Annotated in this window: 40 protein-coding genes and 1 pseudogene (1 of these 41 running past the window's edge); 23 read left to right on the top strand and 18 right to left on the bottom strand. The window is 46.7% G+C overall.

All coding sequences use genetic code 11. The features are described from left to right. Both BLQ88_RS28465 and BLQ88_RS28460 read left to right on the top strand, forming a co-directional pair. Positions 1–2,257 carry the 3' portion of a sensor histidine kinase gene (locus BLQ88_RS28465; RefSeq protein WP_090156416.1) on the top strand. Its footprint begins 698 nt before the window's first position, so the window shows 2,257 of its 2,955 coding nt (coding positions 699–2,955); its start codon lies off the left edge, out of view; the stop codon is at positions 2,255–2,257. Positions 2,258–2,415: 158 nt separating this feature from the next. Continuing rightward, positions 2,416–5,568, top strand: coding sequence for a T9SS type A sorting domain-containing protein (locus BLQ88_RS28460; protein WP_090156415.1), 3,153 nt, complete (start codon positions 2,416–2,418; stop codon positions 5,566–5,568). A gap of 107 nt (positions 5,569–5,675) precedes the next feature. Here the strand turns inward: BLQ88_RS28460 and BLQ88_RS28455 are convergent, their stop codons facing one another. The 7 genes from BLQ88_RS28455 to BLQ88_RS28425 all read right to left on the bottom strand — a co-directional run bounded on the left by BLQ88_RS28455 (position 5,676) and on the right by BLQ88_RS28425 (position 20,751). Beyond that, positions 5,676–7,406 (bottom strand): RagB/SusD family nutrient uptake outer membrane protein, encoded by a 1,731-nt coding sequence (locus BLQ88_RS28455; protein ID WP_090156514.1) that lies wholly within the window; start codon positions 7,404–7,406, stop codon positions 5,676–5,678. Between the two features lie 18 nt (positions 7,407–7,424). Next, positions 7,425–10,856 carry a TonB-dependent receptor gene (locus tag BLQ88_RS28450; RefSeq protein WP_229212907.1) on the bottom strand — a complete coding sequence of 1,144 codons (3,432 nt, stop codon included), beginning with the start codon at positions 10,854–10,856 and terminating at the stop codon, positions 7,425–7,427. 152 nt (positions 10,857–11,008) lie between these two features. Further along, complete coding sequence (locus BLQ88_RS28445) at positions 11,009–12,103, bottom strand: FecR family protein (protein ID WP_090156413.1); 1,095 nt, start codon at positions 12,101–12,103, stop codon at positions 11,009–11,011. 73 nt (positions 12,104–12,176) lie between these two features. Then, on the bottom strand, positions 12,177–12,782 hold the full coding sequence (locus BLQ88_RS28440) for an RNA polymerase sigma factor (protein ID WP_090156412.1): 606 nt from the start codon (positions 12,780–12,782) through the stop codon (positions 12,177–12,179). 64 nt (positions 12,783–12,846) lie between these two features. Next, on the bottom strand, positions 12,847–17,085 hold the full coding sequence (locus BLQ88_RS28435; RefSeq protein WP_090156411.1) for a ubiquitin-like protein: 4,239 nt from the start codon (positions 17,083–17,085) through the stop codon (positions 12,847–12,849). 55 nt (positions 17,086–17,140) lie between these two features. Continuing rightward, on the bottom strand, positions 17,141–17,761 hold the full coding sequence (locus tag BLQ88_RS28430; RefSeq protein WP_090156410.1) for a response regulator transcription factor: 621 nt from the start codon (positions 17,759–17,761) through the stop codon (positions 17,141–17,143). After that, positions 17,761–20,751 (bottom strand): sensor histidine kinase, encoded by a 2,991-nt coding sequence (locus tag BLQ88_RS28425; RefSeq protein ID WP_176885137.1) that lies wholly within the window; start codon positions 20,749–20,751, stop codon positions 17,761–17,763. The genes BLQ88_RS28430 and BLQ88_RS28425 overlap by 1 nt, the downstream gene beginning before the upstream one ends. 562 nt (positions 20,752–21,313) lie before the next feature. Between BLQ88_RS28425 and BLQ88_RS28420 the strand changes: the two genes are divergently transcribed. The 4 genes from BLQ88_RS28420 (at position 21,314) to BLQ88_RS28405 (ending at position 27,459) form a co-directional block, all read left to right on the top strand. Then, positions 21,314–23,053 (top strand): T9SS type A sorting domain-containing protein, encoded by a 1,740-nt coding sequence (locus tag BLQ88_RS28420; protein ID WP_090156408.1) that lies wholly within the window; start codon positions 21,314–21,316, stop codon positions 23,051–23,053. A 948-nt stretch (positions 23,054–24,001) separates the two neighbouring features. After that, positions 24,002–24,580, top strand: coding sequence for a DUF6734 family protein (locus tag BLQ88_RS28415; protein WP_090156407.1), 579 nt, complete (start codon positions 24,002–24,004; stop codon positions 24,578–24,580). Between the two features lie 82 nt (positions 24,581–24,662). Continuing rightward, entirely contained in the window at positions 24,663–25,001 is a 339-nt protein-coding gene (locus BLQ88_RS28410) for an ATP-binding cassette domain-containing protein (protein WP_090156406.1), read from the top strand. After that, a complete protein-coding gene (locus BLQ88_RS28405) occupies positions 24,970–27,459 on the top strand; it encodes a peptidase domain-containing ABC transporter (RefSeq protein ID WP_176885136.1) in 2,490 nt (829 codons plus the stop codon). The genes BLQ88_RS28410 and BLQ88_RS28405 overlap by 32 nt, the downstream gene beginning before the upstream one ends. A gap of 360 nt (positions 27,460–27,819) precedes the next feature. Here the strand turns inward: BLQ88_RS28405 and BLQ88_RS28400 are convergent, their stop codons facing one another. Next, positions 27,820–28,191, bottom strand: a complete 372-nt coding sequence (locus BLQ88_RS28400; protein WP_090156404.1) for a hypothetical protein — start codon at positions 28,189–28,191, stop codon at positions 27,820–27,822. Positions 28,192–28,882: 691 nt separating this feature from the next. On the opposite strand from BLQ88_RS28400, the gene BLQ88_RS28390 reads away from it, so the two are divergent. Together BLQ88_RS28390 and BLQ88_RS28385 are read left to right on the top strand one after the other, a co-directional pair. Beyond that, positions 28,883–29,320 (top strand): MBL fold metallo-hydrolase, encoded by a 438-nt coding sequence (locus BLQ88_RS28390; RefSeq protein WP_143016951.1) that lies wholly within the window; start codon positions 28,883–28,885, stop codon positions 29,318–29,320. Positions 29,321–29,616: 296 nt separating this feature from the next. Next, positions 29,617–31,071, top strand: a complete 1,455-nt coding sequence (locus BLQ88_RS28385) for a serine hydrolase domain-containing protein (protein WP_090156401.1) — start codon at positions 29,617–29,619, stop codon at positions 31,069–31,071. A gap of 210 nt (positions 31,072–31,281) precedes the next feature. Here BLQ88_RS28385 and BLQ88_RS28380 read toward each other — a convergent pair whose 3' ends face one another. The 4 genes from BLQ88_RS28380 to BLQ88_RS28365 all read right to left on the bottom strand — a co-directional run bounded on the left by BLQ88_RS28380 (position 31,282) and on the right by BLQ88_RS28365 (position 32,658). After that, positions 31,282–31,647, bottom strand: coding sequence for a hypothetical protein (locus BLQ88_RS28380; protein ID WP_143016950.1), 366 nt, complete (start codon positions 31,645–31,647; stop codon positions 31,282–31,284). Between the two features lie 120 nt (positions 31,648–31,767). Then, positions 31,768–31,947, bottom strand: a complete 180-nt coding sequence (locus BLQ88_RS37620; protein ID WP_374754781.1) for a DUF2442 domain-containing protein — start codon at positions 31,945–31,947, stop codon at positions 31,768–31,770. Positions 31,948–31,962: 15 nt separating this feature from the next. Further along, a complete protein-coding gene (locus BLQ88_RS28370; protein ID WP_090156398.1) occupies positions 31,963–32,148 on the bottom strand; it encodes a hypothetical protein in 186 nt (61 codons plus the stop codon). A gap of 87 nt (positions 32,149–32,235) precedes the next feature. Next, a complete protein-coding gene (locus BLQ88_RS28365; protein ID WP_090156397.1) occupies positions 32,236–32,658 on the bottom strand; it encodes a hypothetical protein in 423 nt (140 codons plus the stop codon). A 427-nt stretch (positions 32,659–33,085) separates the two neighbouring features. Here BLQ88_RS28365 and BLQ88_RS28360 point away from each other — a divergent pair, with 427 nt between their 5' ends. Next, the gene (locus tag BLQ88_RS28360; RefSeq protein ID WP_090156396.1) at positions 33,086–34,201 is read left to right on the top strand and encodes a hypothetical protein; all 1,116 of its coding nucleotides are present in this window, start codon (positions 33,086–33,088) and stop codon (positions 34,199–34,201) included. Between the two features lie 59 nt (positions 34,202–34,260). Further along, entirely contained in the window at positions 34,261–34,890 is a 630-nt protein-coding gene (locus BLQ88_RS28355) for a hypothetical protein (RefSeq protein ID WP_090156395.1), read from the top strand. 602 nt (positions 34,891–35,492) lie between these two features. Here BLQ88_RS28355 and BLQ88_RS28350 read toward each other — a convergent pair. Further along, a complete protein-coding gene (locus tag BLQ88_RS28350; protein WP_090156394.1) occupies positions 35,493–36,071 on the bottom strand; it encodes a hypothetical protein in 579 nt (192 codons plus the stop codon). A 512-nt stretch (positions 36,072–36,583) separates the two neighbouring features. Beyond that, positions 36,584–37,318, bottom strand: coding sequence for a DUF4262 domain-containing protein (locus BLQ88_RS28345; protein ID WP_090156393.1), 735 nt, complete (start codon positions 37,316–37,318; stop codon positions 36,584–36,586). 991 nt (positions 37,319–38,309) lie between these two features. Between BLQ88_RS28345 and BLQ88_RS28340 the strand changes: the two genes are divergently transcribed. Both BLQ88_RS28340 and BLQ88_RS28335 read left to right on the top strand, forming a co-directional pair. After that, on the top strand, positions 38,310–38,648 hold the full coding sequence (locus tag BLQ88_RS28340; protein ID WP_090156392.1) for a PadR family transcriptional regulator: 339 nt from the start codon (positions 38,310–38,312) through the stop codon (positions 38,646–38,648). Further along, positions 38,645–41,251, top strand: a complete 2,607-nt coding sequence (locus BLQ88_RS28335; protein ID WP_090156391.1) for an ABC transporter permease — start codon at positions 38,645–38,647, stop codon at positions 41,249–41,251. The genes BLQ88_RS28340 and BLQ88_RS28335 overlap by 4 nt, the downstream gene beginning before the upstream one ends. Before the next feature lie 268 nt (positions 41,252–41,519). Here the strand turns inward: BLQ88_RS28335 and BLQ88_RS28330 are convergent, their stop codons facing one another. Beyond that, positions 41,520–42,173, bottom strand: a complete 654-nt coding sequence (locus tag BLQ88_RS28330; RefSeq protein ID WP_143016949.1) for a DUF5683 domain-containing protein — start codon at positions 42,171–42,173, stop codon at positions 41,520–41,522. Positions 42,174–42,956: 783 nt separating this feature from the next. On the opposite strand from BLQ88_RS28330, the pseudogene BLQ88_RS37705 reads away from it, so the two are divergent. Both BLQ88_RS37705 and BLQ88_RS28320 read left to right on the top strand, forming a co-directional pair. Further along, positions 42,957–43,082: pseudogene (locus BLQ88_RS37705) on the top strand (IS256 family transposase); the annotation flags it as partial. 197 nt (positions 43,083–43,279) lie between these two features. Then, complete coding sequence (locus BLQ88_RS28320; RefSeq protein ID WP_090156388.1) at positions 43,280–43,645, top strand: nuclear transport factor 2 family protein; 366 nt, start codon at positions 43,280–43,282, stop codon at positions 43,643–43,645. Between the two features lie 34 nt (positions 43,646–43,679). Here the strand turns inward: BLQ88_RS28320 and BLQ88_RS28315 are convergent, their stop codons facing one another. Beyond that, positions 43,680–44,207, bottom strand: coding sequence for a peptide-methionine (S)-S-oxide reductase (locus tag BLQ88_RS28315; RefSeq protein WP_090156387.1), 528 nt, complete (start codon positions 44,205–44,207; stop codon positions 43,680–43,682). A 675-nt stretch (positions 44,208–44,882) separates the two neighbouring features. Between BLQ88_RS28315 and BLQ88_RS28310 the strand changes: the two genes are divergently transcribed. From BLQ88_RS28310 to BLQ88_RS37720, 9 genes are all read left to right on the top strand, one after another. Beyond that, positions 44,883–45,206: a helix-turn-helix domain-containing protein gene (locus tag BLQ88_RS28310; protein WP_090156386.1), complete on the top strand. Its 324-nt coding sequence runs from the start codon at positions 44,883–44,885 to the stop codon at positions 45,204–45,206. Between the two features lie 225 nt (positions 45,207–45,431). After that, a complete protein-coding gene (locus BLQ88_RS28305; protein WP_143016948.1) occupies positions 45,432–46,793 on the top strand; it encodes a nucleotide disphospho-sugar-binding domain-containing protein in 1,362 nt (453 codons plus the stop codon). Beyond that, positions 46,793–48,418: a vitamin K epoxide reductase family protein gene (locus BLQ88_RS28300; protein WP_090156385.1), complete on the top strand. Its 1,626-nt coding sequence runs from the start codon at positions 46,793–46,795 to the stop codon at positions 48,416–48,418. The genes BLQ88_RS28305 and BLQ88_RS28300 overlap by 1 nt, the downstream gene beginning before the upstream one ends. A 342-nt stretch (positions 48,419–48,760) precedes the next feature. Further along, positions 48,761–50,236, top strand: a complete 1,476-nt coding sequence (locus tag BLQ88_RS28295; RefSeq protein WP_090156384.1) for a TlpA family protein disulfide reductase — start codon at positions 48,761–48,763, stop codon at positions 50,234–50,236. After that, the gene (locus BLQ88_RS28290; protein WP_090156383.1) at positions 50,233–50,463 is read left to right on the top strand and encodes a hypothetical protein; all 231 of its coding nucleotides are present in this window, start codon (positions 50,233–50,235) and stop codon (positions 50,461–50,463) included. The genes BLQ88_RS28295 and BLQ88_RS28290 overlap by 4 nt, the downstream gene beginning before the upstream one ends. Before the next feature lie 12 nt (positions 50,464–50,475). Continuing rightward, on the top strand, positions 50,476–51,297 hold the full coding sequence (locus BLQ88_RS28285) for a glycosyltransferase domain-containing protein (protein ID WP_090156382.1): 822 nt from the start codon (positions 50,476–50,478) through the stop codon (positions 51,295–51,297). Next, positions 51,294–53,735 carry a peptidase domain-containing ABC transporter gene (locus tag BLQ88_RS28280; protein ID WP_090156381.1) on the top strand — a complete coding sequence of 814 codons (2,442 nt, stop codon included), beginning with the start codon at positions 51,294–51,296 and terminating at the stop codon, positions 53,733–53,735. Before BLQ88_RS28285 ends, BLQ88_RS28280 begins: the two co-directional genes overlap by 4 nt. A gap of 23 nt (positions 53,736–53,758) precedes the next feature. Beyond that, positions 53,759–55,078, top strand: a complete 1,320-nt coding sequence (locus BLQ88_RS28275; protein WP_090156380.1) for a beta-barrel domain-containing protein — start codon at positions 53,759–53,761, stop codon at positions 55,076–55,078. A 574-nt stretch (positions 55,079–55,652) separates the two neighbouring features. Further along, on the top strand, positions 55,653–55,718 hold the full coding sequence (locus tag BLQ88_RS37720) for a hypothetical protein (protein ID WP_510185992.1): 66 nt from the start codon (positions 55,653–55,655) through the stop codon (positions 55,716–55,718). Between the two features lie 247 nt (positions 55,719–55,965). On the opposite strand, the gene BLQ88_RS28270 is transcribed toward BLQ88_RS37720, so the two are convergent. Together BLQ88_RS28270 and BLQ88_RS28260 are read right to left on the bottom strand one after the other, a co-directional pair. Beyond that, entirely contained in the window at positions 55,966–56,610 is a 645-nt protein-coding gene (locus tag BLQ88_RS28270; RefSeq protein WP_090156379.1) for a site-specific integrase, read from the bottom strand. Between the two features lie 740 nt (positions 56,611–57,350). Then, positions 57,351–57,671, bottom strand: a 321-nt coding sequence (locus BLQ88_RS28260; RefSeq protein WP_143016947.1) for an integrase core domain-containing protein, incomplete at its 5' end; no start/stop codon positions are given.

Below are 57,671 nucleotides of genomic sequence, written 5' to 3'. Positions count from 1 at the left end.
CAGCAGCTCCCCTATTCAGGCCGACAAATTCCAGCCCCGTCCCGAATCAAACTTTATGGAAATCAGCGCAGTAGCACCGCTGGGCAGCGACAATTACCTTGTCAGTACGAGTAAGGGCTGTTTCCGCTATAACCGAAAATCGGGCTTGTTCCACAAAGCTGTCCTTTACCATTACGGCAGCGAACTGGCCAACAACGAAATCTACACAAGCTATTTCGATCAGGACAAAACCTTGTGGATGCTCGGCCAGCAGGGCATTATCTTCTTCAAGCCATTGCAGCACACCATTAGCTGGCTCAGAAGCTTCAACAGGAAGGGAATGGATTGGAATAACAATATACGCGCACTAACCGGTGATAACCAGGGAAATATTTGGATGGCGACCTCCGCGGGCTTGTCCAGGCTAAGTTTAAAAGACGGTACCGTTAAATCCTTCCATGCCAGTAACTCGCGATCAGCCGCATTCCAGTTCCCGTCCATCCAGGGGATCGTCTATGACGGGAAAAACCTGATTCTGGGACCTGGTGCCGGCGGTGTAGTGCTGTTTGACCCGGGAAGCGAAACGTTCAGGAAACCGGTTTACCCGCCCAGTCAACCGGCGCTCAGCACTAAGGCCAGCCAGGATTATATTTACTCCATTGTGCCGCTTTCAAATGGCAATATGCTCGTTTTGGGGGACTTGTCATGTTATTTGCTGGAACGAAACACCTACAAAATCTCCGAACTTGCATTTACCGGCTCGAATTTTATCCTGCAAACTGCGGCTCAGGACCATGCCGGAAAAATATGGGTGGGCACTTACAAAGGGCTCTTGCTGTTGGATCAAAAGTTCAAAACACTGGCCATGGACACTACCATGACGCCCAGTAAGCTGGTGACATCGCTTCTGGTCAGGAACGATTCCACTGCCTGGGCAGGGAGCGTGGGGCTGTTCGAGGTTACCAGGCGCGGCGACCGGCTCACCAGGCGGGCTATTCTTCCCGAACTTGCCAATCAGCAGATCACAATGCTTTTTCAGGATAAAACCGGTCAAATCTGGATAGGCGCCGACGACGGCTTTTACCGCTACGATGCAGGGAGTAAAAAACTCGAATGGTTTGATATCTGGGACAATGTCCAGAACAAACAATTGAACCCCAACAGTCTGTTTCAGGCGGGCGACGGCAACCTGTACCTGGGAGGCAACAATGGCCTTAACTATTTCCGTCCCGAACTGATCGGCGCACAGCGAAAAGACCTGACGGTACTGGTCACTTCGGTTAAAATCAATCAGAATGATTCGCTTTATCAGGGACGGCCGTTGGAACTGTCGTGGAACCAGAATACCGTGGAAATACAGTTTGTGACGACCTATTTCCAGAATGCCTCCAAAGTAAAATACCGCTACCGGCTTGCGGGACTCGATGATGGCTGGATTTACCACGGCAATAACAACATCGTACGGTTTTCCTCGCTTGCTCCCGGCCACTACCGGTTCGATCTGCAAGCCAGCCTCGACGGGATTTCGTGGCATGCTTCACGGCAGGCGGTGGTATTTTCAATTTTATCGCCAATCTGGAAGCGGCCGTGGTTTTTTCTTCTGGCCGCGGTCATGATCCTGGCGGTCATCAACTTGCTGTTTAAAATTCGCGTCGCGGCAGTACGTAAACAGCAAGCGGCTGTTTTCGCATTGCAAAGCAAGGCCAATGAGCTAGAAAAAGAAAAAGCAATGGCTATGTACGAAAGCCTCAAACAGCAGCTGAATCCCCATTTCCTGTTTAACTCCCTGACATCCCTTGACAGCCTCATCTGGCTGGATGCCGCCAAGGCTAGTACATTCCTGGACGGGTTGAGCCGCATTTACCGTTACATTCTAAAAAACCGGGAAAAAGAGCTCGTTCCGCTTAAAGAAGAAATCAGCTTTGCCCAAAACTACATAGCGCTGCAAAGTACCCGGTTTGGAAGTGGATTGATAGTCGATACGGCTGTGCCCGAAACAATGGGCAATTTCAGGATAGCGCCTGTTACGATACAAAACCTGATTGAAAATGCGATCAAGCATAACATCATCAGCGATGACGCGCCGCTCGTGATACGGATTTATACCGAGGGCCAGCACCTGGTGGTCAGCAACAATGTGCAGAAAAAGAACTTCGTGGAAACCAGTAATAAACAGGGACTTATTCACCTGGTGAATCTGTATAGTTTTCTATCACCGGTGGCGGTGCAAATCATCGAGACGCCAGACGACTTTGTAATTAAACTTCCATTGGTGTAGCCACGCTTGTTGCCCCGCAAAGTTTTTCCGACAACGCTCAAATGTCCGGCAACTTTTGATAAAAAACAGGGAGACTGCCACGGCGGTGTTACAAAGTGGTGTCTGTCAGCATAGTCCAAAAGCTTCGGATCATCCTGAACACATCCCCTGATACTATTATGAATGGTTTAACTTTTACTTCCGACGGAATCAAGTTTTTTCTTATTCTCTTACTTTCCTGCGGATCTGCTTTCAGCCAGGAAAAACCCATTGTTTGCGGGACTAAAAGCAGCGACGCCCCGCCGGCAGCAATACGCCTCATTAACGAGCTTCCGGCGATTATGGCAAAACAAAATGCGCGGACTACCGCCGGAGAAACTACGATCTGCCGTATTTCAGTGGACATTGATTCGGACACTTATGTAAAATACGAACGGGACACGGCGGCGATCATTCATAAAGTGATTGAAAATATTGAAAAAGCCTCGAAATTCTTTGAAAGGGAAGCAAATATCAGGCTAGTGGTCACAGGCATCCGCATATTTAAGGATGGCGGACCTGATCCTTACGCAGGCCATTCTGATATTTCCAATCTTATTAATATTCTGTCAAACCGCAACATATCCGACTTCAATTTCGACAAGCGATTGTACCTCTACACGAAACAGGTAACCGGTGGCTTTTCGGGCCTCGCCTGGATTGGGGGGGCGTATAATGTTTCTCCGCTGGAAAGTGTCGGCACGATCCAGCACGAATTAGCCCACAATTTCGGTTCGCTGCATACCAACAGTTGTGACTGGCCAGGCGGGCCACTCGACTACTGCGGTGGTGTGGAAGGCAACTGTTATGACAAGTCCTCGGAAATTAACACGATGGGGTCGATGATGAGCCAATGCGGCTCGGGTCGGCAACCCCTTCATCCCATGGTGGCGGCGGTCATCAGGCAGCACGCAGAGATTACCTTTGCCAAAATACTATCGACTCCCCAGCCTGTTACGCTTGCGGGGGACATTACGGCCATCAAAGGTGACTTTTACGCCTGGCCTGCTTCCGTGAGCGCCCAGTCTTACGAGTTCAGTTATTCCACCAATGTCAATTTCTCCGGCGAACTGATCCAATCGACCTTAGTTAATGGTGTCTCTTTACTGAAACAAACCCTGGGAACAGATTATTTCGTCAGGGTCAGGGCGGTCAATTCCTTTGGAACTTCCAACTGGTCCAACACGATCAAAATCAAGATCGATCCCGACCAGCCTGACGTGCCGTTGATCCTAAGCCCCGCTACCAATTCATTTTTTCCGTCACAGCAAGCCGTAACATTATCGTTTTCAAGTGTGCCGGGCGCAACTTCATACCGCATTCAGGTAGCCGGCCTGGCGGATTTCGAATTTTCTAATCCGACGGACCAGATTATTTCAGGAAATACGTTCGACTACGCTCCATATCTTGGCGGATACAAATGGCGTGTTAAGGCTATTCAAGGTGGGAAAACGGGCAAATGGTCCGAAACAGGGTATTTTTCGGCTAATCCGCGGCTCAACCTGATAGGCCTGTTCTTACCGATCCCAAACAACCTCACCAATGCCCCGAGAACGCTTCCCGTGGCGTATTCTCCGTCTGTCTATAATTCCAACACGACCATCACGATCGCTGACAATCCGGGGTTTACCAATCCGCTCTTTCAGCGGAATTACAGGCCATTTTCAGAGATCGCCGATGTTTTTAAAACCTTGCCGGCTAATAAACTTTTATTCCTCCGCGTACAAGAACGCAGTACCGATCTGATCAACTATCCCGATCGCGATCTGGTTGATTTTGTCGTTCAATTTACAACAGGTAATGGTGTTGTACCGGCTGGGCTTACATTCCTGAGTGAAAAAAACCAGCAGGTATTCGGCCGGTCCAATCCGAAAATTGCTGTGTCCAAAGATCACATCTGGCTTGGTGTGATAGATGCCGGATTTATCAAGCTTGACCAAAAAACGCTGACCTATCAGGCATTCAACCGCGTAAACACCGACGGGCTTTTGGGTGTAGGCCTGGAAAATGCTGTTCATACCGACGACGACCTGAATATTCACGTGCTCAATGCCGGCAATCAAGGCGTATACCGTAAAGTCAAGCTGGCGAATGAAATGCCATCATCGGGCGCATCGGTGACACAGATTTCCTTCTGGAGTTATATTCAGGGTTATAACCCTCAAAATAATGTCTTTTGGACAAACCAGGTGATATTTAAAGAAACGCCAACCGGCTGGACCGCACTTCGTCAGGTTGCCGATAACCAGTATATTAAAGACATCCGATTTTACAACAACAAAGCCTGGATAATTGTGGTCAATACCAGCCCGGTTTACAACAGTGAAATATTGGTCATGGACCTCAACGACCATAACCAGATTTACACGATCAACCCCTCAACCAGTCCGGCTATCGCAAATTTTATCGAGCAGATCGAAATCCAGAGCGATGGGAAAATGTGGCTCAGACAGACGGACATTAACTCCAATCAGAACTCCATTGCTCATTTCAACGGTTCCACCTGGTCTGTTTTCAATAATGGTAATGCTCCTTTTGGCAGCCGGATCAGCGGCCTCAGCCTGTCACAGGTGGGTACGCCTTACATTCTGGCCTCGGGGAGTGAGACACAGGTTTATAAGTTTAATAATATAACCTGGATAAAAGTCGGGAATGCGCTGCCTTATCAAAATTTTGGCGGCGATCTCTGGACTGATAAAAATGAAAGCTTCTGGATATCAAATCAATTTGGGCTATCCCGGCTCGCCTCCGAAGCAGCGCTTCCCGTCACGCTGGTGAATTTCAGGGCCGCTCCCGAAGGTAATGCTGTCGCACTGCATTGGGAAGTAACCGACCAGGTCGATATGTCAAAATACGTGATAGAGCATAGTACAGACGCCAAAAGGTACCAAGCCATCGGCGAAACGCCTGCACTTGATACCGCTTTTTACAGTCTTACCCATTACAACCCAGCTCCCGGAATCAACTATTACAGGTTAAAATCCATCGAAACAGATGCTGATTTCGCTTACAGCAAAGCAATTGCGGTGAACTTATCCAATGTGGAAGACATGGTCTTTTATCCCAATCCTGTATCCAACCAATTGCAAGTCAAAGTAAGGCCCGATCTGATCGGCCAGCCAGGCAGGATTGAAGTCTTTGCTGCGGATGGAAAGAGGATTTATGGAAAGGAAATCGGCAAATTTCAAGATCAGGAGCATATAGATGTTTCTAATCTGGCCGCAGGAAGTTATTTGATCCGCATTGAAAATAAGACGGAGGCCAGCGGCAGTGTGGTTCAGGTGGTGCGGTAACTGTTTATTCTCATCTTTTTTGAAAACCTTGCACCGCGGATGCTGCTTGCGCATGTGAGGTAAGTTTGCAGCCCTGGCTTATGCAAGGGCTGCAAGTAACCATGTATTCAATATCCCGGATTTTGCCGCATATTGACATTCGAAGTCATTTCGCTTACCGGGATTGGTTGCGCGTAGTCGGTCGCATTCCATTGAATTGGGCCGCCGCGGATTTTCTCGTAATAGGCCGCCTCCTTGTCCCCAATTTTCCACCGGCATACGTCGAACCACCAGTTGAACTCCCCGAAAAACTCGGCCCAACGTTCGTATTTCAGCGGGTCGTTTTTCAGTACATCGTCGGATGCCATGGTGGCGGCCGTCAGGGTTTTGTAATCCACGGCCGAAGGTTTATCGACCGGTAGGCTGTACGCGCGTCGTTTCACCTTGTTGATGTATTCCAATGCACCGGCATTGTCGCCCGTTCGGGCCAGTGTTTCGGCATAGAGCAGATAAATATCGGCCAGCCTTAGCCAGAGGATGTTGCTGCCATTCGCCCGGTTGATTTCCAGTTCCGTACCATTCAGATTAATGTATTTACGAAAACTCCACGCCTCCATATCGAGCTCATTGACATCGAGAAAATGTGAAATTGGCCGCTTTGTACCCGCCACGACCATCGAATCTACGTAGGGTTGCAGGCAAGCCACCCACAGGCGCGGGTCCACGGTCTGGTTCTTGCGTGCGGTGATGGATTTGGTGATATAGGATTGATCTACATTCGAAATGTTCGGCGAAGTGGTGCCCGGCTTGAAATAGTGCCCTTCATTAAAGCCAAAACGGGTGATGTTTTTCGCATGCGGAAACACGTTCGACCATGCCGACGCAATGGGCGTGCCGTTCGCGCCTGCATATGAGGGAGAGATCAGCGTCCCCATCATCGAGCCCATCGACAAATCGGTGGCACCCGCAAAGCTCATATCCACATTGAGGTTCAGCTCGAAAAGCGATTCGGAATTGAACTCGTTCTGCCCGTTGAACATCGTTTTATAGATTTCAAAGGACACCAGAGACTTGCCGCTTTCGCCAATCACGCTTGCAAGCGAAGTTTTGGCATTATTCCAGTCCTGCGTAAACACGTAAGCTTTGCCCAGGAAGCCTCTCACGCCCCATTCGTCCACCTTATGGCGGTCCGCGGCAGCCGTCCATTTCTTGCCTTTCAAAAGTGTTTCGGCCTGTTTGAGGTCATTAATGATAAAATCCCAGCATTGGCGCACCGTCGAGCGGGATACCTGGGTTTTGGACAAATCGTTGGCCACGTTTTCCTGAATGGGCACCCCCATCTTGTCGCCGCCCTGCCCGTCGACGATGAAACTCTCGCCCCAGAAAGTGGTCAGGTAAAAGTAGTACCATGCCCGTAAGAACAATGCCTGGCCTTTAATAAGCGCTATGGAGGCTTTATCGGCTTCGGAGGCATTGGGATTTACCTTTTCAATGCCTGCCAGCAGCGTATTGCAGCGCTGCACACCGCGCCATAGGTCGGGCCACACTTGCAGGAGGAAGTTATCGCTCGGCAATGCATTATTCTGCGCCATCTGAATCCAGTTGGGTGAGCCCTGCCAGCTGAGGTCGGTGGTGTGGTCCCATAAATAAGTGCTGTAAGGTCCCATCGCCCGACCGAATGTACCGGCGGCATGCTGGGTGGCGTAGGCGCCGGTGAGGAGTTGTTCGAGGTCCGAAATCTTTTCGGGATACGCCGAAGTAGCAATGGCCGTAGGGTTTTCTACATCGACAAAACTTTGCTTACACGCCGTCACTAGCGCCAGAAGCACCAGAACGGACAGCTTTATACCTATTTTCATCATCGTTCGGATTGGATGTTAAAAACTGAGATTGAGACCCATTGAAAGCAGCATGGATCGCGGATAGGAGAAAATCGTATCGATCCCGCGTGCCGTGGTACCGTTGCGCCCGAGCACTTCCGGGTCGAGGCCGGAGTATTTCGTGATCGTGAACAGGTTTTGTCCCTGCGCATATATCCGCAAGCCCTGCATATGCAACGCTTTTAGCAAATGGCCGGGCAAAGTGTAGCCGATTTGCAGGTTACGCAGTTTCAGGAACGAGCCGTCCTCCACAAAATAGCTCGAAATGCGCCCGTAGTTAGAGTTGGGATCGCGCGCAAAAGTCCCGGAAGTATTGGTAGCACCGATCCGCGGCTGGTCTGTCAGCCCGTTGCCATTGAAAAACGACGAATTAAAAATATCCCGGGTGGAAGTGTAATCGCCATAGAAATACTCGGTGTAGTACTTATTGCCGTTGTACACATCCACGCCCTGGATACCTTGCAGCAATGCCGTCAGTTCGAGGCCTTTCCAGCCCAGGTTTAGCGTTAATCCGTAAGTCATTTTCGGCCAAGGGTTACCGATAAAAGTCTTGTCAAGGGTGGTAATGCGGCCGTCGCCGTTTACATCCCTGAACCGGAGGTCGCCCGCGGCGGTGCCTGCATTCTGATAGTAAATGGTGGTAGAACCTGCCGCTTGCTGCGCGCTTTCGTTCAGCGCCTGCACCTCGTCACTGCTCTGAAAGATGCCGTCCACCTGGTAGCCGTAAAACTGGCTCATCGGGTTGCCGATTTGCGTGCGGCCTGCATTGCCGTCGAGATCGTTGCCTGCTACCCCGTCGCTGATGGGGTTATTGTTGTTGCCGTCGAGCTGTTTCACGAGGTTTTTGTTAAAAGCCGCATTAACAGCCACTGAATAGGTAAAATCTCCCTTTTGCCCCCGGTAATCGGCCGCCAGCTCGATGCCTTTGTTGCTCATCTGACCGATATTGGTATAAACCGATGTATTGCCAAAACCTGCCGTAGGCGCTACCGGCACCTGGTAAATCATGCCCTGCGTTTGCCGGCTGTACCAGTCGAGTGTAATGTTCAATGCATTCCGGAACAGTCCCACGTCCACACCGACGTCGGTTTGCAGCACAGACTCCCATTTGATATTCTCGTTCAAGAGCTGGGCCGTCAATGCATATCCTTTCGAACGCGAACCATCGAAAAGCCCCATGGCATTGGTACCACCGTTCCCACCGTAGGATGATTGGTAGGTATATTGAGGAATGTTGCTCGTACTGCCCAGTTTTCCATAACTCGCGCGGAGTTTCAGGTTCGAAACCGCATGCAGGTTATCCCGCAAAAAAGCCTCCTCGCTCAGCTTCCAGCCCACGGATGCCGATGGGAACACGCCCCATTTATTGGCCGGCCCAAAGCGGTCCGAACCATCACGGCGCACCGTGCCGGTAACCAGGTATTTCCCCGAATAGGTATAATTGACCCGCCCAAACTGAGATAAAAGCCGCGTTTGCGGTAGCTCGGCCCCATTGGTCACATAGCTGCCCGGATTGGTCGTCAGACCCAAATTGTAAGTCACATAAGGAAAGCCTTGCGCTTCGCCGTGCAATGTACTGAGGTCGGATTTGTAGGCCTCATACCCCGCCAGCGCCTTTATTTCGTGCTTACCGAAGGTTTTGGCGTAGGTCAAAACGAAATTGGCGGTCAGGTTACGCTGGTTGTTAATGTCCCTGCCCAGAAACGCAATGCGATTGGCTACGATGCCGTAATCGAATGCCTCTGTAAATTTCAGGTTCTTGGCATTGTACACCGAGGCCCCGAACGTAGCCCGGAAACTGAGTGCTGGAATGATCTGCCAGTCGGCGTACACGTTGCCTTCCACCGCATAAGTTTGGTTCGACATATGGTTCTGGTATTCCTGCCCCACCAGGTTAGGCCCGCCGAAAAAGCTCCCGGTTTTTGCCCAGCCGCCGTAAGCATTGGTCGGGTCGTAAATGCCCACCACCGGCGCCGAACGGATAGGAAAAGTAGTACTCACCGTCGGGTTGATCTCCGTCATCCAGGCATACATCGTCTCTCCTACTTTGAGTTTCGAATTGAGTTTATAGTCTGAATTGGTCCTCAAACCATACCTTTTAAACCAATTGTCGATAATGGTACCGCCCTCTTTCTGGTAGTTGGCCGAAATGTAGTAATTACTCTTGGCCGACGCTCCCGACAGGTCGAGCGAGTAGCTTTGCTCCGTTCCATTGGTAAAAAGCGCATCCGTCCAGTTGGTATTAGGCAATGCCGCGGGATCGCCCCAGCCGGCCGTCGCTACACCAAATGCCGTTTTAGCATTATAGTAATCATTGGAATTCAATAATGTATACAAATTGACAGGCTTTCTCACCCCATAATAAGCATTGAGGTTGATGCTCATCTTATCCATGGAAGTACCGCGCTTCGTCGTCACCAGCACCACACCGCCCGCTGCCTGGGCACCATAAATGGCCGCGGCGCTGGCGTCTTTCAGGATTTCGATCGATTCCACATCCGGCAAGTTGAAGTTGTTGCCGGCCGACATCCTGATACCATCCACAATGTACAGCGGCGCCATACCGCCGATCGAACCTGCACCGCGGATGATGATATCCGAGTTCGCACCCGGCGAGCCGTCGTTGCGGGTAACCTGCACGCCCGCCGCACGCCCCTGCAAAGCCTCGTTCACGCTGCGTACGGGCAGGTTTTTAATATCATTCGCTTTTACCGTCGATACCGAACCGGTGAGGTCGGAGCGCTTTTGGGTGCCGTAGCCCGTTACAACCACTTCTTCCAGAGCTTTGGTATCCACTTTCAGTGCCACGTCGATCGCCGTACGCCCGCCGACCTCGATTTCCTGCGGTACATAACCTACAAAAGAGAATATCAGGGATGCAGGCTCGTTTCCGACGTCGATCTTGAAAGTACCGTCGGCCTGGGTGGTCGTGCCCGTTTGCGTGCCTTTCACGAGGATACTCACGCCCGGCAATGCTGCGCCGGTTTCATCGGAGACTTTTCCGGTTACCCATTTTTCCATGGCTTCGCTGTCCTCCATCCCTTCCGGCTTTCGCAGGCCCTGGCTGGGGTCGCGGGTGAGGATAATGTATTTGCCCGCCGGATTGTACTGTATCCCGAGCGGTTTGAGAAGCCTGTCGAGCACCGTCGCCAGCGGCTCACGTTGTACCGTAATGCTCACATTTCCGCTTTTTTGCAGCAATGCAGGCTCATAGCTGAACTTCACCCTGGCCGATTTCTCGATCCTGGTCAGGGCCGTTCTCACGTTTTGGTTTACGAGCGTTACCGTCACCGGACGCATCAGCATTTCCTGCGCAAAGCCATCCCCCGCCACACTCACGCCGAACGTAAGCATAACCAGAAAGAGGTGGAAACAGGAGAATTTAACCATAGCTATCATGATCTCGACAGGCAGTCGATGTTTTTTCATACCTTTGATCGTTTTGTGATTTTCCCGAAAAGATTTTTACAAAACCGGTTCCCCCATCCGCCACAGATGTCCGGGGAGCCAGTACCGGGCCGGCTATGTTTCCGCATTGCCGGCTTTTTTCGTGCAGTAGCCTATGTCATGTTGGTAAGGGTTTAGGGTGATAAACTTTTTGCGGTATCCTGCCTTTCGATAAGAATGCGCGCATCCACAATCTGGTAAGACATACCCATCGTTTTACAGATCACGTCGAGCTTTTCATAAAGTGTTTCATCTTCCAGGCTCACTTGCAACGAACGGCCTTTCACCAGGTCGGCGTCGTAGATAATCTCCACGCCATAAGCATCCTGCAACACCTTGAAAACCTCCGGCAAAGGTGTATTGTCAAATTCAAAAGAACCTACCGGCGCCGATTCGACGATTACCGGCTTCTCTACGAGTGTTTTATTAAAATGCAGCTCTTGCCGTGAAAATTCTGCCTGCTGATTGGCCGTGAGCACGAGCCCGGTCATGTGCGGGTTCTTCGGATTTTTCTCATAATCCTTTTTACCAAACACGGAAACCTTGCCCGTTACCACTGAAACAATCACATTCGGGGCACTAACGTATGCCTTTATACGAAAGCTGGTGCCGAGTACCTTGGTCACGGTTTCATTGGCGTAGATCAGGAATGGACGCTCCGTGTCGCGTTTTACCTCGAAAAACGCCTCGCCCACCAGCTGTACTACCCGCTCCCTGCCGTCAAATGCCGCCGGAAACACCAGTCTGCTATCTTTTCCGAGTGTCACCACACTGCCATCGGCAAGCCGAATGTCCCGTGTACTATCCGAGCCATTCACCTCCTCGCGCATCATGCCTGTGTGACTAGCCCCGATGTCCGCCGTCGCCACGTTCCGCGCTTTCTCCGATTTCCACAACCAGGTACCAAGGCAGGCCGCTGCCAGTACAAGCGACGCCGCCACATGCCAGGCGGTAATGCGCCGCCATAGCGCAAGGGGCGCCGGACGCGTACGGTGCTCAACCTGCTCCCAGATTTCCCGTGCCAGCAGGTCGTGTTCGTCCTGGTCGCCGGTGTGCAGCTCCTGCACGAGCGCCCTCGCAGCCAGTATCTTGTCGGTCTGCGCGGGATGCCCGGCCAGGTAATTGTTCCAGAATACTTCATGCTCGGGGTCGGTTTTCAAAACCCAGTGCTGAAAAGTTTCGTCGAATGCAAAATCCTCTATTTCAAAGTTGGCATAATCTCCTGCCATGGTACATCGGTTTCGGTTGATATACTCCAGTGTCAAAAGCGGCGGGATTTAATCCATTTTGAAGTAAAAAATTTTAAGATTTCAGAAAAAAAGAAAATAAAACCGGGATAATCGACGATAAATGCATGATTTCCCGCAAAGTTTTCAGGCCGGTGTAGATGAATTTGCAGGCCGACTGATAGTTGACGCCCATGATGCGCGCCACTTCTTCATTATTTAATTCATGAAAAAAACGGAGGTGGATCGCCTCCCGTTGCCGCCTGGGCAGCCGGGCCAGGGCGGTTTCCAGCTGCCGCGACTGTTGTGTCAATGTTTCCTCCCGCACCGTCTGGTTCTCGAAATGGTCGTCTTCCGTTTCCAAACGCTCTTCGTCGAGATTTTCCGGCTGGTCGAAACGCAAATGCTTTACCAGTTTGTAGCGAAGCGATTTAAGCAGGTAAAACCGCAGCGAACGGATTTCGCCGAGGCGCTCGCGGTTTTCCCAAAGTTCCACAAAAAGGTCCTGGGTACAATCCTGAATGAGATTGCGGTTGCTGGTAATCTTGTAGCCGTAGCTGATTAGGTGGTGTACATTGGACTTGTACAAGCGTGCAAACGCCTCCCGGTCGCCTGTCCTGAATGCATCGGTATCTACCCACTCATCGACTTCTAAAGCAACATGACCAAAAATCCGGCTCATTTGGAAAATTTTGTAGCGTCAAGGTGGCAAAGCTACATAATTTGGACATTACAAATATAATTTATTATTGCTTGATGAATTTTTCAGTTATTCCATCGCTGAACAGCATGAGGTACAGGCCCGCTGGAAGGGCTGACACGTCGACCCAATGCTCGTCTGATTTGAATACCCAGGCACGTACCTTACGCCCCGACTGATCGAGAAGCCTGCCCGTCGTACCCGTGGCTCCTGGTCTTTTGACACGGACGGCGGCGACGGCAGGATTCGGATAAACGATTACCTGACCTGGGCCCTGTAAACCGACACTTACCATCCGACTGAAACTACGCGCCCCGTCCCGTTCCTCAATTAGCAAGCGATAATACAAAACCGCAGCTCCCGGTGACGGTGTATGCCGGAAGGTATAGTTACTTTGAAGCATGTCGGTGGCTGGCACTGATCCCGCCGGCTGAAAATCCCGCCCGTTCGTACTGTATTGAATTTTGTAAGTCTCAATGTTTTGTTGCTCCGTCACACGCCAATCTAGCTGGACACTTTGGTCGTCGTTCGCCATTCCGACAAAGGACACCAGCTTCACAGGAAGTGGGCTAGCCGCCGATCCTATCAAAAAGCTACTGAAACCATCGACATTGAAAGTGATTTCCCAACGCTCGTGGACGGTGTTCCATTGGATATTTTCAGGCGCTGGTGTGATCGCCTCCGGCGCTCCTGGAAAATCGTCCGGCTGACTTCCATCAAAACCGCTGAATTTAAACACCCGCAAGTTACCCTTGTTCACGGCGTCATCTGGTCCCGACGGAAGCGGCCCCGCGGGCAATGCGTGGTTAAAACGGTCAAACTCTTCCTGAGTGAAAAACAAGGTCAACAGTGCTGAGCCGCCCGCTGGTGCAGTTACCACATAGCGCCTTTGTACATAAGGCGAGCCGCGGAAATGCGCTACGTCCGCGTCCACATAAACGCTCGCGCTGACATTGCCTGAAACCGGGCTGCTGCCAGTGGGCAACAACCTGATCACGATCCTGCAAGCGTCATTACTGACCATCAAATCCGTACGCCCGGCAACGGCTGCTGTACCCTGATCCCCATGCTGTGCCAGTGACTGCGCCGCTGTTTGAAGGGAAGATTGAAATTCCCAGGCCCCCATGTCGACGATTTGATGGACCTTGCGCAAGCTACCAGCCAGATCTCTGGTCGTGAGCTGGTCCGGTAACAGGGCATTGCTGGCGCTGTTGATCGCGGGACTACAAGATTCGAGGCGGTAATCACCGTCACCCGTAGGTGCAAGGGTATGACTAACTGCGTTGGCAAATAGTGGATTAAGATTCAAATTACCAGTGCCCTCTGCTCCCCCCTGCACCAGACTGTAGCTGACAGAAGGAATACTTCCGGCATAGCTATTCATCGCGCTGCTGTTACCGTATAAAATAGTATTGTGAATCACCGGAGCTGCGTCGATATAGTTAAAAATCCCTCCACCGTCGTTGGCTTTGTTACCCGCAATGGTGCAGTTGATGATTTGGGGAGACGAAGCATTCCTGTTCAGCATGCCGCCCCCGTTACCTCCGGCGGCGTTCCCGGTGATCTGGCAGTTGACAATCAAGGGAGAGGACTGCTCCTCATTGAGCATCCCGGCTGCAAATGCTCCAAAGTTCTTTTGAATAATCAGGTTGGCGAAACGCAACTTCTGACCGTTCAAATTTCGTTTGCTGAAAATGCCCCCGCCATAGTTCTGTGATACTGATACCCCATTAAAGGCAGCTGTGCCACCGCCGTTGGCATACCCGTCCGAAATTACAAATCCATCTACGACAATGCTGTCTGCATCTGCGGGCATGTTGGCAATCACCATCACATGGTAGCTGTTGTCTGTGGCAATGCCTGGATCACCAATGCTTCCGCTTAGCTTTGTGATATTGGTAGTCAGGTTACGTTCCCCTGTAACGGCATCATACCCGCCAAATAACCGTATCCCACCGCGGGCGATATGAAACGTAGACGTACGGTCTGTGCCGTTAGCAACACCGGTGGGGTAATATACCCCTTTCGCTACCCTGATGGTCGAGACAAGTGGTTCAGCATTGGCAATGGCCAGCGCATGACTGACGGATTGAGAGGCCGATGCCCAGGATACGCCATCATTCTCATCGTTGCCGTTAACTGCATCCACATACAATATTTCGGCTACCCGGACTAACTGTAGGGCACTTTGGTCTTGTATGGCATAATCCCCAAGTGTCATGCCATCGACCAGAGACTCTCCGTTAAACCGAAGCCGCTGCTCAGCAACCGGAATACCTTTCAGATCCTCAATCTTTTGCTTCAATTGCATGACGGCGTCGGAAAGAAACACATCCACTGAAAACGTTTCACCAGTCCACGATGTGACCAACACCTGGATACCCGCATGCGCGCTTTGATTTTCCAATGCACCCATGTCAATGGCCGAGCCTACGACCCTAGGATTGGCGGCCAGGTCCTTGTCGGTGGACAAGTTGCCGCCCACGTCGGTATAGGCGCTATTGCTACCCGTATTTCGTGCCGGACTTGGGTTAGCCAGCCGGAGAAAATTCGCGTTGCCGGGTGTGGTCGATACAAAATCTGGATCATTATCGATATTATTTCCTCCGTCCACACCAAGGGCCGCGTTCCAGGCGGTACTCCCACCCCAGTTAGCGATCAGACTGTTCTTGATTTTGGGTAATTCGCCTGACATGGTGGAAAGGGACGCTTCCGTGCTAACGCTCACCCCATTCGATTCGTTATTCCAAACGATCGAATTCGCCAGCGTAAACGGCGAGTTCACGTTTGTCAGTGCACCGCCTCCGTACGCCCCTGTAACATTTCCCCAAACGGTACAATTGGTCATGCGCACCAACGTGCACAATCCACTCATCATCCCACCGCCCATCAAGGCATTGTTACCCGTCAGGCTACTGTTGAAGATATTCACGGAGTTACATGCTTCATTGATGATTGCACCGCCCTGGCCTGCCGTGTTATTGGCAATCCTGCTGCGGCGGATAATGACCGTGGCCCGGTCATTCCGCATCGCTCCGCCCCGCGAACCTGCCTCGTTCGATTCAAACACACAATCGTTTGCGGTCATGTTACCCTGGATATTATGCACGCCTCCGCCATCCGCTGTGGCCGAGTTGCCAGTCAACGTGCTCCCTTGAAGTGTAATCGTTCCCTCGCCATTGCCAATCCCGCCCCCATTCTGAGCTGAATTCTCTGCAAAAAGTCCATTCGTTATGACTGGGCTACCCAGTAGATTGCCCAATCCACCTCCGCCATCCGCTGAGTTTCTCGTAAATTGACAGTCCGTAAAAGAAGTATTGGAAGCCCAATTATACACCCCTCCCCCCCCATTCCCCGCACTGTTTTCTTCAAATACGCAGGCGCTAAAAATGGCCGTAGTCCCATAACAATATAAGCCGCCGCCGCTTTCAGACGCATTTTTATAAAAAGTACATTGCGATAGCGTGGGTTCCGACCCACTCCCAAAAATACACCCGCCGCCGCCCTGGGTCGTCGCTGTATTCCGATAGAACAAACAATTTACTATTGACGGGGAGGAATTTGAGATATAGAACCCCGCCCCTGTTCCATGTTGCACCATTTGTCCGTTCACAGGAATCATGCCGGTGGATTCATCGTTAGTTCTCCCCCCGGAAACCACGAAACCGTCCAGGCGAGCGACACCCGCGTTTCCTCCCGAAATCACGACGTGGTGGGCATTTTCGGCATGGCCGACAAAATCAGTCTGATTGTCATTCCCCAAAAAATCACCGCTTAGCACCGTACCCTGGCCGGGAGCTGCCTTATTGGGCAGGATGCGCGCATCACCAAGATCATCGATGCCCGCAGCCGGGTCGAAGCCGCCGTACAACTGTACATCACGCACCATCACGAAGCTGTTGTACCTCCCACCATCCGTAGTGTAATGCCGATCGTCGGCCTGATAGCGTGGCAGGTATACGCCCTTGGCTACCAGGATCCGAAGGGGATTTGCGCTACTCCAGCCGTGTCCTCCGGCCTGATACGCTTGTCGGGCCCAATGCAGTGCATCGGCCAGCTGCGGAATGGCGTTTGCCCACGAATCACCGCTGCCAGTATAGCCAGCCGCGCCCGTGTTAACGTCGCGGTTCACATAAAGGATATTACTACCACTCGGTGTAATAACCTGAGCAAGTACCTTGGGCTGGGCTGCCAGCTGCACGCAAAGGAGCATAGCCGCTAAAAGGCCGCGACAGCTTACCAAGCTTTCCAGCCGTATCGATGTATTTTGTAGAAGTCTTTTCATAGTAGCACAAAGTGAATCAATTCAGTGCTACGACGGTATCCCCCTTTTGGGTAGGCTATCTGTATTTACGACTGATCAGCGCGTGCCGGCTGTTCACTTGCAGCTTTTCGTAGATGTTCTTGATGTGGTATTTGACCGTTTCCAGCGAAATATCCATTCGAATAGCCACTTCCTTGTTGGTGAGCCCCTCCTCGATGGCCTCCACAATTTGTGTTTCCCGCGGCGTGAGGTTCTCGGATAGCTGTCCCGCGCTTTTAGGGTTAAAGTACTCCACGACTTTCCGGGCAATGCCAGGCGACATGGGTGCGCCTCCCTGATAAAGCTCGTTGACAGCATCCCGGATTTGTGTCAAAGGGGTTTGCTTGAGCATGTAGCCTGAAGCGCCATTGCACAATGCCTGAAAAATGCGATTGGCATCATCGTACACGGTTAACATGAGCACGCCGCATTTGGGCGCCCGCCTTTTGATCCGAGGAATGCCTTTGATGCCCGACTCCCCCGGCAAGCCGATATCAGATAATACGATGTCCAGGTAAATCCCCTCGGACCAATGCTCAAAGAATGACTCTACCGAGGAGGCCGACAGCAAAACGGACATACCGGCCTGCTGACTGAAATAATTTTCCAGCATAGCTCGAATTTGGTCGTCGTCTTCAATAATTCCCAATCGTATCATCACACAAAGTTAGGTGATTGGGCACGTGTCGACATCCCTCTTTTGGGTGGTATCTCCAGGGTCACACAAAACCTCCCCCGGGCGTCGTCGATGGAAAGCTTTCCTCCCACCTTTGCGGCGCGCAACGTCATGTTTTCCAACCCACGCCCCCCGAGGCGGGCGCCGAGCGGTATGGTATTCTCCCTGTACTGGTTGACAACGACAAGGCTTAGGTGCGGTTCAGCCAGCAAACGAATCAGAATTTCGGAACCATCGCTATGTTTTATAGCGTTGTTCAGTGCTTCTTTGAAAATCAGGAAAATATTTTGCCGCACCATCTGCGACAAAATTCCAGCGTCGGTGTCCACTCCTTCCTCAAACCTGTACCGGAAACCCAACTCTTCCCGGAGCCGGTATACATAGTCTTTCATTCTGATCACCAGGTCTTTCATCGTGTCAAAACGGGAATCGATTGACCACACGATATCACTCATCGTCGACAAGGCTTGCTTACTTGTATCCGCGATTAAAGCCAATTGCCTGTCCTGCTTTCCCGCAGGTTCCAGGTTGTCGGCCAATGAATTGGCTTGAAAAAAAATGCGGGTAAGCGAACTCCCCACCTCGTCGTGCAGGTCCGCCGCAATCTGATTGCGAATGGCCTGCTCTCTGCGAACTTTGGCAACGCGGCTACGATAAAACAAAACGACGATACCAGCGGCACACAGCACCAGCAATCCACGAAACCACCAGGTTTCTGAAAAATGAGGCAGTTTGATCACCGTCACCACTTTGCTGCTGTGCCCCAGACCGGTGCTTCGCGTACGCAGCTGCAAGTCGTACAGTCCCGTCGAAGGTTCAATGAGCGAGATAAATTGCCCGCCATCGAGCGACTCCCAATCCCCGCCGTTGCGTGCATATGCCAGGTTACAGCCCGCCCGGTAATTGCCGGGTGTACCCACATACAAGGCGGTCAAACTTTGGCCCGGAACAAGTTTCAAGGTAGTTTCACCACGATATGGCCAGGTATAATCGCGGGATTTTTGTCCGGTCCTGCCTGTGGATGTGTGTACCTCCGCCACAAAGCTTTGCAGCTGATGGGCGGGATCAAACCATCCCTGATGCATGTCGAGCACAGCATACCCCGACAACCCTCCTACATATACGCGCTTTCGTCTGGCGTCCACAAAAGAAGCACCTGAATTGAATTCCGGTTGGCTCAGTCCCTCAGCGGTCCCAATGCGCCGCACCCTATATTGACCATCCACCAGGTTCAATCCATCGGCTGTCCCCAAAACTTTCACGCCATCGATCTGTTCCAGGCTGTATACCAGATTATTCGCTAGACCGGAAGCCGTTGTGAGCTGCTTCACCTTGTTCCACTGCCGGTCCAGACCCACCAGCCCTGCTCCCTGGGTCGCAATCCAGAGAATGTTGTTTTCAACCATGGTTTTGTAGACCCCCATATTTCCCGACTGGGGATATCTCTTCACCAATGTCCCATTTTTCAATTCGAATAGCCCAAGACTTGTGCTCAAAAGTAAATGCTTATCCGATAGCTTATGAATGTGACGTATTTGTAAATCCAGCATATGCGGCGCCCCTTCGGTCAGTTCGTACCGATCGAGCACCCGAAGCTTTTTATCCAAAAGCCAAAGCCCGTTCATCCCTCCGATCAGGATCTGCGTGGAAGTTTCGGCCAGACAAAGTACATAATTGGGCAGGTGCCCACTGTACTTCTTCTGTACATTCGCAGATAAGCTATATTCGAGCGGCTTGATCGCTCGGCTTTGTCGGTTGAAAACCTTCAGAAAGCCGCCTTCGGTACCAACCAACAGCTCATGCTCATTCAGGGGTAACAACGCGTAAGCGTGCTTCAACTCCGCGAACGTATAGACCGCACCGGCCGAGTCGATATACCCTGCACCACTGTAAGTAGAATAAAAAATGGAGCCAACAGGGTACACATAGATTCCCCGCGTGCTTTTATTGGGGCCGTTGTTTTGCGGGATCAGCTGTGTGAGTCCCTTTGCTTTGGGGTACACCACAAAAATGCCTTCCTCGGTACCGAGCAATATCTCATCTCCTGTAATAACCCCGGCGACTGTCCTAAGCTTATTTTGGGCCGGCATCGATACTTTTTCCCGCAAACGAAAATCGTGATTCATCACATACACGGTATCGTCCTCCGCATACACAAGAATATCCAACCCGTCCTTCAGAAGGAAAAATTTATCATTCGAAAGTTTAAAGCCTTCCGGTTGCATTTGTCGGCCAACTCCTTCGGCAAGCCGAACCGCCACATTCCGCCCCGGAACATCAATGTAAAGTGTATCCAGGTGTCCGATCAGGCTCCTTACCTGGACATCGCCTATCGGCAGCGTGATAAAATGGGTTTTATACTGCTTTGCCGGATCGATAGACATCATAATACCCACCTGCGTTCCAACCCATATCTTGCCTTTCCAATGCGTGATGCTACGCGGCGCCATCTTGTTGCTTGACCTCCTGCTCTTTTCAAAGAGATCATCGACACGGAAAAACTGATGCTCCTTCACCAATAATAGATGACCGTTTTCGTAAGCCACGACGACGGTAGCATCGGAGAGTTCACTGATCGAAAAAATTTGGCGTTCCTGAACGGGCGGAAGCAGCGCTGTCTCTACTGAATGCACTTTCCAGGTTTTCAGATCCAGGTAACTCAGATTGGCATTACCAACCATCCACAATCGGTCCTGTCGGTCAATGAGGATCCGCTGTGGCATATCGTTTATTTGCAGCTGACTGGCGATGGTTTGAAGCACATCCAGCGACCGATAGCCATCGTAGCGGTATATTTCACCATTGGTCAAAAACCATACAAACCCCTTGCTATCCCTGGCCACATCCTTGATAAGAACCTTATCACGGTCTGGAAAAAGCTTCAACTTGGTAACAACATAGGATTGCCCATATGCTCCTTGCCTGGTCAACCCGATGCCAAGTATAGAAAGTGTAAACAACAACCACTTCATGCAGCGGATTTTCATAACGCACCAAGACAAACAGATGTAACCTCCCGTTTAATGCAAAATTCCCGGACACTTGCTTTTTACTCGGGACAATTCCCTAAATATTCGGAAGTCCGAAGTGAAAACGTCTCATTTTCCGGCTTCATCTGCATGGCTGTTTAGGTCTCGATGCTTGCATCCTTTGTGGCAGACTTGGGTCGGTTCTCCATGCAAGAGACAGGTTCAGCGAAGTTTCGTAACACATCATTTTCTGCAACCTGTATAAGTGTTGGGGGCAAGCCGGTCAATTTCAACAGCTCGGCAGCACCGCCCGGTCCCGAAATTTTTCCCGATGATTTAGCCAGGATAGAAAGTATATAATCCCTTTCGGCGTCGAAGATCCGAGGTTCTATTTAAGCCTGTTAAAGTGCTTATGAGCACAGTTACCCTAAGTCCAAATTATCGGAAAATTTGATCAAATAGAGAATATTAGTACCTAATTATGAAATAGTTACATTTTTAACTAACGTTGTAACTGTTTTAGTACTAATAGGTAATTTCTTCGAACTAAACCTGTTCCTGCCCTATGAAAGCTTTACTACTCATCATGACCGCACTGTACACATTGCATGCGATTAATGTAACCGCCTGCCCTGGCGGTAATTTTACTACCCAGGCGAGCGTCGACAATTTTCCGATAAATAATCCGGGATGCACAGTTATCACCGGAGACGTCTTGATCGGCAATGTGGGCGTCGGCAGCAATATCACTAACCTTAACGGGTTCTCTGCTATCACACGGGTTATAGGAAATCTCAGTATATTCAACAATCCATCGCTAACCAATTTGAATGGCTTCTCAGCTCTGAAATCAGTCGATAAGGATTTAACAGCGGACTTACCGGAGTACACCGGACAACTTTTTTTGGCCGTGGGGCCGCTTGTCTCAGACCTGTCGGGCCTTAATGCCCTTCAAAGGGTCCAAACTCTGGACATCATGGGCGGCTTAAGCAGTCTCAACGGGCTCTCCAGCTTAATTGCCGTAAGAACATTGAGGATCTCCGACACCAAACTGGTAAACCTGCAAGGATTGCTGGCTTTGGACAGCTGTGTCTCTTTGTCGGTGCAGCGAAATCCGTTGCTAACGTCCCTCAACGGTTTCCCGCCCAGTATTCCCTACCTTCAGGATATCGAATTAAGGAGTGACCCGTTGCTCACGAGTGCAAATATTTTTAATGGTGTTACAGCACTCGGTCGGGTAGATATCGATGGCTTACCGATGCTTGCCGATCTTTCGGATTTTAGTCAAATACAGTCATTCCGTGCGATATGGATCGGGTCGGGTGGAATCAACAGCTTCCAAGGTTTGAATTCGTGCAAGTCTATCGGGACACTTTATGTAGGAGGCGATTATCCGGGATATGAGGGTTTGGATAACGTCACGTTCATCGATTTTTTTTATATGCGAAGAACAACCAATCCGGCCTTCCGAAATTTCAACGGCCTGGGTTCATTGAAAACCATTCGTCGATGGGAGGTCCAAGGCTCATTCGAAAGTTTTAGCGGGCTGACTTCCCTGGAAGTTGTCAACAATATTTTCTTTAACGGTGTGGACGTACCCAGCCTAATCGGACTGGAAAATCTGAATGCAGATTCCATCCAGTCTGTCTACATTGAGGGTTCTTTCAATCTTACCCAGTGCAGTGTGAAAAGCATGTGCACTTATTTATCAAACCCGGAAGCAAGAGCCCAAATTTCTGGCGGGATTGGATGCTATTCGAGAGAACAGATACTCAATTCGGCAGAGTGTAGGACGGTCCTCCCAGTAACGCTTGTATCATTTGAGATCAAAAAAGTAGCAGAAGGCAACAAGCTTGTCTGGCAAACTGCTACCGAAGCCGGCAATAAAGGTTTTGAAATCGAAAGGAGTGCCGACGGGCGGGTGTTTACGTCCATCGGTTTTGTCCATGGAAATGGTGATTCGGGCACGTTGAAAAGTTACTCTTTTACAGATGCCCTTCCGCTTACTAACAGCTACTACCGTTTGAAGCAATGGGATTGGGATGGTAGTTTTGAATATTCCAAGATTGTCTGGGTGCACGCGAATACCCTTGCGGCAATAGCCTATCCTAATCCGGCCCAGGAATTTGTATACATCCGGAATGCGCCCAATTTTAGCCCTATATCAATTCAAAATATGAAGGGTTTTTCGGTTCACGAGTCGGTATTGCTGCCAGGTAAGCCGATCGATACAAAATCGCTTCAAAACGGGTTGTATATGATATCTGTTGGCAATGAGCAGTTAAAAGTTTGGGTGCAACATTGAGACCGGTAGAATAAAGTCTTCTTTATTTGGCCAATTTAGGGAAAACCGACTTGCATTTCACCCCGTGAAGCGAATGTCTGCATTAGCTTACCTATTGATAATCGATATTTTATCGAACAGTTACAATGGAAGAGCAATAGGCACCAAGGCTTGGGCAGTGCTCATCACTGGCCGCACGTCGCAGATGTACATTATAAAATAAATCATCCAATCAGGTTTTCATCTAATCCGTTAAAAACGCCCCGGAATATTGCTTATTTACGTATCTCCACCTTAGATCAGGATCTCGAAAAGAACAAGGCCGAAATACTACACCTGCCAATGAGAAAAATTTAGGTCGGGTCGATGGTAACATTATCGATTTCATTAAACCTGGATAAACCTGCCATCATCAAAAATCGGATCCGACTACCATTTTAAAAGAATAAAACGAAAACGGGGCTCAGGAAACAAAATAAAATCCTGCGATCGTTCCACTTTCGAAGGGATCGCACTAACGAAAACCTGAACCGCGTCGATACTTCATTTACAGTCGATTCCGATATATTGTTTCTGCAATCGAATTATATATCTAAAAATCAACAAAGAATAATGAATAGTAATGAACATAAGTACAAAGGGTTGGCTCGCTAAAAGCAGCCGATCAAAATAAATACTAATAAATTATCAAAATTAAAATACTGTATAACAAAATCGTATTTTTTAATCACTTTTTAATATCAGTAGACAATTGAACTACACCCTATTAAAAGTCAAAAAAACGGCAGTGGTCGATAATTAATCGTCATTCATCGAAAAAAAAGTTTTCTTCGTCGATTATCCATTTTAAAAATATTCACTTAATAACTAGAATTGCAACCAGTTGTTTAAAACGAGTCTGGAACAGCAAATTTTCTGATTTCAAAGAATTGAAACAGAAGTATCGGAAACCGAAATTGAAGATTTTAAATGAAGATTGTCCAAAGTTATTGGTCGCTCCCCACGAAAAATAATGATAAACACGAAAACAATGAACGAACGACCGGTGGATGGCTCTCGGAAAGAACACACGCTATGAGCCTGGCTTTAAGCTGCTTAAAATGTAAACAGCTTTATCCGGAAATCGAGTTGTATACCGATGAGTCAGGACACGATTTTCTGGCAGATATCGACACCAACAGTATAGTGAGTGTGAATGCCGGAATTACTGGCGGGAATGACCTTGAATTTTTCAAGACTTTCGGATCAGCGGCTTTTTCAATGGTTAATCGAAATAAGGAAAAATTTCGCCATGTAAAACCCGGCAAAACCAATGTCATATTTGAACAGTTGTATTTCTATCTTCTAGCCCAATCGCGGGGCTTGCAAATCGGAACGCTGCTAGATAATGTCACTGAAAATTCAACCGATCTGGTAAAATTTTCAGTGACACCCATGACGAACAAGTACGTTCATGCGATTGGATATGCGAAACAAAACCCGGTTTCCTGCAACCATGTCGGCGTGGCATGCGTAGGCTACGGGATCTATCAGTACTATAACTGCTGATAACCCGGTAAGTTTCATATCCCGGCGCCGGGGCGCGAAACTGCCTGTTTCCAAGTTTCTAAATTAAAGCGTGTGATACCATATGCTGGAAGTAAAAAGCATTTCAAAATCTTACAAAAACAACAACCAGGTTCTGCAAGAGGTGAGTTTCATCGTACCTGCGAAAGAGGTGTGCTGCCTTTTAGAGAAGAACGGTGCCGGTAAAAGCACTATTATAAACATATGTGCCGGGATCATTAAACCGGACAAGGGCGGAATTCTCATCGACGGTCAGCCTCTCCGGAAGGAAATCTCTCTGAATGAGCAGCAAATTGGAGTAAATCAGTCACCACCGAAACCATCTCCTAGCTATGGTAAAGAGTTTCCGTCTGATCCGGTTTTTGTTGAAAATGAAAATCGCAAACAGCCTGAATGCCAATAAGTCCACAGCCGTGTTACTCGGCAATGGCTTTTTGATCCTGATGACGATCACCAATGTTTATGGCTTTGGAATGATCCTTAATTACCTCTCATCAGAAGGCAATAACGATGCGCTCCATTTGCTACGGCAATTCATTATCAGCACCATTTTTATAATTCCAATCGTCCTGATTTTTTTTCCGTCATTTAAAAGCAAAGGAAATCTGTTCCATTTCTACGACCCCGTAAGTCGGCCGGAGAAAGCGTTCATCGATATTGTTTTCAACCTGTTTTCGCGAACTTACCTGCTTCTAGCGGGAAGTATCCTGTTTTTGTACCTTATATCCGGTGGCTTCTCAAAAGAGTTTGTTGTATTGGCTTGTTTCGCACTAATTAATTCATGCATTTGCTGCCTGACGATCCAACAATTACTAAGTATTAAGGTTGCAACTTTAAAATGGGTCGCAAACGTTGCCAATGGCTGCAAAATTCAATTTTCGGAGTTAAAAAAAATCTCCGACCCGGCGATTTTACACGTATTGTCGGATGGGACTTTCCTGCACTACATTGTGTGGTACGGCGCGGTGAGGGACAATAGTCGCACGGACTATCAAAAACAAGCCCCGCTATATCTGATCGGCGATCCGGCCAGGGGCTTGCTGGCCATGTCGGAAGAGCAAATTTCAGCGATTTGGGAATCGCAGGTATGCCTCGTCCTGACGCCGAACGAAGGTTTCGTAAAGAGCGCCCACCGGGACCGGGAGAAGATAAAATGGTTCAAAAACTTGATTCACGAGGATATCGGGCTACTTGCCGCGGCCGCCGTTCTGGGATTGGTTATCGTATTATCCGGTTTGACAATGGCTATTTTCTCCCAAAACCTGATCGACCACATCATACCCTCTAAAAATCATAAAAAGCTCTTTTCCGGTCTGTTCCTGGTGACCTTTATCCTGTTAATACGGGTCGCCCTCGAAGCGCTGCGCTCCTACATTCTGCTAAAACAATCGCAAGGATTTAACAATCGTATCATCGCGGATTTCCAGAGAACATTACTCGGGTTGCCAAAACTATTCTTCGATTACCGAAATGAGGGAGACCTTATCGCGAGAATGAACGATACGGCGCGAATTCAGCAGGTCATCGGACAACTAGCGGGCCAGGTGCTGGCAGATACCCTGGTCGTTGTAATTTCGGGAGGGGCGTTGTTTTTTTATTCGTGGCAGGTGGCCGTTACGGTTCTGCTAAGCCTCCCTTTCTACTTTTTGCTGATTTATAGTTTCCATAGGTCCATCTCAGAGAAACAGCGACAAGTGATGTCCAATTACGCACTTACGGAAGGAAATTACATCAGCACGCTTCGAGGCATCGCCGTCATCAAATCGTTTGACCGGAAGTCTATTTTTGAGCACCAGAATAAACTGATATACGGAAACTATCAAGTCAGTATTTTCGAACTCGGGCTGGTAAGGCTTCGCCTAAGTGCTTATGCTTCCATGGCAGGAGTGTTGATTCTGATGACCGTATTGGCCTACATTAGTTATGACGTTTTCCTGGGAGAATTAAAAGCAGGTCAACTCATCGCAATTCTCGGCATTTGCTCTACCATGCTGCCATCAGTGGCAGGTCTGGCGCTACTGGCTATCCCGGTAAACGAGGCCAGAATCGCGATAGACCGCATGTTCGAGTTTGCGGATATCAAACCGGAAGGTACTCCTCGCCCGGAACCGACCACGGATTTGTCGCACCTCGAAACGATCGCTCTGAAAAATGTGTCCTTCCGGTTTGCTGGCCGGAAAATGCTGCTGCATAACATAAACATCAGCATTTCCAAAGGAGAAATCGTCGGGATTGTTGGCGCCAGCGGTTCCGGGAAAAGCTCCTTGATTCAGATACTGGAACGTTTTTACGCACCTGCCTCGGGGAAGATCGAAGTTAACGACACGCAAGATGCTGCCCTGATCCCCTTAACGCAATGGCGTAGAAACGTTGCCAGTGTCCCGCAAGACGTCCATCTTTTCAACGGAACTGTATTGGACAATATCGTTCTCGGACACCATGATGACCAGGAGCATATCGCTTCCTTCTTTGAGAATGTGCATTTTAAACCATTTCTTTCATCCTTGCCCCAGGGTATCCACACACTTGTCGGCAACGGAGGGATACAGGTATCCGGCGGCCAGAAACAGTGGATCGGGTTAATGAGGGCGGTATTTGCCAAACCTCAACTATTACTGCTCGACGAATCGACGGCGGCCATGGATATGAGCAGCGAAATATCCGTCATGGACCTTCTAAAAACGCTCCGGTGCGGTATGGCAATTGTCTACGTATCACATCGGCTGCATACGTTGCCGCAGCTTTGCGACAAAATATATGTTCTGGAACAAAATACGGTTGTTGCGTCAGGAACACATTACGATTTGCTTCTATCCGAAAATAGTTACAGTCGTTTTTGGGAAAACATGCAGCCCAGGTAACCTTTAATGGACCGTTAGTACGACTCCGAGCTAACGCGGCTTGCATTGAGTTTCTGCCTACACTTTGGATCGGGCACGAAAACGAGGACAGTGAGCTCAATGCTATGCCGGTTGACCTCAGGTGCCGATTTTTACCTTAATTTACAGATATGTTCTACCACACGTTGCACGGAAGTAGTCACGACAAGATATTTGTTGTTCGCCAATAAACCTCGCTCATTGACAAATCAGACGATTAAGGAACTGTCAAAAAAGAGCAAATGGAAATTTTGGCAGGTATAGTTGAAGTCTTCCCCCCTTTTCTGAGACGGACCTCGAACTGACTAAATGTGTCAGAAAACGTGCAGTATTTGCGACAAGTCAGATCCTAGTACGGATCAAAAGCTTACCCTCTGTTAACGGGTTTATAGGTATGTATTTGAGATACATCTTCGTACCATAATAATCATGAGGCCCAGAAATCACATTCACTTTCCCTTTGGGGAGTTTGATGGTATAATAACTATTCAGCGAGTCCCGGAAAGTTGAATCCACCGACCATTGAATCTTCGCGGAATCACTTAGCTCTCCTTCAATCAAAAACCGGACGAGAACACCTCGTTCGCCATTGTCAATGACAAAGTGGTCCACTTCGCTCACCTCTTTAACCACATGGTGCCATTCTGGCGTTTCGAACAAGTCACAACCACTTAGGCTCATACTAAGCGCAATAATGAACAAAATCCGTTTCATCGTCTATTTTAATTGATCCTTACTATCCTTTCCACCCTTCTCGCTTACCGTTCTGACCGTGCCTTGTGAAAACACATACAGGGTTTTAATTTCCACGTCTTTAACTGGGATCGGTATACCTCCTACACGGCCGTTTGAAGTTACGGGGGCATGGGTGAAATGAACATACAGGCTATCTTCATTGCTTTCTCCCAGGTACCACTCGCTGAAATCTGCCAGATATATATTACGTATAACCCTGCCACGGACGTTTTAAAAGGTTATTTCTGAAAAGTAATCTCGATCGCAAGATCGCCTGAAATTGACTTTTTATATGGCTGATATTTTATAAACAACGACTCACCCGAGAGGCCTGATATACTCATGAGAGGCGGATTTGCACTTGGGAGTAAAAATGTAGCCCCATGCTTCGAAAAAGCTGTATCAGACGCAATTTTGACGAATGCAGTATCAGATAGCGTTTCCACGAAAGATACTCTGACTGTGGTTGCTAGCTTCTCATTAAAAACTGCGATCAAAGTATCTTTATTTAGGTTTGCAACTTTCACTTGGTGGGTGATGATGGGATCAGCCTCCCGGAAGTTGTCACATGACAATAGTCCGATTGCAAAGCAGCCCGATAAGCGTAATGCGCCCGTGCCCCGATATCAGGCCATTAGTCATCCCCCACGAATACAAAGCCGGAACGCTATTGACAACATCTGACTTTGAGGTAAACGCATTGCAGACTGTTCACCCGCCGGTTGACGAAAGTTATGCATTACGGTTCCGTCTTGGCGAGAAGGTGGTTGTGTTTTCTGGGGATACGGCCTATTTTCCCCCTCTGGCCAAATTTGCTTCCAGAGCTGATTTTCTGGTCCATGAAGTAATGAATGGCCCTGCCGTCGAAGAGATGGTGAAAAGACGCCCGAATGCTGTCCGGTTAAAAGCCAGTATTTTATCGCATCATACCCTAGCCGAAGATGTCGGCAAAATTGCGTCGGCCGCCAAGGTGAAAACATTGATTCTAACACATTTTGTACCGCCAGACGATAAATCGCTGACAGATGAGGTGTGGACGAAAGCCGTCCACACCAGCTATTCTGGAAAGATTATCGTGGGTAAAGATTTGTTACAAATAGCGTTATAGCTTCAAATATGAGCAATTGGTCCCGCTTTTAAGGACTATTCGAAAGTTCCCAGGATGCCACAAGTTGACGCCACAACCCCACACCTAAATTTGATAGGGGGTGCTTAGTGGTTCACCTATCAACTGGTTTTCAGCATTTGAATGGATGCTGTCACATTTTCTCAAGGTTATATGAGACCGCGACTGAAGACACCAAGAAACCGATTCTTAATTTTTGATAATATGCAACATCTGCTTTTAGAATTGCATCTAGTGAAAATAAAGGGTTAACCTGATTTCATCGTAACGACCTACCAATGAAGTACTGGAATGTCTTATTAGCATTTGCACTGCTTATCCTGGTTTTTTTTCCAACACATGCACAGTCGAAAACTGACCGTATCGATCAGCTCATGCGGGCCTTCCATAATTTGGGCCAATTTTCGGGTACGGTACTAGTAGCTGAGAGTGGCCAGGTAATTTATCGCAACAGCTTTGGGATGGCCAACCTGTCGTGGCAGGTGCAGAATTCTCTCGACACAAAATTTATGCTGGCCTCTGTTAGCAAACAGTTTACCGCCATGCTGATCTTACAGCAGGTCAGCCGCGGTAAATTGCGGCTCAACGGGACAATAGCGGACTATTTGCCTAACTATCCCGCTGCAATTGGCCGCCGGATAACGCTCCATCAACTCCTAAATCATACATCTGGCATTTCAGATGTCACCAATCTTCCCGACTTCGACACCCGGTACGCCCACCGCCGCCTCACCTCCGATGAGTTGCTGGCCATTTTTCAAAACCTGCCCCTGGAATTCGAACCTGGTAGTAAATTTGGATATTCCAACTCAGGTTACTCGGTATTGGCAGCCATTCTGGAAGCTGTCACCGGGAAATCCTATGCGCAACTCCTCTCTGAACAGATAACTGGCCCCTTGGGTATGGCACAAACGGGTTACGTTCCCAACGAGCAGGTAATTTCGCGCTTAGCCACGGGATATCGCTGGGCGCCGCTTGACGGCTATATTCAGGCCGCCTATTTCGACAATTCGCTCTCGCTGGGTGCGGGAGGAATCTATTCCTCTATTGACGACCTCTACCGATGGGACCGCGCCCTCTACGGCCAACAATTATTGCCAGACTCTCTGAAACGCGGCATGTTTACTGCCTACCTTAATAATTATGGCTATGGATTTAATGTCCGCAAGTGGGAACATCCACGTACCCATGATACGCTCACCTTTGTCGAGCATGGCGGGGCAAACGCTGGCTTCAACACATTAATTTCCCGCTCAATAGACGATCAAAACCTGATTATTCTATTAACCAACACTAATGAAGCTAAACTGGGCTTCGTCCGGAACCGACTTCGCAGCATCCTGTATGAATTGCCTTACGATTTGCCCGAACCCGACCTGAAGGATCTGGTCGCGGCAGACTTGAAAGGTAAGGGATTAGCCGCAGCCAAAGTCAAATATGCAGCATTGAAAAAGGAGCGGCTGGCTGAGTATGGTGAACAGGAATTTATCTATCAGTTCAGCCAGTTAGGTTACAGCCTGCTTCTGTCGGGCCACCCCGCAGAAGCTCTCGCGATCTACCAGCTGAACGTGGATTCTTTCCCTTCTTCTTCAAAGGCTTTTGACGACCTGGCTGAGGCCTACCTGTTACAGGGTAAAACAGAGCTTGCCCGCCGTTACTACAACCGTGCATATGAGTTGGATACAAACAATGTTCGGGCCAAGCAGATGGCAGAGAAAATATCGACCCAATAAGTTGCAAATCCAAACCGGTCTCGAAGATCGGAGGTTATTTAAGGCAGATTATCAGTTAAATCTAGTTCACTCTGGTTTTCTAAGACTATTTCGTCAATTTGCCGCCAGCCGCCAGTTGTGCCATTCTGGGGTTTCAAACAAGTCACAGACACTTAGGCTCGCACTTAGCGCAATAATGAACAAAATCCGTTTCATCGTCTATTTTAATTGCTACTTACTATTCTTTCCACCCTTCTCGCGTACCGTGTTGACCGTACCTTGTGAAAACACATACAAGGTTTTAATTTCCACGTCTTTAACTGGGATCGGTATACCCCCTACATGGCCGTTTGAAGTTACAGGGGCATGTGTGAAATGAACATATAGGCTATCTTCATTGCTTTTCCCCAGGTACCATTCCTTGAAATCTTCCAGGTATAAATTCCGTATAACCTGGCCGTTATAGGCACCAAAGTCCATTTCTGATTTGGGCCAATAGCCCCGCTCCTTACGATAGTCAAACATTGACTTACTAAACGCATATGGCGGCGCCACCTTATTTTTCCGCTTTTCCCCGCCGATAGTAGGGCCAGCCATTCCAAATTGGTTAATGCATGAGAACAAGGCAGTTGATGCCAGTAAAGTTGTAAGTAGCGCGTTAAAAAATCTAAGCATAAATATGACAATGGTCGAAGCTTAAGTGCCAACAACGTCGCTTTAATTCTTCGAATAAGTATAAAACCCTTCAAAACTCAAATCTTCGTCCAGATCCGGCCAGTGGATCCCAAACGGGGAAAGTTCGAACCGCTCGCGCTCTGCCTGGGTAGCATTCGAAAGCCTAGAAAGCCACTCCAGCGGCATACTTTGCTCTTCACCTGATGCTGTCCGGATAAAGATGCGCTCGTTTAGAAATCAAATAGGTTGTATGTTAATCCCCATGCTATCGAGCTCCGATCCGGATTCGATACTTTCCCATACATTCTCCGGATTGACTTGGATCAGCTTCCCTTTTCCTTTACTGGATCTGGCTTCTTTGACCTTCTTCTCAAAAAAAAGGCTGTAAGAACTCTTTTTGTATTTGTCTGAGTCATTTATCATCCAAAATCCATAGATGTTTGGCCGAACGAGCGATCAGCAAAATTGGCGAATGTCCCTGTAAAGAACTGTAAGTATACCACTTACATCCTAAGGCTCTTTAACCCAATGCTGTTTTGCATTACAATCGGTGCCGGAATAGATTATATGCATTTCCTGCCCGCTACCACTGAATATAATTCTGACTACGATAGCCTCGCTTTTACGCCATCCGACTGGGGTTAAAATATAACCCGTACCCAAAAATTGGGTGTGATCAGCTTTTATATCCGAAAATAATGTGTCCCCAGTTTTAAATTCAGAGGGATTTGGAGGAACCGAGACAATTCTGGCGCTCGTACCTTTAATTTCGATTATACTGCCAATGAGTGAATCACACCCAGGTTCTATGTTGTCCTTGTATAGCCATTTCCCAGATATAGGCAACTGCACTTCAACTGGATCAGCATCTTCTGAGCAACCGAAATGTAGAAGCGCGATGAGCAGGAAAAAAGCGGAAATAAGTGTTTTCATAATACAGTTATTCTCAAAATCTATTGGGATGCATATCCTGCCTGATTGGCTCGTCTACCACCGGGGCAAATGTAGCTATAAACACTTTTCCACAATTATAAAAGTCCCGTCTCCTTGCACAAATCGAAGAACTTGGCCAAAATCCCCTGCGAGGGCTTGTTCTATGTTTTCTCATTTAAAATGAGTTATCTAAACGGGGCCTCCGGCATATTCCCGCTTCTGTCCTGTTTTCACATTCGCCTGATAAAAAGAAAGGGGTTGGATTTTTTAAATATTGATGGTCAATGTCTTTCTCGCTTCATTCTTGTGACCAATCAATAACATTTATACGAATAAATTCTACTATATGAAATAAATTAATTCTTAGTTAATAAGAAGTGTTTATATTGTGAAGGTTTCATTTATTCTCACCTCAATTAACAAAACTATGCTAAAAATTTTAAGGCCTTTGCCGATTGCGGCCTTCTTTTTGGGATTACTATTTACAGGTTGCCAGAATGAACTGCCCTTGACTCAAAAAACGGATGACACTCCACTTGACGTTGTTAATAGCCCATTGAGGGAACTCCAACTAAAGGTCATGGTTGAAGTTTTGTCATTAGCCAAAGAACCTCAATTCAGACAGTTTGTATTAGAAGAATGCTTAAAACAGAAGCATGGCGATTATAATGTTTACATTATAGATATTATCTCAAACTATAAAGACCAAGAAAAATATAAAGCCTCTATGCAACGGCTCCAGACACTGGTCAAGCAAATAAAACCGCTAGTTCACAACAATGAACCGCTCATTTTCTATCCGCGAGCTGAAACAATAGAAGAGAATATGGTTGAGAACCCTACGGCAAGAGTATCAGACGTAGTAACATCAGAACCTCTCGCCGTACTTCAAGCAGACGCAATTACTGCTGGGGCAGATGCTGGCGGCCGAACTTCATCTGGGTACCTCCCTGATACTCCACCGCTTGCATTAAATGGATATATGGTTCAATCTCCGCATAGCGGTGTTTGGTTTTTTGTTCAAAAGGTGGACGAGGACTATGCTTGGGAAAATGACGTTTTTGTAATTGGAACCGACGAAAATGTTGAACAGTACGGAGCTCGCACTAATGGTGGTGCAGAATATGCCGGTATCATTCAAGTAACTGACTTAAATGCAATTGAGCACTGGACGTCTGGAAAACTAGAGTTTAAGGTAATAATTCGCAACGCAAGCAACGTGGAGATTTCAAATCGAGATTTCGGAAAACTTAAACGGAAGAACTTCAGAAATCAGGTATGGCACGAAATTGGACACTCGGCCGGCAACTGGAATACTAGTAATTGGGGCAACTATACGATCGAGAACTGGTGGGAACGAGATGGTGGAGGGACATCCTCTACTACAGTTTCGGTCCCATCTTCCAATGGACTCCCTGCGATATCCTACACTGTTAACCATGGGGCTGATGACAATAACTTTGGACTTTCAATGGTTCAGTTTACTGATCCAGCAACTCAGGTATATCAAATAAGTTTCATGAATTTCAAAAGGAGATTTTAATCAATGTATATATTGTTGGGACCGGATCCTATTTCCAGTCCCGACAGTAAAATGACCATATGAGAAAAATACAAATAATTTTCGTTTGCCTATTCATTATAAATTCATCGTTTGCCCAAAGAATTCAATCGATTCCTAATCAATTTTTTAGTAGTTATATTGGACTGGCAAAACTTGGTACAGGAGACAGATATGGCTTGATGATAGGTATGGAATATGAAAGAATATTTAACCAAAGGTTTTTATGGTCAACCGAATTGGCCACTACTATACATGATGGTGCTGACATTTTGAAAGTAAAACCGGACAATTTACCAGAACAGGATTTGTCGTATAGATACACTATTGCAGCCGTACAGGTTGTAGGAAAAGTAGGATATTACTTTTTAAGAACAAACAAATTTGAAATAGGCGGTAAGGCTGGAGTAGTAGCGCGCTTCCAATCCTCGTCCTTAGCGGATGACAGGGAAGTTCTTTTTCCCGCACTTACAGGATATCCGTTGCCGTTAAGAATTAATCGAAACACAGAACCGCAACGGACAGTGTCAGCTGGAGGAACCTTACAAATATTTGCCAGACATAATTTTAAAAACAATTGGGTCATCGGTGCGACAACGGGCCTTCAATTGGACACTAATGGCGATGTTTTATTTCCACAATTTTTACTGTCAATTGGAAAACGCTTTTAATCTCCGTATGTAATAAATCGTGCACAGGTTATTAACCCGTTGATCGGTTGAAATTCAGAAAAGATATCATTCATTATTCTGAATTTCAACGAGTTATACCTGAGTGAACCATGCGTACTAATCAGCCCTCCTATAATCCAATATTAAGTGACCTATCTTTCCCAGTATCCAGCCCCTACCTACGCAACTGCTGCCGGTACCCGGCCAGCTCCATCGCATTTTCTGCCATGTCCTATTCCAGCCATTTCCGCGCGTAATCCGAGCCCGCTGGCCCATTGTCCCGGGCAACGCTCCGGCAGATCAGCCCAATATCGTCTTCCCCAGGCTATTCAGGTAAGATTAACCCTATAGATGCTGGTCAGCAAGCGAGAACACAGGCCTACGAATGACGATCCGCGGTACCGGTTGAGGGGACAACCGTTCAGTTAGGATCAAGCACCGCTGATAGACTGTTCACCTGTCAACCGCTTCCTAGCATCTCAACAACTACTGTCACACATTTCCCCCAGGTTTTGCGAGACAATCTTAGACAATGACTAGTGGCAAGGCATAACCACCTATTCCGGAGCTTTCGAGGTTTTGAGAGTGCATCAATGCTGTACCTAATCAATTTCGAAGTAGTAGAATCCTCTTTCATAGCTACCGTCTATCTTGCGTCTGAAGTATATCCGCCGCGCTTTTCTGTCGACCAGCATCTTTAAAGCGATAAAATCTCGTCCGGGAATTGGCGGATACGGTAGCTTGATGGTGTCTCCGTTCCATGAATAGTGACCTGTATATCTATTAGTGCCGAACATCCAATCATCGATTAAGACATATTTACCATCTTCGAAAAGCCGTAGACGCATGCTGCTGAAATCATCCAGAAACACGGCATTTATAACGCTTCTTTTAAACAAATACCCATTGAACCAACAAATCAATGCTATGTAAGAAATTGTGGATATGACCAATAATGCCATGGGGATGCCCGAAGGCCAAGTTTTCAGATACCATCCATCTACTGCCACGACTATCAGAATGCCGGCAGCTAGTGTCAAGGCAAGTATTTCAAAAATTAGTAAATATAGCCTGTATTCCTCCTGCACGTCAGCTATTTGGGCTAAAGACGATAAAAATGCGATTGTTACAGAACTGGCTAACCATTTTACCCGATTTTGAAACTTGGGGATGGAAGTCATAAAATAGTGCTAACGGTTTAAAATAAAGTTCCTGCAAAATAGGGAATACTATTTGTAGATTCACTCATTTAGATGTGAGACAAAAAATAGTAGAAGATAAATATTCCGCATAATTAAATCTGTCTAAGTGAGTATATAGGGAATGTAGAAATAGCTAGATGCTTTGACAAGACAATGGAATTGTTTTTCGGGAAATCTGGTATCAAACAACTGAAAAGCTGATCCGTCGCTACCCGTTCACACAGGTATGGAACAGCTGACGAAATTGTTTGATCTATTAAGACAAGCCTGGAATGCAGCTGCCAGCCGTCGGGAGAAATGCTTCAAGCAAGAACTCTCACTGGGTGAAGTCCGACGCATCAGGCGCTAATAAGAACCCCTTTGGATGAAAGGAAATACGTGAGAAATCCAGAATTGTTGACTTCCATTATCTCATTCTTACCAAATCGAAAGTCAGTAAGGCCGGATCCTAGTTTGGCTAGCGCTGTTCAGGTACAATCTTGCATAATGCGCTAAGTTTGGGTCCAAGAATTCCAAACAAGATGAACGGGATCACGCCATAACCCAGTTCCAACTTGTAAGTGAATCGTTTGTTCGAGAGATTGATCAATACCCAATAACACTCCCAGTGGCACTACGCGAAGATCCTCTTTCGGAACATCTGGGCCAGCACCTGAAAATATCTCCCATTGATCTACTTCCCACCTCATAGCTTCGGTAGCTTTTTCTCCGCGGAGGACCTTCAGGTTAGTTACGGCAGTAGAGTTACGAGGAACAGAATAGTCCCAATTTCGAATTAACCACTGCCAAACTGGGTTAAAACAAGAATCGAACTTCATAGACATATCGGGAATATCCATAGTAATATGCTCTTTATCGGGCAAAATTTGAACAAATTGAATATCATCCTGATCGTAAAAGTCATATGCTCCTAACGCAACCAACCTACTCCAAGACTTATCAACGCTCGAAAGTGAGAAAGAACCCAACAAGCCAAGCTCTACGTTTACCGTCTTCCAATCCTTCCGTTTTTCAAGCTCGTCTACTATTTTAATGGTAATAACTCTAATATCGTTCTCTGAATAATATTCACCACCAGCAAAAATAATTTCTAAACCGAAATTTTCTTTGCAACCTATGGTGTATGAGAATCTCGGTAAATTTAAACCGGTAACTACTGTCACGTGGTATCCGTAATTCTCAATATTAGCTTGAATAGCTTTAATAAGTGCTGCTCTATCTACCATGTGTTGTATTGTTATTGACTATCGCCATGTACAAGTTTGTGACAATCCTCATAAAGATTGGTCATATTGTCTTTCCGTCCATCCATCGTCAACATGTTCATCATCATGATGTGCCGGAGTGCCTTTTGTAACGCAGGAATTGCGTCGACAAAATTAGCGCTGTTAGCGAAACCAGCAGACAAATCGTTTTGGGTCCTTGCTTCGGAGATTCCCAGAATGCGATGTCCAAAACTTCAATTTTACAACTATGCACCTATGGCTGCCCCTGTCCAACCTCCGGCAACACTCGCTATTGTCGTTACGGAATTTGTTTCGATTTGCCTCCATCTGCTTGCACTGCTTCATCCATTCTTGCAACATTTACCGCGACCGCCTTGGGCTTTTCCACCTCTCCCAATGCCCTCAGGTCAATTAAACAATACAACAGGAACCAACTTAAACCAACATTCCGCGTCCAAATCACGGTGATAATGCTTTATATGGGCCGTTGAAGTAGTATGATGAACTATATACTCCATTCCTAGAATCTACCGTTACGCAGTGTCGGCTAGAAAGATGTCAACCTTGGAACTCATAGGTTGATGGGACAACGATAAGGCTAACTTAATATATTGGCGCTCAACAGTTCACCCATCAACTAATTTAAAGCATCTGTATTGCTATTGTCACATATTTCCCAGGTTATTTGAGACGACCACATCAGATATTTTTGCCTGTAAGACAGATTTATTTGAGCTTGTCGGACTACAAATCACGGCATAGGCAACATGGGTGCATGCGGAACAGGAATCTCATAATGACACTTACGCTGATATTTACGGAGAATGGTTGCCGGCGATTGTAGCAATGTCCGATAACGAACACCTACGTCCTTTTGCGAACGGAATTTCTAATCTGATTCCTTCTAAAAAGTGCCCTTAGTGCCTATGCTAGCCCTTTTTTATATTGGCACGCATTTGTACTAAAAAATATAAACTAATGCGACGAGCCGATGCGACGTACCTATCTCGGAGAATTTGAAGAACTCGTTTTACTGATGATAGCCATTCTCGACGGTCAGGCTTACGGAATGACTGTTAGTCAGGAGATAGAGCAGCATACCGGCCGCATCGTAACGCTGGGCGCCATTCACAACACGCTGATCCGCCTGGAAGAAAAAGGCTTCGTGAAGTCGGAACTGGGTGGTGCGACCATGGAGCGCGGAGGGAGGCGAAAGCGGCTTTTCAGAATTACTGCCCTTGGAAGCGGCGCGGCGCGGGATATTCAGCAGCTTCGGAGCAAACTCTGGGAAATGCTGCCTGATCAAACATTCAAATTCAGCTCGATATGATCGCCCCACAACCACCCCGCTGGGCCAGGAACGTGCTTCGGTTGCTGCATCCGGGCAATACGCTGGAAGAAACGGAAGGCGACCTGGATGAGCTCTATGCTTACTGGTACCGGCGATCCGGGAAAGCACAGGCATTACTGCGCTACGTGCTAAATGTCTTTTCTGTCCTGCCTCCGTTTGTCCGGCGGCGGCAAGACGCCTCCGAATCCGATCAACCATTTCCCCTGAATCCTGATATGCTGAAAAATTACTTCAAGATCGCGTGGCGGAACATTGTCCGTCAGAAAGTGTACTCGGGTCTGAACATCGCCGGGCTTTCCATTGGCATGGCGTGCAGTATCCTGATCCTGCTGTGGGTACAAAACGAGCTGAGCTACGACCGGTTTCATGAAAAAGCCGGCCAGCTTTACCGGCTCACCTGCAATGCAGGTGATTTCAAAGCCGCTGTGACTCCGGCCGGCCTGGCGCGCGGCTTGCAGCAGCAAATGCCGCAAATTGAAGCAAGTGTGCGGCTGAGCAAGCCTGTTACCAGCCTTTTTGAAGCAGGCGACAAGAAGTTCGAAGAAAAGCGCGTCTTCTTTGCCGACTCTAATTTTCTAAGCGTGTTTTCTTTTCCCTTGCTCAAAGGGAATGCCGCCACCGCGCTGAGCGATCCCGGCGCGCTGCTGATTACGGACGAAATGGCCGCAAAATACTTCGGGAATGAGGATGCTCTGGGCAAAATCCTCCGGAGAAACAATGGCGAGAATCTCAAAGTGGCGGGTGTGCTGGCCAATGCGCGTGCCAATTCGCATTTGCAGTTTGATTTTATCATCCCGATGTCGAACCTTGCCAGAACCGACAACGACCTAAAAACAGATACGTGGGGGAATTTTAATTTTTATACTTATTTCCAGCTAGCTGAAAACGCGGACAGGTCGGTGCCGGGGTTGCACAAGCTCACCGCGCGGATGTTTGAGATTTATAAGGCACATGGACAAACACTCAAAATCGGTTTTCAGCTGCAACCTTTGACTGACATTCATTTGCATTCCGACCTGCAAATTGACCTGGCCGGGCACGGTAACATTCAGTATGTCAATATTTTCTTTGTTGTTGCAATTTTTATCCTGGTTGTAGCCTGCATTAACTTCATGAACCTCGCTACTGCGCGCTCGGAACGCCGGGCGAAAGAAGTAGGGCTGCGTAAGGTAGTGGGCGCAGGACGTTACCAGCTGGTGCTCCAATTCCTGGGCGAGTCGCTGATCTTTTCATTCCTCTCCCTTTTTATTGCCGTAGGAATGGTAGTCCTGATGCTGCCTGTATTTAAAATGCTGACCGAAAAGGCACTTACCATTCACTTACTTGACGGTAAATTATGGGCAAGCCTTTCCGGAATTGCAGTTTTGACAGGCCTGATTTCCGGGAGCTATCCCGCATTGTTTCTCTCGGGGTTCGCGCCGGTAAAAGTATTGAAAGGTAAAATCAGGGTTGCAGGAGCCAATCTTTTCTTTCGCAACGGACTGGTAGTAGCCCAGTTTGTGGTAGCGATAGTGCTGCTCGTGGGAACCGCAGTGGTTTACAAACAGCTGAATTTTATCAAAAACCGGAACCTGGGCTTCGACAAATCCAACCTGCTCTACGTGCCAATGACGGGTGAGATCGGGGCAAAAAAGCAAAGTCTGAAAGGTGCATTGTCGCAGGATCCCCTCACTGCCAATTTTTCCATTATTTCTGACCTGCCCACTGCCCTTGTTTCGGGCACGACGGATCTGGAATGGCCTGGACAAGTTGCGCGGAATGAAGTAATTATTCCCTCGCTCGATGTAGACGAAAACTTTGTGTCTGTTTTCAAAACCAGGGTGCTCGCCGGCCGGGGCTTTTCCCGTGCGTTTTCAGGAGACAGTTCCAGCTACATCATCAATGAGAAAGCAATGCAGATCATGGGAATGAACCTCGCGAATGCGGTAGGGCAGGATATTGTGTTCAGTGAAACGAAGGGGAGGATCATCGGGGTAGTGAAGGATTTTCATTTTAAATCCCTGCAATATGCGGTAGAGCCGCTTGTACTCAGGCTTAACAAATGGGGCGGTTTTGTGATTGTACGGACCCAGGCGGGCAGTAACGAGGCGGCTATCGCTGCGTTAGAGAATATCAATCGTCAGCTCAACCCTGCTTATCCATTTACATACGGTTTTCTGGATAAGGACCTGGATAATTTGTACCGGAGCGAGAAGCAAATGGGTGATATATTCAATTTATTCGCTGGTTTGGCAGTTTTCATATCCTGTCTGGGATTGTACGGTTTGTCGGCTTTTATGGCCGAGCAGCGTAACAAGGAAATTGGCGTGCGGAAAGTGCTCGGCGCAACAGTCGCGGGCGTTGTTGCATTGCTTTCGCAGGATTTTTTAAAATTGATCCTCATTGCCATTGTCGTAGCGTCGCCCATCGCCTGGTTTGCTATGGACAAATGGTTGCAGGATTTCGCCTATCAAACGAGTATCGACTGGTGGGTATTTGTGCTGGCCGGAATACTCGCCGCTTCCATAGCACTGATCACAGTGAGCTTCCAGAGTATCAGGGCTGCATTGATGAACCCAGTGAAAAGTCTGCGCAGCGAGTAAGTTGCTGGAATTTGTTCGAAGACTAAAGCGGGCCAGGCCGCTGGCAACAAACGCAGGTATTGTTTAGTCAAACGAATCTGGAAAACTAGAATTTAAGGTAATAATTCGCAGCGCAAACAATGTGCAGATTTCAAATCGGGATTTCGGAGAATTTAAACGGGAGCACTTTCAGAAAGCTTTGCTTCCATCTTTTACATGAACGCCTTTGATTGGTTGCGGAGATTCTATCGCAGCGCTATCCCACGTGGTCTTTTTCCGCGGAAACCAATTACTTAAAACTAAGAACAATTCGAATATTGGCACCGGAAATGATCCCAGGCTGTGTGACTGGTTCAGGTAGGATTTGAAGGGTAAGGTCGTCGGAAACATCAAAGCTTTTAAGATGAGCGGCGACATTGGCCTCAATGATGCTTAGCACATAGATTATGCCTGAGACTAGAACTGAAACATTTCTGTATCTTCGCCACACATCCTTTTTCCTCGCGACCTGATCTCTTGTATATAACTTCACTACGCTTTTCGTATTAAAAAGATTGCGCACCACAACTGGGATCCGCGTGTCGGCTGTTACCCCCTGGTTCAGGCTTCCATCACCAAGATTATAGAATGCCAAGTACGCTTTCAAAAAATCCTGATATTTGGTTGAATTCAAATGAATAGCAACCAAACTTCCGCCCAACGACGCATATACGATCGGAATCTTCCAAAAATCTCTATTGTAGACCTGACCTAAGCCTGGAATAACCGCCAACTTAGCAGCGGTCCGGGGACTTGGCGATCTAACTTGCTTTACCTTTTCGCCATAGGTGGAATCAGCTGTCTTTATTTCTTTGTAGCAAACCGCAGCATCTGATTTCATCGGTGTAAAAAGCACTGTAAAGCTAATGGTAATTAAATACAAGAATCTTAAAGTGTTGGTCATGGCTCGATTTTGGGCGCAAGCAACCACAAAGACCTTTTCAAACCAATATAAAAAATGTTAAACAGTACAATCAATGCATTTGAGTGTGTGGCTTACCATGGTGCTCTAAGCGAAAACTGATAGGCGCATAAGTCTGGTTGACATGACAAGCATATAGCTAGATTTAGGCGGTGACGCTTAACGGTTCGCCAATCAACCAGGTTCCGGTAGTTGAGAGGATGTTGTCAAAAATTTCTCACAATAAATGAGACAACTATTGACTTGGTAAAATCGTACAATTGTTACCAGATCCAATAACTACAACTTTATTCGATCGTTGGATAATATATAAGAATATTATATAAAAAGTTTTTCCTGCTAGCAAACTTTCGTTGGGATTAGTGCGAGGAGATGCTAGTATCTAATCCTTCAGCGGTTCATTGATTGCGTGGCCAACCTTCAGCTAAATTCAGAATCCCAGCTGGACGGTTACGCGAGAAGTACTTTGAATAGCGAAGGTTGAATGATTAAATGGTGAATTAAACGATGAATAAAAGAGGGGGATCCTATGCTAAGACAAAGACAGGCTATGAATTGAATTTACTAAAGTATGAAGGTTGCCCTGAGACATACGAATCTATATTTTTCAAAATAGATTTTAAGGGAAACTTTTCATTAAGATCCGGCGGCGTGTACAAAAAGACAGGTGATTGTATCATGTTTTAAGACACTATCTCAAAAACTGTGTAAGTGAAGAATCGGGGTTTATGATCCCGATTTTTTACTTTTAACAAAGCAGAGTTTATGAGACCAGAATACTTATTGACCGATGATTTTTTAAAACAGTTCAAAAGCCGCGAGGCGCTTTACGGCTTTCTAGGGCAGTTACAAAAACGCGGCATTGAGAAGATGCTTGAAGGCGAGTTAGACACGATGCAGTTTTTCTCCGGCAAGTCTTGTTTCTTGATACCTTTCATTGTTCATTCTTTTCAAGCGGACCGTTGCTCATATCCGAAGCAAATTAGACAAAATCCTCGCCAGGTCGGTTTTTGACATTATATCTCAACAATAGCCGACAATCATAATCCGGAGAGGCACCTAGCTTTGTTGAATCAAAACAACAAATCATGGATCATCAAGCACTACTTCGCCAGCTATATCAGGACTTTAATGCGCGCCAAATCGACGCAGTTTTAGCACAAATGCATGCAGATGTAAGCTGGCCGAATGGCTGGGAAGGAGGTTATCTGCGCGGGCACGAAGAGGTGCGGGCGTACTGGCTGCGGCAATGGGAACAAATCGATCCGACGGTGGAACCACTCGCATTTGAGACCAGCCCCGACGGCGGGATAGCGATTGAAGTCCGCCAGGTCATCAAAGATTTAGATGGTGTAGTGATGAGCAATTCCAGACTGTCACATATCTACACTTTTGAAGATGGAAAGATCTGTACGATGGCGATTGAACATCGACAACGTTTCACAATGTCCTGATCGATCACAAGCCTTCGACACAGCGGCGAGTGTATCAAATAGGGCAAGACTTTGAAATGAGATCTGACTGGCTATCGACCACTATACCAGAAAACCGCCTTAACAATATTTTCAGCTTGGAATCGATGAATGTCTTGCAGAAAGGTTTTTCAGGATTTTTGAGATAGTAGTTTAAGTACTTTTCATCGTTGAGCTTAAACATTCCGAATGGAACCACCTCGGTAATAATCCGTCGGTCAAAATCCGCCTGCAATCGCTCAATCGCCTGTTTTGCAGAAGAAAGTTGCTCATCATTGAATGTGTAAACGGCAGATCGATACTGGGCACGCATGGAGTGTTCGGAAGTGCAGGTATGCGCATGGAGGTGAATTTCTATCAATGCTTTCGGAGATATTCGGGCCGGATCAAATTCGACCACGACAGCTTCGCAAAAGATAGCCGGATTGTCGTCAGACGATATCCATCCCTGGCTAACATGGAGCACGCCTTTCAATGATTGAAAGATAGCCTCGGTGCACCAATGACAGCTTCCGCCCAATCCGATTTTATTTGTCGTTGACATACGCTAAGTTCTTGCCTGAGGCGCGAATTTTGTACCGTTTGCTAAACCTAATTCTTTCCCAAAACCATTGATGAAGACATCCCCTCTTTGACGATACCTGCCTTGATTAGGTCAATTTCCTCCTTTTTTGCACATACTCGTAAGACGTTACCGTAAAGTAACGCTGTAATAAAGCAACATTCTTATTAAACCTGGTGATAAGCTTACCAACTTCAAACTGCTGAGATTCCTTCCGGCGCAATTCCGCGGTCATATCAAATGTGATCTGATGATCTCTTCAAGAACTGTGGATAATCTGCAAAATCGGGAGCATGTTGTAGCCCCTTGAAAGCCTGTCACACACACTCTCAGGCGGCAACCTGGGAGGACATCCCTTCAAGTCACAGCTCAAAGTACAGCTCTGTGGGCGCTTATTGAAGCATTAGGGAGAACAGAAGGATCAGAAATCACATGACAAAAAAGTATAATAGACTATGCTACAACCCTCGGTTCATGACAAAAAAGTATACTATGATATACAAAGTGAATATTTTTTCTTAAAATTGTGACACTTCATATGCACCCAATTTACCTGATAGATCAGTCAGCACTCGTCCTAACCCCAAAAGTAACTTTTCTACGAAAAAGCAAATGATTAACCATTTGCGCAATTAGACTACATCTAACGATATACGCATGGAAATTGGAACGCTGTTGAGAAAACTAAGAGATCATCACAAAGTCTCATCAAGGTTGATTGCCGAAAAAGTCGGAATATCTCACACAACATACTTGGATTGGGAACACGAAAAGTCCTCGCCTTCACTCAAACATTTTTTCCGGTTAGCAGATGCATTTAAAATGACGCCAGTCGATATGATATCTTATCTAACCGGAGAGGCAATGCCGGACCAAAATCAATCTTCGCATCTCTGGAATGCTAATGATGTTAGAAAAATCCTGAAAGATTACCAGGAACACTTTGAGCTACTAAAAGATTTAAAAAAGGATCAAAACTAACCGAAAGATATTCCTTTGAATATCTATACCCCAAAAACAAAGGTTAAATCGCAAATCTAGCCTCTTATCTACCGACAAATAATGCAAATTGATTTGCTCAATTCGCACACCATATAAATTTCACATCAATACATTTGGTCGGAAAATCCATGCAAATTGGTCGGAAATTAAAATGGCATAATAAAAAGATTAAATATACATTTGTTGTGTACACAGTGCCAACCAATGCAAAAAAGTATACTTTTTATTACAGCGCCAATAAGAAGCCATATCGTGCCCGCACTTTATTTGGCGGATATACTTTCAAAGCAATATTTAATTCACTTCGCAACAACAAGTGATGTGTTGGCTGAAATAGTTACCAATCACGGCTACAATGCTATAAGAACAGAAATATACAGAGTAGCGAAAGGGATGGAGAGTCAATATATTCATGAGCAAAAAAGAAAATCCGGCAAATGGGAAACATTAAAAAGTGTTTGGAAAAATGAGATTTACGAATTCCGAAAAAATGAGCTGTGTAAAATTATTGATTCGATCAATCCCACAGTGATATTTATTGATATCTTCAGCAGCTCTGATATCTTAGTCTTACATGAAAAATATAAGAATACGAAGTTACTGTTCATAAACCCAATGTTATCGACTTATCGTGTCGATGGCTTCCCAACAGTCGAACAGGGGAATTGGCCAGGAGAAGTAGCCGATACAGCCAGCAGAATACAAGCCGAAAAAATTTCAATAAAAAGTTTAGTATATAAACCATTTGACTATTGCATTCGCAAGGCGATGGAAAGGCAATTTAGGCAGTTAATAAGTATTGGTGCATTCTCTGTCAAATATCCCGTAGCGACAGATAAAACGAGCGCACTTCTTTTTGACAATATTACCGAAATTTTGCTTGCACCCCTAGAACTAGAAATATCACCCAAAGTACGCAAACCCAATCAGCATTATTTCGGTTTATGCATCAGTTCAAATCGGAATGATACAGAATTAGATCCATCATTTGACCAAAAGTTTGAGCAGATTATCGTGAAAAAGAATGCGGGTAAGCGGCTAATTTATTGCACATTTGGCACTTTCTATCAGGGCTCTGACAGGGCATTGGTGGAATTTCTCGACAAGCTGCTCAATGCCATTAAGATGCTCGAAAACGTCGAAGTAATTCTCTCGGTCAATAAGTTCGTCATCCAAACGCTGAAATTTCAAAGGAATATACCCACCAATATACACATGTTTAGTCGAGTACCTCAATTGAAAGTACTGAGACATAGTGACTTGTTTGTAACTCACGGTGGTCTAGGATCGATTAAAGAAAGTATTCATTTTGGAATACCCATGCTAGTATATCCTTTGGACCTGCGTTATGATCAGAATGGGAATGGATTCAAAGTCGAACACCATGGATTAGGACTAAGGGGTGTTTTTCAGCACGAACGCAGCGAAGACATGAAATGGAAAATGCAGGAGCTGTTGGCTAACCCTATATATGGCAACAATATCAGGCAATTACAGCAAAAATGCTCAACGAATTACTCTTCGGACAAATTAAAGGATACACTTAATCAAATAGTCCTCAACTGATGAAACTGAACGACACCGAAAAGAATGCCTTAAAGGCTGTTGAGCACCTTTTGTCGGAGATCAATGCGCGGGTATCTTCCAAAGGTTTGAAGGAAGAGATGGTTCTGCACCCTGACTTTCCAAGCGTGGCTTCTATAAGCGACGCCCTCACAGAATGGAAGATTCCAAATATGGCGGTGCGCCTACCGGCTCACCAGTTGAAAGAGATTCCGCTTCCATCACTCGCCTACGTCAATGTACGGGGTGGTATTCTCGCCCCATTAAAGTCTATTAACCAGGATACTGTTGAGTGGTTTGATACAGAAAACGGCTGGCAGAAAGATACACTAAGTCAGTTCGAGGCGAAATGGGATGGGTTAACACTTCTTTTAGAGCCAAATGAACGATCCGGTGAAGAACACTATTCGAAAAGAATAGTTGAACAATACTTTAGCAATGCCAGAGCGCCATTTCTCATTCTAGGTACGGTCATTTGCTTAGGAATCATTTTTGTTTTGAATTGGAATAGCATTGTCCCCAACGCATTTTCAGTCAATCTGCTCATCGGTGTGAAACTTTTGGGAATGATCGTCAGTGGTTTGATATTGTTGCAAAGCCTGGATACCCATAATCCTTTTCTACAAAACATCTGTCAATTGAGCAATAAGAGTAACTGTAACAGTATACTTCAATCAAAAGCATCCCGGATAACAGAGTGGCTCTCATGGTCTGACGTGGGATTTGTTTATTTTTCAGGTGGCTTCCTCTACCTAACGATTGCGCTTGTTTCAGGAAACAATGTGCTTGTTAGCAATCTGTATCTACTAAGTTTGGCGGCAGTGCCATATACAGTATACTCAGTATGGTACCAGCGATTTGTAGCGCGACAATGGTGTTTGTTGTGCATGTCAATTCAGTGCCTGATTTGGGTAGAATTTGTTATAGTCTTAGTTCATTTCAACGAATTGAGCTTGGTTTGGAATGGTGGTTCAATCGGCCTGCTGGTGGTTTCTTTTTTAATTCCAATATTAATATGGGTATTAGTTAAAAAGCCGCTCACCGAATCTACCCAACTCTTTGAAGTGCAAAGGCAATTACAGAAAGTCAAGTTCGATGAGAATTATGTACGGGCGATATTTCGCGTCCAAACAAAGATGCCGCCTATTTTTGAGGGAATGCACTCCCCCACTATCGGTAACACCGAAGCCCTTCATACGCTCACTGTTGTAACCAATCCGCTCTGCGGCCCATGTTCCAAACTACACCGTGAGATAGATCAGTTTATAGAAACAAACACCAATTTTAATTGTCAGTTCATCTTCCTGGGGCCGCCGAAAGCCTGGATTATTGCTTACTTCTTCCTGAGTACGACGATAGATAACAGGAGGAAACTAATGGAAACCTGGTATTCCAATATTCAGCAAAATGCCCAATCATGGATCAACTCTCAAAAAGAAGACGTTGATTATGATTATACTAATGAGCAAATCGTCATGCACAGCACATGGTGCGAGCTTGCAGGTGTAGTAGGAACACCGACGGTTTATGTTGACGGCATAAAAATACCACAGGCGTTTAATATTCGTGATCTAAAACGCATTTCCCAGTATCTGACCACCCCTGAAAAAGATAGAATTATCATGTGAGGATTTTCGAAAATCAAGTATATATTTTCTTAAACTTTAAACTAGCAAAAATTATGTCAATGTCAAGTTTTAGTGCTTTTGCTCTGACAAGGTCAGAGATGAAAAATGTTGTTGGTGGAACTATAACCTGTCGCTGCGACTATGGTGGTGGCGATGTAGTCTCCGGAGAATGCTCCGGGCCGACTGTCGAAGCATGCAACAGCTATTCTTGCTCAGGAGGCGGCACAAACCTTGGTTGCAAGTAACAGCAAACGATAGCGACTACTAAATAATTTATCAATAACCTGTGAGGTTATACCTTGCAGGTTATTGAATTAAAGAGGCCAAAAAGTAGAAAACAATATGAGTAAGGAAAAAAATATTATCTTGTTGTTACTCCTCCTTTTGATGGCAAACAAGCTAAGGTCTCAGAATCCTCGTTCGGCTTATCTAGAATATGGATCGATTGATGAAAGCAAAAATTACATGATTTTTGCTCAGGACCAAAAAACGAGAAATGATGATAAGGAGCTATTCTATCTTACAAAAGGTAGAAAATCAAACCAACTATCAGTTGAAGGGGTTAGGAGCTTGACCATTTACTATAAGGATATTGGATACCCATTATATGTTTTTCCAGGAGACTCCCTAGCTATCGATTGCAATGATAACGGTTGCTTCTTCAAAGGTACCCGTGAAAATGAATGGAACTTATCCAGGACACTAATCAACAGATCATATCCGTTTTTCGGAAAACATTGGGATTTCGGTTCTGTCGCATACGAGCAGCTACTCGATGTGGGACAGTCTAGATTCAATGAGCTGATTGATAAAATAGACCAAGCAGCCGACTCACTTCTACTTTCCCCAGAATTTGTAAACCTCCTCAAACGGGATGCCAAATGCGCATTCATCCGTTCATTTATTTGGGAGCACAATAAATACAACACAAGGGATGAATCATCACAACAACGTATTCAGGCGTATGTCAAAGACTTCGGCGATTTCTATGCACAGGATTCATTAAGAAACAGTTTTGTATTTTCCTATTCACTCATGAGTTGGAGTGAATTTATGGCACGAGCGGCAAACAATTTCGAGCAGCCGAAAAAAACGCAAACCTACGTTGAATTTTTAGGAAGAGATTTAGGCGAAAACTACATCCAGCGATTGGAAATGGCCAAATCGATGCCAGGGCCGAACAGGGATGACATCTTGTATTCTTTGATGACATACAAGTTTAAAACCTCCTCCTGGAATGGCGCTGAATACGAGCCATTTGTATCTTATTTTCAAAAAAACTCCGGAAACAAGTGGATGGTGGAAAACATACTGGCTCGTAGTGGGTTATATCTTCTTCCCCCGAATCCGCAAATTGTAGAGAATTTAAAATCAAACCTGGAAGTACTTAATTCTGAACTACATACGTCCGGTGGCGAGAAAATATCCTGGAAGGATTTGAGTGCGTCGCTAAAAGGGAAAACAACTTACGTAAGTTTTTGGGCAAGCTGGTGCGCACCGTGTATCAAAGAGTTTCGAGCATCAAAGTCTGTGGTGAATGAGCTCTCCAAAAATGAGAAGATCAACTTTCTGGCAATTTCTGTAGACGAAGACAACGAGAGATGGAGGAAATCAATGAAAGCAATGGGGATGGAGAATTCGCATCTCAATTACCAGATGAAACTAAAATCAGCACTTGGAAAACTCTTGCTTTCCGATGAAACGGTTCCGAGATATATGATTATTGATGCCAATGGGATTGTCAAAACCATTGAGGCAACCAAATTAAGCAGTACAGGCGGCGCCACCGCAATTCAAAATTTAGTTAATCAAAAATGATAGTATCCAGAATAGTAGAGTTAGAAACTACTCACAAAGCAGTAGAAACCGACCCGGACAGAGAATTTATTTGTCAGATATTATATGACGGAGGAGCAAAGGACGAAGGATTTGTCGTAGCGAAGGATGAAACGGAGGCCACTATCAAGGTTTATCGAAATCTGGTAGACCAGGGCGTTGCCGAAATTGTGCTTGAAATCACATCAACCATTCAACCATCTAATTAACCTGGATCAGCAATGATTGTAATAACTTGTGTAACCAATAAGGATCATGCAGGCTATGCGAAAGGTTTGGCAGAATCATGCCGCTATTTTGGCTACCAGTTGGAATGCCTGGAACATGATGGCACGTGGCCGGGGCATCGTCAGAAAGATCTTTCGTTGTGCAAGTTTTTACAGGCTGTTCCGAGTAACGAGATTGTTTTATTCACGGATGGTTATGACACCGTGTTTGTGACTAGTGAAGCAGAAATTATTGAAAAGTTTTCCAGCCGGGATGTTCCCGTTCTATTTTCCGCGGAGATAAATTGCTTTCCATACAGTGCTTTCTCCTATCTGCACAAGCCTTGCCCTTCTAAATTCAGGTATTTGAATTCGGGCGGGTTTATCGGAAGAGCCGGTGATATCCTTGATTTGTATCAAAGATTTGACGCGATCGAAGATTCCCATCGGTATCTGGTGGATAACAATTTACGATGGAGTAATCAATACCGCTGGATGAAAATGTTCCTTTTCACCGAGGGCCTAATTGGACTGGATACCAACTGTGAGATTTTTCAAGTTTTTGGTACAGATCTTTCAGTTTATGACAAAATAAGAAAAGCACCAAGTGAGCAGGAGAAGTCAATGCTCAGACAAAATGAAATTTGCAGGATACTGGATGATTTTGTAATTGGTGATCGGATTTTTAACAAGCAAACCGGTTCCCATCCCTGCCATCTGCATTTCGCCAGTCATCTTCTCAAGAATCACATGTTTTCACAAGAACTTGCCCCATGTTTGCCTTGGACGCATTCCAATCTTCTTTCCGAAAGATCTGTCCCAGGTCAAAACGCATGAAATTTACTCATTATCAGCAACTCGATCGCATGGATTGCGGCCCTACCTGCCTTCGTATGATAGCCAGGCACTACGGTAAGCATTATACGGCTCAAACCCTGAGAGAAAAAGCACAAATAAGCCGAGAGGGAGTTTCGATGCTGGGAATCGCCGAAGCGGCTGAGACATTAGGCTTTAAATCAGTGGGGGTCAGAACTACGCTCGATAAACTGATTAAAGAAGCCCCGCTACCATGCGTGCTGCATTGGGGGCAGAACCATTTCGTAGTGTTGTACGCAATCAGCCAGCGGCAATCAGCATTTCGGTACAATGAGGTTAGCCGGAGGTTTCTAAGTAAAATATGGGGCGGGCGGAAACCAACTGTAACTTTCGACCCTGATGATGATCGGATGGGCGTACCGAATGAATTTGAACTCCTGTCTCCCAATCTCTCCCCCAAGACGGGTAATCGGTACGAAGATACGGGCCACCGCACATTCCACATCGCAGATCCCAGCAGGGGCCTGATCACGTACACCTCCACAGAATTTGAGAAACGTTGGCTTTCTTTTAAGAATAACGGCAGCAAAGAGGGCCTTGCCTTACTGCTCGAACCGACATCCCGATTTTATGATGAAGACGACGAAAAGGCAAATGGATTTCGTTTCGGCCAGTTACTAAGGTACCTGTGGGGCTACAAAAAACTCATTGGTCAGTTAGGATTAGGTATGCTGGCGGGGAGCGGATTAGCGCTGTTGATGCCGATCCTTATGCAATCTGTTGTAGATGTCGGGATCGGCAGTCAAAACCTGTCGTTTATCTATCTCGTATTAATCGCACAAATGATATTGCTTTGCAGCACCGCAGCGGTAGACTTTTTGCGCAGCTGGATCCTACTGCACATCAGCACACGGCTCAATCTGACTATTTTATCGGAATTCCTGTCCAAGCTGATGCGGCTGCCAGTTTCATTCTTTGATGTGAAGCAATTTGGAGACATTATGCAGCGCATAGGCGACCATCGCCGGATTGAGTCATTTCTGACTGGACAAACACTTAGCGTTTTGTTTTCGCTTATCAACCTGGCTGTGTTTGGCTTTGTGCTTGCATATTATCATTTGTCTATCTTCATCGTCGCGACGGTTGCCTCCATACTATATGCCGCTTGGGTGATCTTGTTTTTGAAGCAGCGCCGCAAACTGGATGCTAAACGTTTCGATGTGTCGGCGCGAAATCAGAGCCAGATTGTTCAACTCATACAAGGTATGCAGGATATCAAGCTGTGCGGCGCAGAAACACCGAAGCGATGGGAATGGGAACGAACGCAGGCAAACCTTTTTAAGTGGAGTGTACGTAATCTGTCGCTATCGCAGTTTCAGCAGGCCGGAGCTTTATTATTAAACCAGAGCAAGAATATTTTCATCACCTTCCTGGCGGCCAGAGCGGTCCTGGAAGGGCAGCTCACGCTGGGCGGCATGATGTCGGTCCAGTACATCCTCGGGCAGTTCAATGCCCCCATCGAACAACTCATCAGCTTCTTACAGTCCTGGCAGGACGCTCAGATGAGCCTGGAAAGGTTAAATGAGGTCCATGGAATGGTCGACGAAGAACCTGCACACCAGCAAAAGCGCACGGAATGGGATAAGCACCAGGATATTTCGTTATCAAACATTACGTATACATACCCAGGTGCCGGTAATGACCCCGTATTAAAGAACATTAACCTGACCATACCACAAGGTAAGACAACCGCGATTGTAGGGACAAGCGGAAGTGGAAAAACAACATTGCTTAAATTACTGCTGCGCTTTTACGATCCACAGATGGGGACAATATCGCTGAAATCCGGCACAGGTGGTATGCTATTTAACCAGCGCAGTCTGGACAATATTATTATGGGGTCTGCCGGAAACAAGGACCTCGATTTCAAATACATTTCGCATAGATCATGGAGACAGCAATGCGGCGTTGTGATGCAGGAGGGTTTTATATTTTCGGATACAATCGCTCGCAATATCGCCGTTGCGGATGAAGTAATCGATCAGGCGAGGCTGTATCATGCTGCGCAAGTAGCTAATATCCACGAGTTTATCGAATCGCTTCCACTAGGATATTATACCAAGATCGGGGCAGAAGGGAATGGAATCAGCCAGGGTCAAAAACAAAGGATCCTGATTGCCCGGTCGGTGTACAAAAATCCGCAGCTTCTCCTTTTTGACGAAGCAACAAATGCCCTCGACGCCAACAATGAAGCCGTTATCATGCGGAATATGGAGGAATTCTTTCTGGGTAAAACGGTGATCATCGTAGCTCACCGCCTGAGCACCGTCAAACATGCGGACCAGATTGTCGTGTTGGAAAAAGGTGAAATTGTCGAAGTCGGCACACACGGGGAACTGGTGCTTACGAAAGGGAAATATTTCGAACTGGTGAGTAATCAGCTCGAACTCGCCGTATAGTACGTATGTAAACTGTGAAATTAATGTCTGCACCAATGCTGCTGGGTCCCCCCCCCTTAGAAACGGGCACACCCTTACCCGAACTTCACTCAGAGGAAGTCCACGAAATCATTAGCCGTCCCCCGCATTGGCTGATCCGTAGGGGCTTCACATTGTTTTTTACCCTGGCAATTATGCTTGCAATCGGCTGCTGGTGGATCCGATATCCAGACTTGGTAACGACATCATTCTCACTGACGGCCACAGATGCGCCCCGTGCTATTGTCGTACGCACAGAAGGAAAACTGGCCAGGATTTTTGTAAAGGATGGACAGAAGGTATTGGCCGGACAAGTCATCGCCTACTCCGAGAGCACTGCTGATCACGAACAAATCATCGCCTTGGCGAAAGCGGCGAAAAAAATCCAGAAGGGGATCTCACAGGGTCAATGGTCGGTGTTACATAAATTCCCCATTGCTACGTATACAAGCCTTGGCGACGTGCAACAAGAATTTCAGGTTTTCAATCAACAACTCAACGAATTGAAAGCCACCCTGGAGGGAGGCTTCTATCTGCACAAAAAGAAGTTATTAGTTGATGATCAGGCAGACCTCAGGTCTATGGAGCAGATTATCACAGAACAACTTGCGTTGCGAAACAAGGACTTGCAACTGGCCAATGACGAATTTTTGATCCAGGAGAAACTGTACGAAAAGAAGGTTATTTCACCATTGGATTATAATAGGGATAAATCCAGATTGCTTTCCCGTGAAATGCCGGTGAAGGAATTGGCTACCTCACTAATTCAAAACCGATCGGCTCAAACCGCCAAGCAGAAGGAAATACTCGAATTAGAGAATACCATTCGGGAAAGAAAAATCAACTTTCTTCAATCGCTGCAAACCCTATCGAGCCGCCTTGAATCCTGGACACAAAAGTTCGTCCTGACCGCCCCAGTAAGTGGCAGGGTATCCTTCCCTTCCCCGTGGCAGGAGCAACAGCATGTGGCAGCAGGCCAGGAACTAATGACCGTCGAACCCGAAACCAGCACGCTTCAGGGAGTAGTCAAAATTCCGCAGAAAAATATCGGGAAACTGAAAGAAGGACAAACAGTATTAATCAAACTCGACGGATATCCCTTCCGTGAATATGGAATGGTGGAAGGAAAATTGTCCAGGCTGTCAGCGGTGGCAGGAAAAGACAGTACCTACTGGGGGTATGTAGCTTTACCTTCAAAATTAACAACGAGATATGGTCGTCAATTGCCGTACAGAAATGGTCTGAAAGGTCAGGCAGAGATTATTACAACCAACAGAAGGCTTGCCGAAAGGCTTATATCAACTATTAGCAACGGGGGAAAATAAGGGATACGCAAAATGGCGTACTACATTATGCTGTGATGGTTCATAACATTCGCGACACTTACGGTCATTTTTGATCCTTCAGATAGTTATTTAATCAATGATCATTTTTCTAGCAACCACTCGCACTACTGCGGAGGGTGTGAGAAAAAATGAGGCGGTGCGGATTCAAATTGTATGATTATGGCCACCGAAAGTCTGAAGGCAAAAGCTAGGGACAAATGGTTTAAACTCTATAATCAGATCGGGAATCGGTTGTCACGAGGAAATGTGAGGAATTCTGCGATAAAGTCCTGTCTTTCCCCTACTATACCAAAACGTTCAAATATTCTCAAAGTTTTGGTGAGTAATTCGGGGAGTCAATAAGGGATCAATCTCGAAACTTGTTGAGCAGGTAAGGCCGCAAATTTTACTCACCAAATATCTAATAACCAATTTAGAATCAAAATATTAACGCGATGAACATCTTGCGCTGACTAGGCTTGCGAGACTACATTTGTTCAACTATTAAACTTGGAAATGGTTATGAAAACAAAGCTGAGTCTTGAAGAAGCCGAGAAATTATCAAACCGGGCCTGTGCCCATCTACCTAAGGATTACCGTTGAGAGCAAGAGGTCTGAACTTGCGACCGGACGCGAGTGACACCAATATCCGTACAACACAGAAACAGCATTAATTGCTGCTGATTATAAGGCTTGAAGGTGGGTTGTCGTCGGGCCATCGATCCTGGATTGCTAATACCTAAAGATAATCAATCGCAGAAAATCAGCCAAAGCTTTTAAAACAAAGAAGGTGCCTTTTTGAGACACCCTCTTCTATTGATGAAGCAAGTGCTGCGCTAATCCTAAAGGCTGCGATCACCGCCCGTTCGTCGCTCCGGACGTATCGGTCAAGTTCTGCGGCCGAGATCCTGCCCATCATTATCAGAATCGACTCGCGAGAAAAGTCCCAACTCGTTAAGGCAATAGTCGCAGAATGAAGTACGGCCATGCTTAACCGACAATTCCGGGTAAATCCTTTGTGCGGGCACGAGCTTCATATTCACGTCGGCAGCACACAATTTAAGCCATTCATTCATTTTTGCATTTGAGAACGTCGGCACCTTACCCGAGCCTCTATATTTGGAGACGATCGCCCGTAATTCCGGAAACTGATCGATCGGGACTTTCGCCTCGATCTCGGTTTTTTGACGGGGCTTAACGATCCACTGCTTCCCGTCGATGCCGGTAATAATGTAGTCGGTCAGCTTTTTAATGATTTGGATAAGATCCTGATAATGGAACCCGGTACGGGCATAAAGCACAAACAAATCGGCCACTTTCTGCGCCGTAGGATGCGTGAAATGGTGGTTTTTCCACCTGCCTAGCTGTATTGAATCCAGATACTCCGGGCGCTCGATTCGTTCGTGGCCGGTCTTGTAATCGTCGAGCGGATTTTCCGAGATCCATTTTTCTTTTTGGCAAATTTGGTAACGGCACCGAATGAACGAGCCGACCGGGTAAAGTCGCTGTCTTTGTAACCAGAGCCTTTGCACCAGCCCCGGTAGTCTTCCATCACATCGAGGTAAATTCTTCGACCAAGATTTCGCGAAGGTTGTTATCTGCTAAGACTCGGAGCACCAGCTGCCTGAGGTTTCGGAGCTTTTTTTTGAGCTTTCTGAAACATCTTCCCGCTTTTCGTAGATTTTCATGTATTCGTCGAATGCGAACATATACGGCGGACGAAAGCGACAACTATTGCCGGGCCGCCGGGCGGTCGATAGCGACGGACGACTGTGGGCGGCTCATGTACATGCGGCAAATATCGGAGATGGTCTAGCCGGGCTTTTCTTGGTGGCCGTATTTTATGTTTGGATCAACTACTTACAAAGATCTATGGCGACCAAGCATATTGCGATTACGAACATAGCTTGCAGACCTATAAGCATATTCTCTAACACGTTTGCTTCAAAGCGGTTAGCCAAGTGAGTTGATTGGCTTCGCAAGACATTTAGAAGCTTCCTTACCAAGTCACAATAGGGACTAAAGTAAATATCGAATTCGGGATTGAATTCACTTTTGGAAAGATCCTCGCCGAATCCATTGACGCATGCCCGGTTATTGCCTAAAAGCATTTTAAGCTTCATGGCCTACATGGCAAAGATCATCTTCAAATTAATGCTTTCCAGCAGCGGCCAGAGCGCGTCATCGATTTCGTCAACAGGCTAACGGTCGCCACCATCGAAAGTCCAGAAGAACGACGTTGTAGCCTTACCTAAAATAGGACAATGAGATATCAGACTTTTTTGTTTTCTATTGTCTTCGCAAACACGGCTGGTGCCATTCCTGCAAGGGCTTGATGCGGGTGTAGCCGATTGTAATTATCCATCCATTCATCTGATAAAATACGAACTTGTTCAAGTGATTCAAACAAATAGGCATCTAACACGTCTTCGCGATAGGTGCGGTTTAGCCTTTCAACGTAACCATTTTGCATCGGTTTTCCGGGTTGAATGTAATGGATCGCGATGCCTTTGCTCTCGCACCATTGCCTGAATTTGTCAGCCAGAAATTCTGGTCCGTTGTCAACCCGGATCTGTTCTGGATATGGCCTGTT

Source organism: Dyadobacter soli (genome assembly GCF_900101885.1).
In the GTDB taxonomy this organism is placed as follows: domain Bacteria; phylum Bacteroidota; class Bacteroidia; order Cytophagales; family Spirosomataceae; genus Dyadobacter; species Dyadobacter soli.
This window is presented reverse-complemented; position numbering and strand designations above follow the sequence as displayed.

Excerpts from the sequence above, each read along its gene's own strand:
- BLQ88_RS28460 (WP_090156415.1), top strand. The coding sequence starts at position 2,416 with ATGAATGGTTTAACTTTTACTTCCGACGGAATCAAGTTTTTTCTTATT.
- BLQ88_RS28455 (WP_090156514.1), bottom strand. The coding sequence starts at position 7,406 with ATGAAAATAGGTATAAAGCTGTCCGTTCTGGTGCTTCTGGCGCTAGTG.
- BLQ88_RS28450 (WP_229212907.1), bottom strand. The coding sequence starts at position 10,856 with ATGAAAAAACATCGACTGCCTGTCGAGATCATGATAGCTATGGTTAAA.
- BLQ88_RS28445 (WP_090156413.1), bottom strand. The coding sequence starts at position 12,103 with ATGGCAGGAGATTATGCCAACTTTGAAATAGAGGATTTTGCATTCGAC.
- BLQ88_RS28440 (WP_090156412.1), bottom strand. The coding sequence starts at position 12,782 with ATGAGCCGGATTTTTGGTCATGTTGCTTTAGAAGTCGATGAGTGGGTA.
- BLQ88_RS28435 (WP_090156411.1), bottom strand. The coding sequence starts at position 17,085 with ATGAAAAGACTTCTACAAAATACATCGATACGGCTGGAAAGCTTGGTA.
- BLQ88_RS28430 (WP_090156410.1), bottom strand. The coding sequence starts at position 17,761 with ATGATACGATTGGGAATTATTGAAGACGACGACCAAATTCGAGCTATG.
- BLQ88_RS28425 (WP_176885137.1), bottom strand. The coding sequence starts at position 20,751 with ATGAAGTGGTTGTTGTTTACACTTTCTATACTTGGCATCGGGTTGACC.
- BLQ88_RS28420 (WP_090156408.1), top strand. The coding sequence starts at position 21,314 with ATGAAAGCTTTACTACTCATCATGACCGCACTGTACACATTGCATGCG.
- BLQ88_RS28415 (WP_090156407.1), top strand. The coding sequence starts at position 24,002 with ATGAAGATTGTCCAAAGTTATTGGTCGCTCCCCACGAAAAATAATGAT.
- BLQ88_RS28410 (WP_090156406.1), top strand. The coding sequence starts at position 24,663 with ATGCTGGAAGTAAAAAGCATTTCAAAATCTTACAAAAACAACAACCAG.
- BLQ88_RS28405 (WP_176885136.1), top strand. The coding sequence starts at position 24,970 with ATGAAAATCGCAAACAGCCTGAATGCCAATAAGTCCACAGCCGTGTTA.
- BLQ88_RS28400 (WP_090156404.1), bottom strand. The coding sequence starts at position 28,191 with ATGAAACGGATTTTGTTCATTATTGCGCTTAGTATGAGCCTAAGTGGT.
- BLQ88_RS28385 (WP_090156401.1), top strand. The coding sequence starts at position 29,617 with ATGAAGTACTGGAATGTCTTATTAGCATTTGCACTGCTTATCCTGGTT.
- BLQ88_RS28380 (WP_143016950.1), bottom strand. The coding sequence starts at position 31,647 with ATGGCTGGCCCTACTATCGGCGGGGAAAAGCGGAAAAATAAGGTGGCG.
- BLQ88_RS28370 (WP_090156398.1), bottom strand. The coding sequence starts at position 32,148 with ATGATAAATGACTCAGACAAATACAAAAAGAGTTCTTACAGCCTTTTT.
- BLQ88_RS28365 (WP_090156397.1), bottom strand. The coding sequence starts at position 32,658 with ATGAAAACACTTATTTCCGCTTTTTTCCTGCTCATCGCGCTTCTACAT.
- BLQ88_RS28360 (WP_090156396.1), top strand. The coding sequence starts at position 33,086 with ATGCTAAAAATTTTAAGGCCTTTGCCGATTGCGGCCTTCTTTTTGGGA.
- BLQ88_RS28355 (WP_090156395.1), top strand. The coding sequence starts at position 34,261 with ATGAGAAAAATACAAATAATTTTCGTTTGCCTATTCATTATAAATTCA.
- BLQ88_RS28350 (WP_090156394.1), bottom strand. The coding sequence starts at position 36,071 with ATGACTTCCATCCCCAAGTTTCAAAATCGGGTAAAATGGTTAGCCAGT.
- BLQ88_RS28345 (WP_090156393.1), bottom strand. The coding sequence starts at position 37,318 with ATGGTAGATAGAGCAGCACTTATTAAAGCTATTCAAGCTAATATTGAG.
- BLQ88_RS28340 (WP_090156392.1), top strand. The coding sequence starts at position 38,310 with ATGCGACGTACCTATCTCGGAGAATTTGAAGAACTCGTTTTACTGATG.
- BLQ88_RS28335 (WP_090156391.1), top strand. The coding sequence starts at position 38,645 with ATGATCGCCCCACAACCACCCCGCTGGGCCAGGAACGTGCTTCGGTTG.
- BLQ88_RS28330 (WP_143016949.1), bottom strand. The coding sequence starts at position 42,173 with ATGACCAACACTTTAAGATTCTTGTATTTAATTACCATTAGCTTTACA.
- BLQ88_RS28320 (WP_090156388.1), top strand. The coding sequence starts at position 43,280 with ATGGATCATCAAGCACTACTTCGCCAGCTATATCAGGACTTTAATGCG.
- BLQ88_RS28315 (WP_090156387.1), bottom strand. The coding sequence starts at position 44,207 with ATGTCAACGACAAATAAAATCGGATTGGGCGGAAGCTGTCATTGGTGC.
- BLQ88_RS28310 (WP_090156386.1), top strand. The coding sequence starts at position 44,883 with ATGGAAATTGGAACGCTGTTGAGAAAACTAAGAGATCATCACAAAGTC.
- BLQ88_RS28305 (WP_143016948.1), top strand. The coding sequence starts at position 45,432 with ATGCAAAAAAGTATACTTTTTATTACAGCGCCAATAAGAAGCCATATC.
- BLQ88_RS28300 (WP_090156385.1), top strand. The coding sequence starts at position 46,793 with ATGAAACTGAACGACACCGAAAAGAATGCCTTAAAGGCTGTTGAGCAC.
- BLQ88_RS28295 (WP_090156384.1), top strand. The coding sequence starts at position 48,761 with ATGAGTAAGGAAAAAAATATTATCTTGTTGTTACTCCTCCTTTTGATG.
- BLQ88_RS28290 (WP_090156383.1), top strand. The coding sequence starts at position 50,233 with ATGATAGTATCCAGAATAGTAGAGTTAGAAACTACTCACAAAGCAGTA.
- BLQ88_RS28285 (WP_090156382.1), top strand. The coding sequence starts at position 50,476 with ATGATTGTAATAACTTGTGTAACCAATAAGGATCATGCAGGCTATGCG.
- BLQ88_RS28280 (WP_090156381.1), top strand. The coding sequence starts at position 51,294 with ATGAAATTTACTCATTATCAGCAACTCGATCGCATGGATTGCGGCCCT.
- BLQ88_RS28275 (WP_090156380.1), top strand. The coding sequence starts at position 53,759 with ATGTCTGCACCAATGCTGCTGGGTCCCCCCCCCTTAGAAACGGGCACA.